Source organism: Flavobacterium sp. CF108 (assembly GCF_900129795.1).
Lineage (GTDB): Bacteria > Bacteroidota > Bacteroidia > Flavobacteriales > Flavobacteriaceae > Flavobacterium.
In genome coordinates this window covers 242,166-299,836 of the sequence record NZ_FQWW01000008.1, presented here as the reverse complement: position 1 = coordinate 299,836, position 57,671 = coordinate 242,166, and the positions used below count along the sequence as shown (strand labels likewise).

The window sequence follows — 57,671 nt, the reverse complement described above, 5'->3', positions numbered from 1 at the left end:
GTTTCCAATATCACGTAATTGCTCCAGAGATTTAATCAATTTTTCATTATCTCTTTGATGTAAACCAATACTCGGTTCATCCAAAATATATAAAACACCAACCAGCTGTGAACCAATTTGTGTTGCTAATCGAATACGCTGCGCTTCACCTCCCGAAAGTGATTTTGAACTTCGGCTTAAAGCCAAATAATTTAAACCAACATTCATTAAAAAGTTCAAACGATCTTTGATTTCTTTTACAACTTCAGAAGCAATTAAAAGCTGTTTATCCGTTAAATTGCTATTCAATTCCTGAAACCAAATCGTCAAATCTGAAATATCCATATCACACAATTCGGTGATATTTTTTTCATTAACTCTAAAAAACAATGCTTCTTTTTTAAGACGTGATCCTTCGCAAACCGGACAGTTAATTTCGTCCATGAAATCTTTTGCCCAGCGTTTTATGCTTGTAGTTGCACTTTCGTCATATTGATTTTTGATGAAGTTTGAAATTCCTTCAAAATCAATTTTGTATTCTCTTGTAACGCCAAGATCTTTTGAGTTGATGGCAAACTTGTCTTTTCCTCCATACAAAATCATTTGCATAGCTTCTTCCGGAATTTTCTCAATTGGATCTGTAATCTTAAATCCAAATTTTTCTCCAATAGTTTCTAACTGTTTAAAAATCCATGAAGATTTATATTCGCCAAGCGGAGCAAATCCACCGCTTTTAATTGATAATTTCGGATTCGGAATGATCTTTTTTACATTGATTTCGTGAACCGTTCCCAATCCATTACAATGCGGACAAGCACCTTTTGGGGAATTAAAAGAAAATAAATTCGGTTCTGGATTTTGATACGAAATTCCGGTTGTTGGACACATTAAGTTTCGGCTGAAATAACGAACTTCATTGGTATCCTGATCTAAAATCATTAATACATTTTCGCCATGATGCATAGCTGTATTAATACTTTCTGCCAATCGTTTTTGATTGTCTTCAGTGTTTTCAATCAACATTCTGTCGACTACAATTTCAATATCGTGAGTTTTGTAACGATCCAGTTTCATTCCTGCCACTAAATCCTGAACTTCACCATTTACACGGACTTTCAAAAATCCTTGTTTGGTAATTTGTTGGAACAATTCAGCATAATGACCTTTTCTGGCTTTAATTACCGGAGCAAGAATATTAATGCGTTTGCCATTATAATCCTGAATAATCAAATCTTTAATTTGTTCATCAGAATACGAAACCATTTTTTCGCCAGTGTTGTAACTGTAAGCGTCAGCACCTCGAGCATATAAAAGTCGAAGGAAATCGTATATTTCAGTAATAGTTCCAACAGTTGAACGCGGACTTTTACTGGTAGTTTTTTGTTCAATTGCAATAACCGGCGAAAGTCCGTCGATTTTATCCACATCAGGACGTTCTAACCCGCCAAGGAACTGCCTCGCATATGCAGAAAAAGTTTCAACATAACGACGCTGACCTTCAGCATAAATCGTATCAAACGCTAATGATGATTTTCCCGAACCCGAAAGACCTGTTATAACAACCAGTTTTTCACGCGGAATAGAAATATCGATATTTTTTAGATTATGAACTCTTGCGCCAAGAACTTCAATAGTATTGTCTTTATCTAGCATAAATTTGAGCAAAACGCAAAGTTACCACTTTGATTTGTTCTTTTAGTACTAGAGTATAGAAGTTTATGTTAAAAATTGTAACAAAATAACGCTAGTCGAAACTAGCGTTTTCTTTTTCTTGTTGCCATATATTCCTCAATGGCTTCTTTGGTTGTGTACCAATTTCGGCCTTCTTTATAAGCGTCAATTTTTCCTGTTCTGGCCAATAAACTTACATATTCCTGACCATAAGCAGCTTCTGGTTCGCTTACAATATTTATGATAGGCTGATAATCATAACTGCTTCCCGGCATTGCGGTTAAATATATATTTAGCGTTCGTTCTAGTGCCTGACACATCAAAAGGGTTAGCTTTTGATAATTGCCGTTGTTTGCCTGATTAAGCGCTTCGTAATATTTTTTTCTATCGTTTTTAAGGACAATTGCCGGCGGAAAACCGCAGCGCATTAATAAGAGGTTCATGCTTAAACGAACGGTGCGCCCGTTTCCATCAAAAAATGGATGTATCCAGACTAATTTATGATGATAAATTGTTGCCAGTTCTATATCATTTAAACCTAAAGGATTTGTATTGATAAAATCGATTAATTCATCCAAAAGATCTGAAACCTTATTAGCGTTTGGAGGCATGAAATTAGCTCCCGAAATTCGAACACCGCCATTTCGGATGCGACCTGCAAAATCATCTTCGATAGAACGTAAAACTAAACCATGAATGAAAAGAATATCGATGCTTCGAAGTTTGTAATTATCATCAACAATTGAATATAAATAATCGATTGCTTTATCGTGATTGTGTGTTTCAAAATGTTCCCGAAGCGATTTTCCTTTAATAGTGATTCCTTCCTGTATTACCATTTGGGTTTCGCGCAAACTCATTGTGTTTCCTTCAATACTGTTTGAATTGTAGGTCCATTCGAGCGATAAACTTTCACGAATTTTATGCAAAGCAATATTGGGCAGTGGTCTGCTGTTTTGCAAATCAAGCCTTTTTTGGTACAATCGATCAAATGTTGATTGAAATTCTTCTCTGTATGTTAAGTCAATGTTCCACATAATCCTACAAAAGTACTTCTTAATATCGGATACTGCAAATTTTTAACTTATCCGATATTAAGCTTATTCTATTGTCATGGAACGAAGTTTCATTCTGTAGGCTTCAAGTGCAATAGACTTTGAGATCATACCGAAATATTTTTCATTTCGTAAAACGGGAAGAAAAGCAGTTTTAGATCTTTCGAATTTAGTCATTACGATCTCCATGCTGTCATTTGAAGAAATAGTTGCAGGCGGAATTTTCATGACATCTTTAATCAAAGTATATTTTACGCGGTACGCATTAAATATAATTTCTCTGATATCATTAAAATGTACAACACCAACAAGTTCTCTTTCGTTATTTACAACGGCAAAAATTACCTGATTGGAGTGCGAAATAAGATCTACTAATTTGCTCAAATGTTCTTCTGGAGAAACCGTTAAATAATCGGTTTGGATGATGGTATCGATATCTAAAGTTGATAAAATATTAGAGTCTTTATTGCTGGTAAAGGCATGCCCTTTTTTAGCCAGATTTTTTACGTCAAGCGAATATTTTTCAAAACGTTTAGAAATCGCAAAACTAATTGACGAAACAATCATAAGCGGAATCATTAAGCCGTAACCTCCGGTAATTTCTGCAATAAGGAAAATTGCGGTAAGCGGCGCATGAAATAATCCGCTCAAAATTCCGGCCATTCCAACCATTGTAAAATTACTGATAGGTAATTTTGCTAAACCAGTTAAAATGATGAATTTAGAAAAGAAATAACCCAGATAAGATCCTAAAAACAGGGAAGGAGCAAAGTTTCCTCCGTTTCCACCACTTCCAATTGTAAGTCCCGAAGCAAATACTTTTATCATCATGGTACAGCCCACAAAAAGCAGTAAAACCCATTGGTTGTTTCTCCAGCTTGCAAATAAGGTATTATCTAATAATTGTCCGGGATCACTTTCTGATAGGATTTTGATACTTTCGTAACCTTCACCAAACAGCGTTGGAAATATAAAAATAAGAAGTGCCAAAAGCGAAGAACCAATCAGTGCTTTTTTATAAGGCCCCATTTTTAGTTCTGAAAAATAGTGCTCAACTTTTTGAAAATTTCTAGAATAATAAACAGCAATAAAACCTGTCAATAAACCTAAAACTACATAAAAAGGAATATTATGATAATCAAAAGTTTCTTGTTTTTTGAAAGATAAAAGTATGCTTTCGTCTAATACAATTGCCGAAACCAAAGCTCCGGTCGCTGCCGAAATCATAATGGGCGTAAAGGCAGAAATACTAACATCGACCAAGAGAACTTCTATCGCAAAAAGAACTCCGGCAATGGGCGCATTAAAAGCTGCCGCAATTCCCGCCGCAACCCCGCAGCCAATAAGTAAAGTTCTGTCTTTGTAAGCTAATTTATAATTCTGTGCATAGTTGGAACCAAAAGCAGCTCCCGTAATCACAATTGGACTTTCTAAACCTGCAGATCCTCCTAAACCCACAGTCAAAGAGCTTGTAACAATCTGTGCGTACATTTGTTTTTTCGGAATTATACTTGCTTTTTTAGCAACAGCGTATAAAATTTGCGAAGTCCCTTTTTGAATGGTTCCGTTTAAAACTTTTTTCACGACCAAAACAGTCAGTAAAATACCAATAATGGGCAGGATACTATTAATGAAACCTAATTTTAAAATTCCGCTGATGTAAGTTGCAAATGAAAAAACGCTATGGGCAAATGTTTTTAAAACAATTACCGCAAACGCACAGGAAATTCCGACCAAAACACTGGATAAAAAAATGAATTGCTTTGGTGTCAAAATTGATTGAGCTAAAGCAATAATACTTTCTAATCTTCGAAAAAGTTTTTTTATCATTGTATTTTTAAAAAGTTACGGGAGAATGCAAATTTAGCTTTAAACATTCGATTTTGTCAAATTTTTCTACTAAAATCTTTTTACTTTAAAATCCCGCAGCTTTGTCATCACCACGAAAATCGGCACCTCCCTCAAGAGTATTGTCTGGCAGAACCAAAATGGCGTCCACTTTACCAATTACAGGTGTAGTTTTTTCGTTGATTAAATATCCTTTAGCTTTTAAACTTTCGATAGTATTATAATTGAAAGTATTTGGCTCAAATGTAATAAGATCCGGAAGCCATTGATGATGAAAACGAGGTGCATTTACAGCTGCCTGCATGCTTAAATTATATTCGTAAACATTCAGGATAGTCTGTAATACTGATGTTATAATTGTAGATCCGCCAGGAGAACCTACAACCATAAAAAGTTTTCCATTTTTCTCTACAATTGTCGGCGTCATGGAGCTTAGCATTCTTTTTTGAGGAGCGATGCTGTTGGCTTCGTTTCCAACCAATCCAAACATATTTGGTGATCCCGGTTTTGCACTAAAATCATCCATTTCGTTGTTTAAGAAAAAGCCTAATTCATCACAATAATATTTAGATCCAAAACCATCATTTATTGTTGTAGTTGCAGAAACTGCATTTCCAAATTGATCTACAATTGAATAATGCGTTGTTTCGGTACTTTCGTTATACGTAATTTTTCCTTCTTTTATTTCTGATGATAATGAAGCTTTTTCAGAATCGAAATTTGACATTCTTTCTTTTAAATACGAATCTGATAAAAGACCATTAATTGGAATTTTTACAAAATCAGGATCTCCTAAAAACTGACTTCTATCGGCGTAAGCTCTTCTTTCTGCTTCCACAATTACCTGAATAGACTGTTCTGAATTATGTCCCATTTTGGATAAATAAAATGGAGAAATCATTTTCAGAATCTGTGCCAGACAAATTCCGCCGCTGCTAGGAGGAGCCATCGAAGTAATTTTTAAATCTTTGTAATCAAACTGCAATGGATTTCTCCATTTTGCTTCGTAAGATGCTAAATCTTTAAGCGTAATAATACCGCCTTTTTTCTTCAAATAATCAACTAAAACCTGAGCAGTTTTACCTTTGTAGAATTCATCTTTCCCACCTTTTAAAATTCGTTTAAGCGTGCTGGCAAGTGCAGGATATTTAATTGTATCACCTTCTTTAAATTTTCCGGCCATTAAGGTTGTTGGGCCATTTGCTTTTACAATGGCATCATGATAATTTTCAAGCTGCTTTTGTTGTTTCAGCGTTACAACAACACCTTTTTCTGCAAGTGCGATAACTGGTTTCAGGATTTCTGACATTGGCAGAGAACCAAATTTTTTATGAACGGCAAAAACTCCGGCGATAGTTCCGGGAACGCCAATTGCTAAAGGGGTTTCGGTACTTTTTCCGGGAATTACATTTCCATCTTTGTCCAGAAACATATTTTTTGTTGCGGCAAGCGGTGCTTTTTCGCGGTAATCTAAACTTCCAACTTCGCCGTTTGCTTTTCGGTAAACCATAAATCCGCCGCCGCCAAGATTTCCGGCATATGGGTAGGCGACTGCAAGAGCCAATTCGGTTGCGGCCATGGCATCAAATGCGTTACCGCCTTTTTTCATTATTTCTACACCAATTTTTGATGCTTCGGCACGGGCCGAAACGACCATTGCTTTTGAAGCTGTTAAACCAGTTGGTGCTGCAGTATGCTGTGCAAAACTATAAAGGGATATAAAATAAAATAGAAGTGAAATTTTTTTCATAACAAGAACGTATTTTATAAAATGGTTAGGTTTATAAGGAAAGTAATTTTTGTTTGGCTTGTTGTTGAACATCCTCAAAAAATAGAGTGAATTCCTGTTCAAATTCTGTATAAAATTCTTTTAATTCTTCACTGGCAAACTGCATTTTTGAAACATTTCTCGATCTTCTGTCCATCTGGGTTAAAATTTGATGGATTCCTTCAACAGTCCTGTAACTTAAAAGCCAGTTTCTTTCTATCATATAAGGCATTAAGCCTTGGGTTTTTTCGGTTAAAATCGCATAATTTTCGTGTAGTGAATTGTAAAAACGATTAATGAAATCTTCTAATTTTTCATCAGAATAATTCACCCAGTTTTTGGCTAAAAAATGATCGTAAACAATATCTATAATCACTCCCGAATAATGATGGTATTTTTCGTGAAGACGTCTTGTGCTTTGTCTAAAAACATCATGAGAGTCTGTATAAGTGTCTATAAAGCGGTGTAAAAGAATTCCTTTTTGAATATCCTGAGGGAAATGTTCAAACTGTTTTCCGCGAATGCCATCGGCCATAAAATTGCCAATTTTAATTAAATCATTTTCACCGGAAAGATATATATGGGCTAAGAAATTCATTTTTTCTAAAGTTGCTAAGGTTCTGAGTTACTCAGTCACTAAGTTATTTTAGTAAATGTATAAAAACTTTTTTAAATCATTTTGTTATAAAATAATCAGTGTTTTACTTAAATATTTAGAGTATTAAAAAAACATTAGCATCTTAACGTCTAAGAACCTTGACAATTGTGATAAAATAATCAGAGATTCTACCTGAATATTTACAGTAGAAAAAAAACTTAGCAACTTAGCGCCTCAGAAGCTTAGTAACTTTTTTATATTTGTAATAAAATAACCATAACTCACAAAGATGACTTTAATAAAATCGATTTCAGGAATACGAGGAACAATCGGTGGAAAAGTGGGAGATAACCTGACTCCTGTTGACGCTGTAAAATTTGCATCGGCATACGGAACTTTTCTTAAAAACAATACTTCAAAAGAAAAACTAACAGTTGTAATAGGCCGTGATGCTAGAATTTCTGGGCCAATGATCCATAATCTTGTTGTGAATACTTTAATAGGTTTAGGAATTAATGTAATTGATCTTGGGCTTTCGACAACGCCTACGGTTGAAGTTGCGGTTCCTCTTGAAAAAGCAGATGGAGGAATTATTTTAACGGCATCTCATAATCCAAAACAATGGAATGCTTTAAAATTATTAAATGAAAAAGGAGAATTTTTAAGCGGTGATGACGGTGCTAAAATTCTTGAAATTGCCGAAGCTGAAGCTTTTGATTTTTCTGATGTTGATAATCTTGGAGAAATTATCTTGAATGATGCGTATATGGATATTCATATTGATGAAGTATTGAATTTACCTTTAGTTGATGTTCAGGCTGTAAAAGATGCTAAGTTTAAAGTTGTTGTTGACGGTGTGAATTCTTCGGGCGGAATCATTATCCCGAACTTATTAGAACAAATGGGCGTTGAAGTTGTAAAATTATACTGTGAACCAAACGGACATTTTCCACATAATCCAGAACCTTTAAAAGAGCATTTAACGGATATTTCTGAATTAGTTGTAAAAGAAAAAGCAGATTTAGGAATTGTGGTTGATCCAGATGTTGATCGTTTAGCTTTTATTAGTGAAGATGGTGAAATGTTTGGTGAAGAATATACATTAGTTGCCTGCGCTGATTATGTTTTGAGTAAAACTCCAGGAAATACGGTTTCGAATATGTCTTCGTCCCGTGCATTGCGTGATGTAACAAACGGACATAATGGAAAATACGAAGCGAGTGCAGTAGGAGAGGTGAATGTTGTGGAATTAATGAAAAAGAATAATGCAGTTATTGGAGGTGAAGGTAACGGCGGAATTATTTATCCTGAATTGCATTACGGACGTGATAGTTTGGTGGGAGTTGCTTTGTTTTTAACGCATTTAGCAAATAAAAAAATAGCAGTTTCGGCATTGAGAGCTTCTTATCCGGAATATTATATGAGCAAAAACAAAATCGAATTAACTCCTCAAATTGATGTTGATGCGATTTTAACGGCTATGACAGAGAAATATAAAAATGAAGATATTTCGACAATTGACGGTGTAAAAATTGATTTTGCTAATGAATGGGTTCATTTAAGAAAATCTAATACTGAACCAATTATTAGAATTTATACAGAAGCACCTTCACAAAAAGAAGCGGATACTTTAGCACTTCGTATTATTGATGAAATAAAAGAGATTGCAGGAATATAATTTTTGCAATGACAAATAAAAAAGCGCCTTTCAAATTTATGGAAGGCGCTTTTTGTATAGTTAAAACTTTAGTTCTTTATAATTTTCATTGATTTGGTAATCGAACCATACGAAACATTTACGATATAAACTCCGGTGGCTAATTTATCACCAATTTTAATATCTTCGTTTGTAGAGTAATCGTTAGAAGAGAAACATACACTTCCTTTCATGTCTACTATTTTTAGAGATATAGGTTCTGTTGTAAATGATTTTATATGAAGCGTAGATTCGACTTTAATTGGGTTTGGATAAATTGTAAAAGAATCATTATCTGCTTTTGGATCATTTACGCTCAAGTTTCCTGAAGCCACATCAATATAATTAAAATTCATATCACTTGATTTGAATTTAATTTTCAAATAAACTTCTCCTTTTGGCAATGTAACTCCGTTTACAACTTTGTCTGCATACGTTTGATATCCGCCAGTTACAGGAAAAGTTTCATCTGTTTTTACTACAACATCATTAACCAGAATATCAAATTTTCCCGGAACAGTTGGCGATGCAACTCTAAACGTTAAGTTATAAGTTCCTGCATTGGCAACATTAAGCATAAATTCGTTCCAGTCGCCGCTGTCTATAAAGCATACGTTTTGTCCGGTTCCAGAATCTGTAGTGTTTTGAAGTCCGGTTCCTTTTCTTCTGTAATGTTGATTAGCTGTAATTCTTCCCGGAACATTTAATTTTTTTGTTGTATAACTAACATTGATGTATTCTGTTCCTATTGGTTTTAAAACACCACTTGCTGGACTTAATAATTGCCCTTCGAGCATATCTGTCCATTCTGCAGGAACACGGCCTGTAAACCAAGAATATCTGTAGATATCCGGATCGTTTTCAAAGCTGTTCAGGATTTGTTTCATAAAAGCAATTTTATCTGCTTCAGACTGAATAACCCGGTTTGCAAATTCAGTTACCCAAACTGGACGGTTGTACTTTTTTAAAAGCCCTGTTACACCAATAACAGCGCCAGAAGAACTATCATAAGTATGAAAGGCAATATAGTCGACTTTACAATCGGGACACAAAAGAAAAAATTGATCATGCCATGCGGTAGGACTGCTATAACCACCATAATTATCAGGACCATTAAAGGCTGGAGATGCGCTTACGATTTCTAAGTTTTTTGCAGCAGCAACTTTTTCTACGTTTACCCATGCATTAACTGCTTCCTGAGGAGTTAAACGAGCACCATCATTAAAGTTAGGTTCGTTAAAAGCTAATAAATATTTAGCACCCGGTTTAATACGGTTTATAAAATTTTGGACTTCGGCATCGCTTAATTTTCCCCAAATCATTGGAACATATTCAACTCCAAGAGTTGCATAATTCGCATTAACGTCATTTTCAGGAAGTGATCCCCAATTGTACCACCAGGAAATCCCCGGTTTAAGTGCTAATAAATCTGCCGTTGAATTATTTCCATAAGCAATTCCGCGTTTTGGACTCTGGGCAAATGCTGTAATCGAAACGGTTATTAACGAAAATGTAAAAAGTAACTTTTTAATCATGATTAAAATTTTGGTAAGGTTTTTTTATTCGATTTAGTTAACTTCAAATTTATGTGGTTTGTATAGTTTTTAAGTCAAAAAAAAATATTACAAAAACCCATCAAGATATATTTTAAAGTCTTTAAAAACCTTATGGTGAAGATTTGCAGGTTGCACTAAAAAAGAAAATCCAAAAAGCAATACTTACTTTTTGGATTTTCTTTTGTATATTATTTGTCCACGCGATGTTTCCATCTTTTATGCGTCCATAGATAAAATTCAGGAGCTTCAAGAATTTGCTTTTCTACTTCTTTCAGGTATTTCTCTGTAATATCAAAGTTTTTATAATCATGCGGATTATCGGCAATGGATAAAAAAGTAGCTTCATAATAACCTCTTGAAACCTTTTTTACTTTTACCATTATTACGCTTAAATCATATTTTTTTGCCAGCATTTCGGCTCCTGTATGTACAGGAACTTCAATACCCATAAATTTCATTGAATGAAAAATTCTGTCCAGTTTAGGCGATTGATCACTTGCCAGTCCGTACATGCTTAGTTTTCCGTCACGCTGGTTTTGAGCCATTGTTGGAATCGCTTTTCTGGTTTCAACTAATTCAGTATCGTATTTAGAACGGATTTTTCGAATCAATTTATCAAAATAAGGATTGGCAATTTTTTTATAAACTGCAATTCCCTGAAAGCCAATTTTAGGATTTATTGTTAAAAGCCATTCATAACTTGCATAATGTGAGGCAACAAGAATTACACTTTTACCTCGTCTTGCATAATCCTGAACTAATTCAATGTTGGTTACATGGAATCGTTTTTCCATTTCTTGGGGTGTAATGCTCAATGTTTTTACCATCTCTAAAAACATATCACACATATGGTGATAGAATTTTTTTTCAATACCTTTTCTTTCAGCTTTACTTAAATGAGGAAAAGTAAGTGCCAGATTTTCGCGTACTACACTTTTACGATACCTAATAATTCTATAAACTAAAAAGTATACGAAATCTGAAAATAAATAAAATAAGCGAAATGGGAGTATAGAGATTAGCCAAAGTAAAGGGAAGGCTATTATATAAACAATAAATTGCATCTAAAATTTTTTTCTACAAATATAATGTAAAAATGAATAAGCTCGATATTTTGGAATCTCATCAACTTATGTTTGATATTGTTTATCTTTACCATTCACATTAAATATTATTTATGAATGCTATTTTAATTGGAATTATAGTGGCCAATGTACTGATTAGTTATAAAGGTTTTAACGATCTTTATTTTTTTAGAAAATACGAATTTCATGTTGGAAGCATTCGTGCCGGAGAACAAATCAGGATGCTTTCGTCTGGTTTTTTGCACGCTGATTTTATGCATTTAGCGTTTAACATGCTGACGCTTTGGTTTTTTGCACCGGTAGTTACTAACGGGCTGGGAAATTTTGCTTTTGCTTTAGTATATTTTGGAAGTTTGATCTTTGGAAGTTTATTGACAATGTTATTTCATAAAAACGATTACAGTTATCGTGCTGTTGGGGCGTCTGGAGCAGTAACCGGAGTTTTGTATTCTGCAATTTTGCTTCACCCTGATATGACGCTTGGAATTTTTGGTATAATTCCGATTCCCGCTTATCTTTTCGGGATTCTTTATTTATTGTATTCTATTTATGGAATGAAGGCCAAAAATGATAATATTGGACATACGGCACATTTTGGAGGTGCAATTGGCGGATACTTAATTACTTTGATAAAAGAGCCTTCATTAGTTTATGAGGAAACCTTCATGGTTATTTTATTATTAATCCCAATTTTGATTCTTTTTGGAATGGCTAAACTGGGGAAATTGTAATGCTGGCATAACTTTTGAAAGACCTTTATCAATAACTTAAAATATAACAGAAATGAGAAAATTAGTATTATTTTTAACAATCATGTTTATGACTATGTCTTACGGCCAAGAAACCAAACAAATTCCTCAAATCAATGTAAATGGGGAAGGAAAAGTAAAAGTAGCACCTGATCAGGTTTGTATTTCGGCTACGGTTGAAACAAAAGGGAATAATGCTAAAGATGTCAAAAAGCAAAATGACGAAAAAATGGATGCGGTTTTAAAATTTATTAAAAAAATGAATCTTCCTGCTGCAGATTTCAAAACAAAACAAGTTGCACTTAATCCGCAATATGATTACGAGAAAAAGAAAACAAGTTACAATGCAACTCAAACTGTAGAAATCGTTTTAAAAGATTTAACTAAATATGATGAATTGATGGAAGGTTTGGTTCAACAGGGAATTAACCGTATTGACAGAGTTTCTTTTGAATCTTCTAAATTAACATCATTACAGTCTGAAGCTAGAAAGTTAGCTATGAAAGATGCTAAAGCAAAAGCAGAAGATTACGTTTCAGTTTTAGGTCAAAAAGTAGGTAAAGCTTATGTTATTTCAGATAACTCACAAATTTATCATCCACAGCCAATGTATGCAGCTATGAAGTCAATGGAAGCTGATAATGCAGGAGCTTCAAACGAAACATTAGCAATTGGTGAAATCGAAATTACAGCAAACGTTAGTGTAAGTTTTATTTTGGACTAAATACTAAAATTCCAATAATATAAAATTCCAAATTCCAATTTTACGATTGGGATTTGGAATTTTTTTATCAATGATGATTAATCTTTCTAACTTTGATAAAGTCAAAATATACTGAAAATGCTAAATAATTACAATTAAAATTCATTTATAAGATAAAGGAGTCAATGAACATTTTCATCGGCTCCTTTACCAATATTTGTGCATCCACGTTCAGCTTTGCATTAGAAAAGTTTCAGGTGTATCATCATCCAATTCTTCCCAATCATTTTCGTCGTATTCAGATTCCATATCATCATCAAGGAATTCATCTTCAAGATCATCCTGTTCAAGATTGAAATGTTTATGAGATGTTAAGGTGCTGGAGAGATTTCCTTGCAGATAATCATCATAATTTAAAAGCAGCTGTTCTTCGTTAGAAGTTGTATCGCTTGTAGATTCTTCGGGAATATAATAGTAATCGTCAAAAATCATAATAGATAGGTTTAAATTTATAGCTTAAGATTTATCTAACTTTTTCAATTAGAATAACTTAAAATTAATTTTTTTTACTGCTATCTATTTTATACAATTTTGAGAATGAGTTACTAAATTCTCATTTTTACTATAAACTGATTGATTATTCTTTCCAGGGAGAATGCAAAATACAGTCGCAAAAATTCTTGCGATGAAAATTCGGAAACGTTTGCAATCTTAATCATTATAATTTTTAAATATGCAGCCAAAGCATCTAGTTGATTGATGTATTCCTCCTTTTGATATTCATACCACAAAGACTTAAAAATAGAAATAAACTCAATATTATCCTGATGGTTTAACGGAATTGTTTGATTGGCAGAAGCATTATTAAACAAAACAGCTTTACAATTGTTGGCGCTAGAAGGTGTTCTTTCCCAAAAGCAATCGCCAAAACTAAGTTCGTATGCGGTAAATTTTGTTTGGGCATTAAAACTTATAAACTGTCCTTTTGCGGCTAAAAATAATTGTGAAGATGATATTTGAAAAATCTGGTCGTCAATAATTATTTCTCCAGTTCCTGACTCAATTAGTAAGATTCGGTTATAAACAAGTCTGTACGTTGATTTTTGCTCGTATTTCTTGTCTTCAAGAAAGCGTATAGAGAATGAATTTTTAATCTCTTCTTCTACAACCAAATTTGATATAGAAAGCATATTTTTGGCTTAATTGTTTACGAAAGTGGTAAACAAAGGTAGTTAGAAAAACCAACAACTTCGATGTGTTATTAGTATATAATAAACAGCATCGAAGTTGTGATTTTTATTTATTCCGGCCAAATGGTTTTAAACCGTATAAGATTATAGCGCATCCCAAGATGCACTAGGATAATAAATAGAACTTGTTACAGGAGCTTTCCAATATTCCTGACTGCCGCCACGGAAAGTGTGAAGACTTACTGCATTAACATTACGTTTAGCATCGTTAGTCACCCAGCGAATGGTTTGATTCAATATCTCAGTACCATTTACATAGTATTTTACGTATCCGTTTGTACTTGATCCAGTATTTAACTTAACAGATATTTGACAGTTATATGTCACATTTTCTTGGATATAGTATTTTTTTCCAAAATCATTACCAAATTGTCCAGGCTGATCTCTATAGTAAACGTAAGGCTGAAGATAAGCTCCGCTTCCTTTAGCAGAGTTTGATCCATTTGGGCAGTACCACATAAATCTGGCACTACCGCCATTACCATCCCATCCCGGATCACCGCCAGTATTTTGATCACCAATTAGGATACCATATCCGCATTTTCCGCCTCGGCTCCAATAAAATCCAGAATTAAATCTCATCTGGAACCAAACGGTATAAACTCCCGTTGACCAAACACCATACGATGTACACAAACCACCAGGACACGATAGTGTATTGGTCTGCAATGTGATCGTTCTGGCTCCGGCACTGCCTGCTAATGCTGCAGCAAGAGGATCTGCCGCTGCAGTGTTTGCAGATGCTTCTTTGTTAGTGCTTTGCTGCGATTCTTTGCTAACGCTTTGCGGCTCAATTACATCTTGTTCCTTGTCGCAGGAGTTAAACACTAATACAGTAATAAATAGGAAACTTGTTAATTTTAGGAATTTTTTCATTTTTTAAATAATTAAAGGTTAGTAATAATTAATTTAATGGTTAGTAAAATTGATAGTTAAATAGCATTGGCTGCTGAAACAAAAACTTTTACAGTTTTTGAAATCGGCATCAATGTATACGTAAGTAAAAAATGTTTTTATTTACGTATAGGTCATGCAATTTGTCTAGACATTGCTTTACATACAAATCACATTTGCGGTGGTTACGCAATTCGTAATTTGACAATGTAAAGTTGATTAAAAACAATTCGAAAGGGGAGTAATAAAGTACGTATTTGGGTACAAAAAAATCTCGCGTGTGTATTTTGTGCATTTTTTTCAGGTTAAAAAAATGGTATCAATAAAAAAAGAGTAAAAAAAACAGATAAAGTTTAAATAATGAAGAATTTGGTATTGTGTGTTTTAAAAAGGCTGTATATCTGTTTGATTTGAAGAAGTTTGATATTAATTGAAATAGAGAAACAAGATCTCCTAAAATAAAAAAGCGAGTTAAATATATTAACTCACTTTTTACTTTAGCTTTCTTTTGAATAAAGCTTATTTATTATCTATCATTTTCTAAATCCTCAATTTAAGGTAATAAAGAGATTTAAATTTTGCTTTCATCTTCGACAGCATCCTGCCATTTATCCCAGATTTTAACGCCTGCATTGTAACCATCATAACCAAAGTTCTGACTTAACTCACCTTTGAGATTAGGTTCTATAGCAAGTCTAAATGGAATTGGCCAGTAATTATTACGTTTGTCCATAGTATAAAACTTTACACCCGGTTTAAGAGAAATACCAGCCGGATATTTGTTGTAAAGGGTGTAATGTACAATACGCTGATACCAATAACTACCTCCAGATGCATCTGTTCCAGATTGTTTATCCCAATTTGTTAAACTGTAAGTATGACCCCACTCATCTGGTTTTCCGCTCATTGCTAAACAGTGCGAAATACGTTTTAATTCAACATTTCTCCATTCTTCCATATAAAGTTCTCTTCCTCTTTCTGCACAAATATCACCAATAGTTACTGTGGCATACATTTGTGAAGCTTTTGCTCTTGCTCTTACAGCATTAACATCCTGAGCTGCTCCGGAAACATTGCCTTGATAAAAACGAGCTTCTGCACGTAATAAATAAGTTTCTGCTAAACGGTATATGTACATATGCGCACTCGATCCGGCAGTAGCTCCCTGAAAATCATTTGCTGCTGGGTTAGCTTCGGCTACAACATCATGATAATAGATTTTATAATGCGGAAAATCAAACCAGTCACGAATAGAATCTTGTGCTAACAATTTGCCAGCTTCTCTCATTCTAAAATTTTGTCCAGCCCATGTTGCACTTCCCCCTGGCCCGGGAGCGTATTTAAGGTCTTCCATATTTACCCAGTTTCCAACTGTGCTGTTATGTCTAAGATCCTGTTTATCTTCGATATTGTTTACAACCCACATAGGATGTTGTGAGTAATAAGAACCACTGATAGTACCAATACCACGACCTATTGCTCTTTGATAATCATATTTTGCATTATAATTCGTTTTATCAGTCAATGGAAAACGTGGAGCTGCTGTTTTACCGTCTGGAGTAATTAAATTGGCATCATTCCAGTTAGGTCCAAAAATTCTCATCGAAGCAAATGCTAAAAATGACTGCGCTCCTCCGTTTGGTGCAACTAAGATAGCTTCGGTATTAGCAGAAATTACCTTGTTTTCAGGTCTGTGCAAATCCCATATTACATTTCTGGTAATAGGCCATGCCGTAGGATTTCCTCCCGGATCAAAAATGCCTAAATTGTTTTGTACCAAAGAATAACCTGATTGACCAATTAAAATATTAGCTTGTGCTTCGGCTTCAGCAAATCTTCCAGATGCTAAATAACATTTAATTAGTAACTGACGGCATGCTCCTTTGCTAACCATACCAACATATCCTATTTTTGACTGTTCAGGAACATATTGTACAGCTTTCTCCATATCTGCTGTAATCATTTCAATGATGGCTTCCTTTTTAGTAGAATAATAACTTTGCTTTGGAACCGACAAGATTTTAGTAATCAACGGTATGTCTCCAAATTGATAAACCAGATTTAGATAGCGGTATGAGCGGTGAAAATAAGCCTGCCCAATATATTTATTTTTAACCTCTTCTGATAAACTTGTCACACTACCAATGTATGTTAATACAGTATTTGCATTTTTAATACCAGTATAAGCTTCAGTCCACATAAACCCAAGATAAATAGATTCTCCACTTGGATCTCTTCGAAAATCTCCGGTAGGAACAATAGTATTAGCATAATCAGCAATATTACTTCCTGTGTCTGTTTTTCCATATTGAGCCATGTCAGAGAAAAGATACTCTGTACCAATAGGCACACTTACACCAGAAAAACCATAGTGAATATAATTATTACGCAGCTGTTTATCGCACAGCGCTAAAGTTGCCTGTAACCCGGCTTCTGTAGTAAATGTATTTCCAGGTTCGTAAAATGAAAGCGGATCTGAGTCGAGAAAATCTTTTGAACAAGAGCCAGACAGAGCTGCCAATAGAATAAAAGGCACTAGTCTTGTAACTTTATTTTTTATATATCTTTTCATTGTTGAATAATTATTAAAGTTGGAAATTAAAACCTAAATTAAACTGTCGCGTAGCCAATCCTCCTGTTTCCGGATCTCCAAAATATTTCCATTCTTTAGAAGCAGACCATGTTGCTACGTTTTGAACTGAAGCATAAATTTTTATACTTTTAATATGCGCGCGATCTAAAAGATCTCTAGGAAGTGTATAGGCTAACGAAATGTTGTCCAGACGAATAAAACTACGGTCATACAATCTTCCCGGCGCAACCGGAGTTCCTGCAGGCCCTTTAGCATCAAGACGTGCCCAGTCATTTGTTGGGTTATCAAGTGTCCAATACGGATTTACATATGGATTGAAGTTGAATTTATACAAACTGGCATCGTTGAAAGTGTTCATATAAATTGAACTAAGTGATTTACCTCCCACATTTGAATACATACTGATAGCTAAATCCCAATTTTTATAAATCTTAAAATCATTGCGCATCGACCATTGTACAGGAGAGTTTGAATTCCCTAAAAACTGTTTGTCTTTTTCATTATAAACTGCTTTTTTATAAGGAACACCATCTGGATCTACTGCATCTACATCATCTGCTGTATAGCTGTTTGCAACTTTTGGGTCTCCTGGACGCTGTCCATATCTTCGAGCTTCTTTCCACTCATCTTTTTGCCAGATTCCAGTTACTCTGTAATCCCAAATTTGAGTGATTGGTCTGCCTATAAACCATCCATTAGCAGAATCATTTCCTTCTTGTCTTCCAATAACATTACCATTTTCATCTTTAATATCTACCATATTGCCATATAATGACACAATTTTATTTTCGTTATAAGAGATTCCAAATGAAGTGCGCCATTCAAAGTTTGTGCTTTTCATATTAAGACTGTTGATACTCAATTCCAGACCTTGATTTTGAACCTCTCCAAGGTTGGTTGCAATTGATGAAAAACCAGTAAAACCAGGAAGGGACTGACTCATAATCATATCATGAGTAGATGCTCTGTAAAGGTCTAAAGTAGCAGTAATACGATCATTTAAGAAACCTAAGTCAAGACCAATATTAGTTGAGGTTGTTTTTTCCCATTCCAAATTTGGATTTGCCAAACGATCAAGTGCTAAATATTTGATTTCAAGTGCTTTTCCTGAAGGATCTAAATACCCCATAGTTCCGGTATTTACTAAGTTTGCCAAAGAAACATATGGATCTGCAAGCGACCTGTTTCCGTTTTTACCCCAAGACAAACGCAATTTACCGGTACTCATAGCATCTAATGGAAACCAGTTTTCGTTTTTAAAGTTCCACGCAACCCCAAAAGAAGGGAAAACGGCGTAAGGATTTGAAGCTCCAAATGCTGAATATCCATCACGACGAATAGTTGCTGTAAGCATATAACGATTATCAAATGAATAGAAAAGTCTTGCCATCAATCCATCTGCCGTTTCATGCGTATCGTTTGATCGAATGGCACTATTAGCCATTGTTGCCGTATTTACAAGGTGAAACCCTAAAGCATCTGAAGGCTGAATATTATAAGCATCCATTCCATCTGACCAATAACGGCGTTCTTCGGCTTCCTGAACAAAAGTTGCAACGATGTGATGTTTTTCAGCAAATGTATAATCCCACGTTATGGTATTATTCAGGTTATAATCAAATCTTATAGCACTATTTCTATTTGCTCCTGTAGTAGCTGCAGGCCAGTTTGGATTTTGTGTTGACCTGAAATAACGATCATGAAAAAATTGATAACGAGGAGCAATGTTAAATGAATAGGTAATGCCCAAAGGCAAAGTTACTTTTGTATTAAAAATAGAATTCAACGTTGTATATCCTGTCTCCTTGTCAATAAATTGACGTTCGTAATAATAGTTATAATTCTGTCCAGAGACATTTTTACCCATTGGCTGTCTCTCATAATTACCATTTGCATCTCTAAAAGTTCCAAACGGGCTGGTTCTCATCATGTTATTATCCCCGGCATTTGTACCTAAAGAAGGGGTAATATCTCCATCTGATCGATCCTGAAAATTAATGTTTGCCCCAAAGTCAAGCCAATCTGTAATTTTAGCATCAACTTTCATATTAGAACGAGCTGATTTATAATCATTGCCCACAATAGCTCCTTCTGAGGTTAAATAACCAAATGACATGTAATAATTAACCCTTTCACCTGCACCAGAAATACTCAAATTATTGTCACGATTAATTCCTGTTCTAAAAGAGCTGTCGCTCCAATCGTGTGTTTTGTCGTCCAGGAAATTAGCCATTAGTGAAGGATCAAAATTCAATCCCAAACGTGTTCCCCATACTTCTTTAGAGCTTTTTCCATTTGTTTGAGCAGCTGGTTGATAAGCTAACCATTGCGCTTCTGTAATCCCCCATTTGCCTAAATCATTAGGATTTGAGAAATACCCCGGTTTGCCATTAGCAACTGTTCCTGATATCCATGCTTCATATTGCCCGGTTGCTGTGTTGATACCATAAGTTTGGGCAGTTTCCCAATCTTCACGATATTTTAAATAGCCCTCTGGAGAATACACACCACGATAAGCACTCTTATTACTAATGGTTGTGTTTGTAGTAAAACTAATCATAGGTTTACCCGATTTACCTTTTTTAGTTGAAATAAGAATAACTCCTGCAGCCGCTCTCGATCCATATACAGATGCTGCCGATGCATCTTTTAAAATATCAAGCTGGGCAATATCATCAGGGTTGATTTCTGAAAGTTCACCATAAAACTGCATTCCGTCTAAAATAATAAGCGGGGAATTATGAGGGCCTCCTGTTTTTTGATCATTACCGGTATACACAGAAGTCTGCCCACGAATTTGGATATTTCCACCTCCTTTTGCAGAAGGATCATAACCTACTCTTAAACCTGGAGTACCTCTTAATATATCCTGAACAGTCTGCGGATTTTGGTTCGCCAGCTTATCAGGTGTTATCTGAACAATTGCCCCCGTTAAATCCTTTTTCTTCATTTTACCATATCCTACAACCACAACTTCATCTAGTGATGTTGTTGCTTTTTGAAGTTTTACAGTAATGGAAGTTTCTCCTTTTAAAGTAATCTCTTTGGTTGTATAGCCCAAATAAGATATTATCAGGACAGCATTATCATTATCTGTTTTTAAAGTAAATTTTCCATCAAAATCCGTTAAAGTGGAATTTTTGCTTCCTTTTTCTAAAATAGTAACTCCCGGCAGCGGCATACCATTTTCATCATTAACTTGTCCTTTGATGTTTTTTTGTTCCAGTACATTTTTTGGGTTTGTTGTACTCTTTGAACTAATTGCGTAGCTATGAACCTGAGATAAAGAAAAAAATACACAGAGCATCATCATTTTCTTTTTCAAATTAAATACAGATTCGCAATCAGGACTTTTTTTAATCCTAATAAGATTTGTCATTTTTGGTTTTCATTTTTGGTTAATAATTAGTTAGTATGAAAATCACTATGGTTGTGGATAAATGAACTAGTGATTAACTGTGCAAAAATGAATAATAATGAGTCTTATAAGGGGTAATAAAATACGAATTAGGGTGTTCAAAAGTCTTGTAAAATCATTTTTGATATTTTTTTAGCTTTAAAAATTTATTATTGTAAGAAAAAGTATTAAAAAAATATTGAATACGTAAATAATTATATTTTGACCTAACTTGTAATGGTTATCATACTTTTTTTAAACTATTAAATGTATTTACAGCAGTAAAATCACCATCCTGCAAAATAGGTACATTTATTATACTGCTAATAGATAAATATTTATGACAAAAACTATAGCTGCGGTTTTTGAGTTGTTTCCTGCATTATTTTTTCTGAGTTAAAAAAAATTTTCATTTTGAAATAGGGGTAAAGAGTTATTAGGTTGTATTACTGCTGTAGCAAGAGTACAATTATTAACTTTTAATCTCAATTGCCTTATGATACTTTTAATTATCACTGCCGCATTACTATTTTGGTTATTTAAAAAATGCGTTTCCCTGCATGAGATTTTCAGTTTTCAAACCATAAATCTTCAGATAAAATCTGTCGTGTTCTTTTTTCTTTCTACAGCTATATCTTATGCGCAGGAAAAGACAGTAAACTATAATGTACTTCGAAATGGGGTCATCATTGGGCAAATGCAGTTTTACCAAAACAATAATAATGGTGAAGTCTTTTTGAAAATTTCTTCGGAAGTAAAAACCCGATTGATTTTTGGTATCAATGTAAAAACAGAAGAAGGTTCACATTTTAAAAACGGAAAATTAATTTCCTCCTACGTAAAGCGTCATGTTAACGGAAAAGAAAAAGCCAATAAAACCACGCAGCTCATAGATTCAAATTATAAAACTTCGGATGAAAATAGAAAAGGAGAAATTAAACAACAATATATCAATTACAACCTTATGCTGCTTTACAGTAAAGAACCTGTAAGTGAAGACAAGGTTTATTCAGATAGTTTTCAGCAATTTTTAACGATCAAAAAAACAGACAATCACTCGTATCGTATTGAATTGCCTGACGGAAATTATAATGATTATCATTTCCAGAATGGTATATGTCAAAAAGTCGAATTGCATCATTCTCTATTTACAATCAACATTCAAAAAGCATAAATCAATCAAAAAAATCATCATGATCAAAATCATCAATTACCTGTTTATTAAGCTGACCATTTTTGGCGCAAAACCTATTGCAATCGAAAGAATTTATGAAGTAGAAAAAAGCGCTCCCAATTTAATAGTTTATGCGCTGCCCGTTGTATTGTTTTTTACCGTACTCGAATTTGTTGTTTTTTATTTTTTAGAACGAAAAGAATATGATAAAAAAGAAACCTTGGGATCTATATTAATAGGTTTTGGGAATTTAACCGTAAACTTAATAATGAAAACGGGATTACTTTATGCCGTAGTCGAGATTTACAATATTCTTCCTTATCGAATGGAATTTAACTGGTGGAGCTTAATTCCGTGTTTTATATTGTATGATTTTAGTTCGTATTGGACACACCGAATTTCTCATTACTGCCGATTTTTCTGGGCAACTCATGTCGTACATCATTCTGCAGAACAATATAATCTTACCGTAAGTTTTAGGCAGAGCTGGTTTCAGTATATAAAAATTGTGTTTTTTATTCCGCTAATTTTTGCCGGTTTTCATCCAGCCGTATTTTTCATTGCCAATCAGCTGAGTGTATTATATCAGTTTTGGGTACATACGGAAGCTATTGGAAAACTGCATCCTTTTATAGAAAAATATTTCGGAACTCCTTCTAATCATCGCGTACATCACGGAAGTCAGGAAAAATACCTCGATAAAAACTTTGGTGCGACTTTTATGATTTGGGATCATTTATTTGGTTCTTTTCAATATGAAGAAGAAAAACCGCGCTATGGAATTACCAGTTTACTCAAAAGCAAACTCAATCCTTTATATCTCAATATACATGAATTTCAGGATATTATTAGTGATGTGAAAAAGGCAAAAGGCTTCCGGAAAAAGATGTATTACATTTTTGCCAGTCCTGATATTATTGCCAAAAACAAATTAAAAAAAGAAACAACTCAACCTCTTAAACTGCCTATATCATGCCAACCAATCAAGAAAAACAACAAACATTTCAACAGCAGCTATTCGAATACTTTAGCCGAAAAGATAATTGTGTAAAAACCATTGGGAACGAAATTGTGATTACCGAAGGAATGGATAAAGGATTATCGTTTACGTATCTCTCAGATCACAGCTGTATTGTTCATTGTTATGAATTTAGCCTGAATACAGATCTCGATCTCGATACCACGATTGATACTTTTATTCAGCTATTGGCCAATCATAATATTATATACGATCAGCCAAGTCCTTCTTACAATTAATCAAAAAAATAATATTAAATATAAAAAGTATCTATCTTTGATTGAATGTCAAAACGTATTAGTGGAGTATAGTAATATAGACCCTATCAGTTCGATAAGGAACGGAAACGAAGCAGCTTTTGAAAAGGTTTTTAAAACGTATTTTAGAAACCTTCATGCTTTTGCCTATACTTTTATGAAAGATGATAGTATTGCCGAAGAGATTGTACAAAATGTATTTTTTAGGATTTGGGAAAAGAAAGAGCAGCTGCAAATGGATGATTCATTAAAAGCGTACCTCTACAGATCAGTTCATAATGAAAGTCTCAATCATCTCAAACACCTTAAAATAAAAAACTCATTTCAACTGCAGTATTCAGGTAATATGGAATCCTCAAATCAAGATGCATCAAACCAAATGATGGCAGCAGAACTCGAAAACGACATTCAAAAAGCAATCAGCGAATTGCCGCCGCAATGCCGAACCATTTTTCAAATGAGTCGTTTCGAACAGCTCAAATATCAGCAAATAGCCGATCAATTGAATATCTCGATAAAAACAGTCGAAAACCAAATGGGCAAAGCCCTAAAAGTATTACGATCAAAACTGGTTGAATATCTTCCTTTTCTATTATCCTTATTACATTTAATTCGAAGATCATGAGCCAAAACAATATGAATATGAACGATGATTTACTAGTGAAATACCTAGTTGGCGAAACTGATGCAGACGAAAATGCAGCAGTAGAATTTTGGCTTAAAGCCGATGAAAAAAACCTGAACTACTACAATGGTTTTAAGAAAATTTGGGAAGACAGCCTTTTAATTGCCGCCGAAAATAAAACCATAGATGAAGATGCGGCCTGGAAACGGCTGCAAAATCGCATTCAGGATAAAGATGTTCAGGTATTAACGCCTAAAAAATCTTCCGTCTATTGGCTGCGTATTGCGGCTTCTATTCTCTTAATTAGTACTTTAGGATGGCTTGGTTATTCTTATTTCGAAAATAAATCAAACACATTAATTCAGATATATGCTTCAAACTCTACTTTAAACGATACATTGCCAGATGGTACAACGGTCACTTTAAATAAAAATTCATCTTTGTCTTATACCAGCAAATTTAAGGGCAAAACCCGTCCGGTTACTTTAAAAGGCGAAGCTTTTTTTAATGTTTCTCCAGATAAAACAAAACCGTTTATCATTACAATTAATGATGTTACGGTACAAGTCGTAGGAACTTCTTTTAATGTGAAAAACAAAAACGGAAAAACAACGGTAGACGTTGAAACTGGAATTGTAAAAGTGAGTAAAAATAAAGATCAGGTAGAATTAAGACATGGTGAAAAAGTAGTCATTGCCGATCATAAACCGGAATTATTAAAAAGTAGAAGCAAAGGCAGATTATATAATTATTATCGCAATAAGGAATTAGTTTGTGATGAAACATCATTGCAGGAATTAGTTGAGGCACTTAACGAAATATACAATGTCAATATCATCATTAAAAATCCTTCTTTAAAAGAAAAACCATTAACAACTGTATTTAAAGATCAATCCTTAGATCAGGTTTTAGAAGTAATTCAAGAAACCTTCAGGATCGAAATTGAACGTAAAAACAATCAAATTTTATTAGAATAATTCCTTTTTTATATGCCCATTCCTTCAAAATTTACTTTTGTACAAGTTTTATTCTTACTTATTTCAAGTGCTTTTTTCAGCGCTCATGCCCAATCTATCTTAGATACCGAAATGTCTATAGATGCAGATAAAAAACCATTAGGTCATATTTTAGACGTAATGGAGCAAAAAGGAAATTTCAGGTTTGCTTATTACAGTAAACTAGTTGTAAAAGATAGTGCCGTTACCATTCATTCTAAGGAATCTACAATAAAAGATGTTTTAGATCAGCTACTAGGTAATAAATACGAGTATAAAGAATCAAAAGGATTTATTATTCTGCGTTATGCACCTTTAGAACTCGCACTTGTGTTAGAAAAAAATAATGTTGTAGGCGATCATCAGGTGGTAAGCGGTTACATAATGGATGTAAAAACCAGCAAGCGAATTGAAAACGCGAGTGTTTACGAAAAGAATGCTTTACAATCTACCTTAACAGATAAGGAAGGCTTTTTTGAACTGAAGCTTAAAAATGTACCCGAAACCATTGAGCTGACGGTTGTAAAAGAAAACTATAAAACGATTACCACCATTTTTCTTTCTGAAGTTAAAATCCAAATGGGTTCAAGAAAATCAAACTCTGATTATGTTGATGGCGATTTCTCTGCCGTTGAACGAACAGGAATTGGCCGTTTCTTTATTTCTTCCAAACAAAAAATACAATCACTCAATTTGGGAGGATTTATTTCTGAAGTTCCGGTACAAGCATCGATAATTCCGAGTTTAAGCACCCGCGGTATGATGAATTCACAATTAAACAGTAGTTTTTCTTTAAACTTATTAGGAGGATATACGGGTGGAGTTCGTGGTTTAGAAATGGCTGGTCTTTACAATATTACCCGTATGAATGTTAATGCGCTGCAAATGGCTGGTATATTCAACACCGTGGGAGGTTCTGTAAATGGAGTTCAATTGGCCGGAATTTATAACAATGTATTTGGAGATTTGAATGGACTGCAAATGAGCGGAATTCATAACAGTATAAAAAACTCGCTAAATGGTTTGCAGCTTACGGGTATTTACAACAGCGTACAAAAAGATTCTAAAGGAATGCAAATGTCTGCTATTTATAATACGGTAAAAGGTACTCAAAACGGATTGCAGATTTCGGGTATTTATAATTCAGGAAGCGGAATTGTACGCGGTGCCCAAATAGCCGGGGTTTTAAATTATGCCAAAGAATTAGATGGATTCCAGTTTGGATTAATCAATATTACCGATTCGCCATCAGGTTATAGTATGGGATTATTGAATTTTAAAAAGAATGGTTACAAAAAAATAAGTATTACCAGTAATGAAATATCCGATATAAATGTTGCTGTAAAAACGGGAGATAATAAACTCTATACCATTTTGATGGCAGGAAGAAGCGAACGAAGCGACGAAGAAAAACTAACTTCTTTTGGAATAGGTTTTGGAACAAATATACTTTTAGGAAAACGTTTTACATATAATCCTGAAATTAGTTCGCAATATCTTTATTTAGGAAATTGGGATCGCTACAACTCTTTATCTAAATTCGATTCTCCTTTTACCTTTCGTATTTTTAAAGGTTTAGCCATATCTGCCGGACCATCTTTCAATATTTATACTTCTGAAAAGAGAGATAAAAATGCGCCGGATAATACTACTTCAACTTTTGTTCAGGATCGAACCAAACGTTATAATGTCATAAAAGATAATGGCAAAGGCATAAGCGGATGGGTTGGCTGGAGTTTTGGTGTTACGCTGTTTTAATTGTATTTTAAATGTTGCTTTAGTCGATAAAACTCCATTATTTATTAAAGTCGCATTAAAAATACAACATCTATGCTATTAACTGCTTCAAATATTCTATTCAGTTTTTTCGTATAAACTTACTTTTATGAGTAATAATTTTGCTGTTGTTTTTGAACTAAAAGAAATCAAAAAGCAGCAATAATTAATTTACTAACGTCTAAACCACAAATTATGAAAAAGTTAAACAGCATTACATTATTGCTAACATGCGTTTTGGGATTTTCTTCGTGCGCTGAAAATTCTGTAACAGAAAAAGACTCTGTCGAAGCGAGTACAAATGGAAGTACTAAAAAAGTAGCCGGAGCGCCTTGGGTAAAACAATTTGAAGATACATTTAATGTAGGCTCCAATCTCTCACAATGGACAAAAGAACAACGAGCAGATTACAATTCCTGGTATTGTGACTATGCGAGTTCAGTTCCAACCACACAATGGAGAGACGGAAAACAATGCTTAGAAATCAAAACTACAAAATTAAGCACGTACAAATACCAATCTGGTTTTATTACTTCTAATTACCAATACAAACCAGAAAATAACACGGAGTATATGCTTTCGGCTAATATTAAATTAATAGCCATGGATGGGGCGAATTATAAGTCTTTTAAAGATACTTATGGTGCGTGGCCGGCTTTTTGGTCTGTACAGGGAAATGGGTGGCCAACAAAAGGGGAGATCGATATTATGGAAGGGTATTCGTTTGCGCCTAATGCAAGTCGTTTTACTTCGAATATTTTTTATGGAACTTCTGTTGGAAACAACTTATTAGGAAATTCAGCCGAAAGAAATTATCCGTCGAATTTTAATGTAGACAGCAATAACGGATGGCATTTATACGAATCTTTTTGGAAAATGCAAAATAACGTAGTTACCGTAACTATTAAGGTTGATAATGTAACGGTTGCAGCCTATACGAATAGCAGCGTATCGAATCTTAATTTTAATAATTTCGGAACGCATTCGATTATTTTTAATGTGAATGTAGGTTCAAAAGACTCAAGTTTTATTGATCCTAATAAACTAAACTTATTTTCAACTGTAATGATGTGGGTAGATGATGTTACGGTTTATAAAAGACCAATTTAATACAAACACGAATTACACCAATTAACACTAATTCGTTTGTGAAAATTAATTTCACAAACGAATTTTTTAATTTGTGCTAATCCGTGTAATTCGTGTTATAATAAAATTTAATCTAAGCCTTCAAGGAATCCGGTGTGCGAACTTTTGATTGCAAAATTTGAATCGTACAATAAAGGCCAGTCATTTCCTGGGTGACCCAAGTCAGTGTTAAATGGAATCCAGGATTCATTATCCTTCATTCCCCAAATAGTTAAGGCGTATTTATTTGCTGCCGGAAGCGCATTATAAATTTTCACCATTTCTTTGTATTTCTCTTTTTGAGCTAATCTTCTTTCGTTTGTAAAACTAGAAATATCATTAAATTGATTTACTTGTATATCTAATTCAGAAACGTGAATTTTTAATCCTTTTGCAACAGCTTTGTTCAGGTCAGTTTCTATTTGAGCTTTTGTTGGGCTTAAATACGTATTGTGCATTTGGAAACCAACACCATCAATTATATTGCTTGCTTTTAAATCATCTACAATGCTAAAAACTTTGTTTTGTTTTGCAGTATTAGCTGAGGTAGCATAATCATTGTAGAATAACAATAATGATGTATCACCAGCGGCAGTTGCAGCTTCTCTTGCCCATTGAAAGCAGTCTTTTACATAATTAGGTCCCATTCGCTGCAAGAAAATAGTATTTCTCATGACACCGCCATTATCATCTACAGCTTCGTTAACCACATCCCATGATTTTACTTTTCCTGCATAATGCGTAACAACAGCTGTAATATATTTTTTTACTTCTGCTGCAAATTCTGCATCAGTACCAGAAAAATCTTTTAACCATTGCGGTACCGAATTATGCCAAACTAAAGCATGACCGTGAACATTGATATTATTAGCATTTCCGTAAGCCACAATTTTATCAGCAACTGTCCAGTTGTAAACACCGCTTGCCGTCGAAATTTGATCCATTTTCATTTCGTATTCGGCAGAAATACTGCTGAATTCATTTCTTAAAATAACATCATAAGGACTTCCATTTGTTAATTGTGAAGCTTTTATCGCCATACCCACAAAAAACGGATTGGCTAATTTATTTGCTTTTACCTTTAAAAAAGTTGGATCTTCAGGAATACCGCTCGAACCTGTTGTTACAACACTAATTACATTTGAATAACCTGAAATTTCTGTTTCATTTTTAGCTCTTACTCGGTAATAATATTGAGTTCCTCCGGTTAAACCTACTACAACTTCGTTTAAATCAGTAACTTCTTTTGCATTGTAATTTGGGATAAAACTGGTAAAATTTTCGGTTGTTGAAACGTCTAAAAGATAGCTTTTTGAATAGGAAACATAATTCCATTTTGCTTTAAAACCATTGTCATTTACATCTTTTGGAGCGTTTGCAACTGGCGTTTCTAAAGTTTCAGCAACTTCATTGTCGTCTTTTGAGCAGGCATTTAAAAAGAAGACGACGCTGGTCAGCATTAGTAAAAATTTAATTTTCATACTGTTTTTTATTATAGAATATTCTTTTAGAAAGAATGTCCTTATTTATAGTTTATTTATTTGGTTTACTTTTAAAAGAGGCTGTAATTGAAACAGCCTCTTTTTTAGTTAAAGACCAATCAATTATTGGTAACGAATTTTAATATTGTCAAATTTAATAGCACTCGGATTCGGCGAATCTCCCTGAGCAACTCCAACCTTAATTTCATTAATTTTAGAAACATTAAGTGCTGCAGCCGTGTTTGAACCAAAACCGTAATTGTCTTTAAAATCAGCTATTGATATGGTTTTTGTTGTCCAGTTTACATCGGTGATTTTAAAATTATAACCATAGTTTACACCGTCGATAGTATTTAACTGAATGGCAAAATTTGCCCCAACCACATTGGCACTTACATCAATATCAATATAAGCTTTTGTCGCATCTGTATTTGAAGTGCTTAAGAAACTAGCTCCGCCGCCGGCGCTGCTTCCGTTATAACCATTTGCAGTTGAACCGCCCCAAACTAATGTGGTGTAATTTCCTGTTGGTCCGCCCGGAGTACTTGCATTAAAACTTTCGATATCACCATAAGAAGTCCATTCGGTTCTTAGGCCATTTCCGTCAAAATCAGACACCAAAACGATGGTTGCAAAATTTATTGTTTGTTTGGCGGCGCCTCCCGGTGTAGTAATCACCAATTCTGATCCTGAAACTGCATTGGCAGGTAAACCAATAATAACAGAAGAAGACGATTTTACCGTATAACTCAACGCTTTTCCTCCTAAGGTTATCGATGAAATATTATAAAACCAGGTTCCTTCAATTTCTAACGGGAATCCCGGAGTTGCGACAGCCGGAATTGTTTTTGTAATGGTTGGAACTGGCTGTAAAATTTCAATCTCTTTAGTTAGAGACCCCGTTCCAGTTATAAATGTAATGGGCTGTTTTCCAAATCGGCTTCCTAGTTTTTCATCAAAAGGAATAGTGAAAATAAACGATTTGTCTGAATTGTAATTTGGATTGAAACTAATGTCAATTTTGTTATCCAGCGTTATCTTTTTTAATCCTTCTAAACCTTTACCTTCAACTCTCACTTTGTTTAATGGAAAAGCCTGATTCAGTAAATCTCCCGGTTCTGCAACCATTGCATCTACGTTTGCAGTAACCGCATCGTCGTTATCGCAAGCTGTAAAAGCAGTCAATGCGAAAAGAATTAGAATTGTATATTTTATTTTATTGATCATAATAAGTTAGTTAAAGTTAAAAGGAACTGGAGGCTCTAATAATGATGGGTTAGTATCAATAGCAGACTGCGGTAATGGCAGTTCAAAATAATTGCTTCCCGGAGTTATCTTTCTCGAAATCAAATCGGTTCTCGCATCATCAGAATAAAAACCAACTTCCTGCTGCGAAATGATTGCTGTAGCTTCAGAAAGTCCACGGCGTTTTAAATCGAAGAAATATTGTCCTTCAAGAGCAAATTCAATTCTTCTTTCATTAAAAAGTTCATCTCTTGTCAATACCGTTTTAGCTGGTAATCCGGCTCTCGCTCTTACTTCGTTAAAAGAACTTAAAGCAGATGCAGAAGTAGTTGAACCAGCTCCGGCCAAAATCGCTTCAGAATTCATCAATAAAATATCAGAATATCTTAATATGATAGTGTTTTGAGAAGTTCTCATAAAAAACACATCGTTTCTTTCGGCTGCAGAACCTACAATGTATTTTCTGAAATTAGCTGCCGTTGAAGAGTATATTTTTTTATACGTAAAACCACCTTGATTTTTTAATAATTCAGGATAAAAATCACCATCTGTCATGATTGTACTTTTCTTTCTCGTGTCTTTTGGTTCAAATCCATTTTGTAGAGAAATAGAAGGAAGGTAAACTCCCCATCCGTCACCACCGCCTGTAATTCCTGTTCCTCCTGGAACAATATACGCCTGATTGGTATTTTGCGTTCCCCATTCTGTAGCAATTGCTTTCCATTGTAAAGCAAACATACTTTCGGCACTATTATTATTCTCCGGACTGCTGAACAAGTTTCCGTACTCCTGAATCAAAATATATTGGTTTCCAATAATTTTTTGGGTCAAAGCCGCACATTCTCCATATTCATTTAAAGTCAAATGCACTTTTGCCAAAATACCCATAGCTGCATATTTCGTAACGTATCCCTTTTTTGCACCTCTTTCTGGTAAATTTGCGACAGCATATTCTAAATCTTGTTTGATGAATTTATAAACATCAGCAACAAGATTTCTTTTTGGCTGTGCTGCAGAACCTGCTTTATTAATAATTGGCACAGCTCCAAAAGTTCTTACCAAATAGAAATAAGCATTTGCTCTCATGAATCGAGAAATTGCAATAGCATTTTTATATGATGCTTCCGGAAGTTCGCTTTTTCTGTCTTCGACTAAACTCATTAAATTATTCGATTGATCGATAACCGAAAACAACGAAACATATCCTTCAGTCAAAATTGGGTTTTGTGACGTTACCTGAGCATCTTTAAACTGCGCATAAGCACCGTCAAAAGTAAAAGCGTTTCCGGCATACATATCTCCAACGGCAATTAGGAATTTGTCGTTAAAAGTAAACCAAGGTTTAAAATATAAACTCTCTGCGATTCCGTCAAAAGCGGTAACTCCTTCGGGCAAATCGGCTGGTGTTAATTGATTTTCAGATGGTGCATCCAAAAAGTCATCTGAACAAGAAAATAAAGACAGCAATGGTATCAGCATTCCCATCATAAAAAGTTTAAAAAGTTTTTTCATAACTATATTTTTATGTTAATGAGTATGAATCATTAAGTTAAATGTGTTTTTTTATCAATCTTAGAATTCTAAATTCACTCCAACAGAAGTTGTTCTTGGCACAGGATAACGTCCTAAATCAATTCCGCTCAATGTTATATTCTGATCTAAATTTCCAAGAGCAGGGTCAAAGCCCGTATATTTTGTAAACGTGTATAAATTTTGAACGTTTACATACAATCTTACTTTAGAGATAAAAGAATTATCGAATATTTTGTTTGGTAAATCATAGCTCAAAGAAACATTCTGAATTCTTAAATAAGAACCATCTTCCACAAATCGGTTTGAAATTCTTCCGTTACCATTTGGGTCGTTTAATGTAATTCTTGGTACATCTGTATTTTCGTTTACGCCTGGTTCAAAAGCGTGCATAGCCTGAGTGCTTACGTTTCCGAATCTATCGCCAAATCCCGGATAAATTCCATCAGTATAATGACGTGTAAAATTGTAAATCTGATTACCCTGACTTCCGGTTAAAACAACAGATAAACTAAGGTTTTTGTATTTGAAGTTATTGGTAAATGCATAAGTAAAATCAGGAATTGCGCTTCCTATAGCAGTTTGATCTTTACTGTCAATTTTTCCATCGCCGTTAAGATCCTTAAAACGAATATCTCCAATTCCAGTTCCAGTTTCCTGAGTTGGCCCTGCAGCTAATTCAGCAGCATTTTTAAATAAACCATCCGTTACATATCCGTAGAATTGTCCAACTGGTTCACCTTCTGTAGTTCTGGTAACGGTATATAAATCAAATTGTACTTTTCCTAATAATGATTTTCCTTCGCCTTGAAAGCTTGTTAATTCGTTGTTGTATTTTGAAAAGATAATCGTACTGTCCCAACTGAAATTTTCTGTTGAAATATTTCTTGTATTCAGCGTAAGCTCAATTCCTTTGGTTACAATTTCACCTGTGTTTAGGTAATAATTAAGAGCACTTTGATTGGATTCGTCATTGATTTGTTTGGTTAAGAAATCTGATGAATTTTTAATGTAATAATCAAAATCTAATTTTACTCTGTTGTTCAACATCGCCAATTCAAAACCAGCATTGAAAGATTTAAGAGATTCCCATTTAATATCCGGATTTCCTAAGTTGTCAATTGTTGGCGAAACACCTCCAAAAGGAGAAGAAAGCAATGATAAAATAGTTTGGTATCTGTTTGCCGGAATATTTTGATTTCCTACCAAACCGTAACCTGCTCTAAATTTTAAGTAATTGATACTGTTTGATAAAGGTTGAAAAAACTCTTCGTTACTAACTGTCCATCCTCCAGAAAAAGAAGGGAAATAACCCCATTTATTATTTGGGCCAAAGTTTGACGAAGCATCTGCTCTTAAAGAAGCTGAGAAAGAATATCTGTCTGAAAAACTGTAGTTCAATCTCGAAATATATGATGACATTGACCATCTTCCAGAACCATTTCCGTTCAGTGCCGTATCAATATCACCAATGTTTAAGTTCGTAAAATCTTTGTTTAAAAACTCTCCGGTTCTGTAACCGCTGATGTATTCATATCGGCTTTCCTGCGCTTCCTGACCTAATAAGAAAGTAAAATTATGTTTGTCGTTTATGGTTTTATTATACGTTAAATAATTTTTGATGTTCCAATAATAACTTTGATCCTGCTGCTTGAATGATTTATTTAAAAGTTCAGACACATTTCCTAAAGTATATTTTGGGGCAAAAGTGGCACTTTTTGAAAAGTTTAAATCGTATCCTAACTCCGTTCTAAAAACCAAACCTTTGATCAGCGTAAAATCAGCAAATAAATTACCGTTGATTTTAAATCTTTCTGTAGTCGAGTTATTGTATTCAGACAAAGCAATTGGGTTTGTTGCCTCATTTGCCGAAGACCCTAAACCTGTTGTTGGTCCTGCATAAGAACCATCCGGAGTTCTAACCGGTAATTCTGGAGATTGTCTTAAAGCGTTCATTACTAAACCTCCTCGGTCATCGTTTCGAACTACTTGCTGAGACGATTTGCTTACAGATAAGCTGTTACCAATTTTTAACCATGATTTTACATTAGAATCAACATTTAAACGCATCGATAATCTGTTGAAATCTGAATTTAAAACAATTCCTTCCTGATCAAAATAGTTTAAAGAAGTATAAAAACGTGTTCCTTCTTTTTCTCCCGAAAATGACAACTGGTGATTGTACATGGTAGCCGTTCTAAAAAGTTCGTCCTGCCAGTTTGTTCCGTTTCCTAATAAATCTGGTTTTTGATATTGAAAAGGAACTGGTTCGCCATTTAGTTTGTAAATTTTTGCCTGATATTTTGCATATTGAGGTAAGTTTAAAACATCAACCGTATTGGTTATTTCCTGAGTTCCTAAATAGGTTTCGTAGGCAAATTTTGATTTTCCTTTTTTTCCTTTTTTGGTTGTAATCAAAACCACACCGTTTGCACCATTTGCACCATAAATTGCCGTTGCCGATGCATCTTTTAAAATGTCAATAGTTTCAATATCTGAAATATTCAATCCAGACAACGCCGAGTTTTTAGTTTGCCCGTTTCCTCCGCCCAATGCGCTGAATGAAAAGGTTTCGTTGTTTTTATCTGCAAAAACCGGAGTTCCGTCAATAACATACAAAGGTTCATTTCCGTTGATAGAAGTAATTCCTCTAATCTGTACCGAAATTCCTCCTCCGGGAGTTCCAGAATTTTGAGTAACGTTTACCCCCGCAGCTTTACCCACAAGCGCCTGATCGATAGAGACAAAAGGCTTGTCCTGAATTTCAGAAGCTTTGATAGAAGAAACGGCTCCATTAATATCTTTTCTTTTTGAAGTTCCGTATCCAATAACGACTACTTCATTTAATTTCTCCAGATCGTTCACCATCGTGATCTGCATAATTGCTTTTGTATCTGCCGGAATTGACAAATTTTTATATCCTACATAACTAAAAAGCAGCAGCGCTTTTGGTTCTACATTGTTTAAAACAAAGCTTCCGTCAAAATCGGTAACCGTTCCGTTTTTTGTTCCTTGTACTATTACACTAACACCCGGAAGGTTGGCTCCGCCAGATGTTACTTTACCTTTAACAGTTTGTGCGTAGAAAAAATTTCCCCACATACATACTATTAAGCACAATAGTTTTTTTAATGTTCTTTTCTGCATAAAATTTGGTTGTTAGTTTAATTGAAATAATTAGTTAATCGTTAAGTTTTAGAAAAACATTTAAAATTTTGATCTTCTGCTGGTTGATTGTTTTGAGTTTTGGCAAGAAGATTTTTTTCTTAAATATTTCTTAACGAAAGTAAATTGTAGAGGTGTTGTATTGTAGAACAGATGTTGCATATTGTGCAACAAATGATGCAAAAAAAAAATCTGAACCCTTATTATAAGCCAAATAAGCGCATTTGGCAGAAAAACAAGTGCTGAGGTATTGCTAAAATTTTCACTTAAAAAATATTGTTTGTTTAAAAAATAACAGGAATATTTTTGATATGTTGATTTTTGTTTGAAGTTAAAAGCCTTGGTTTTTGAAAAAATTGACTGACAAAAAAAGAGCTTCAGTTTTAAACCGAAGCTCTTTAATAATTAGTTTTTGTATAGTTTATTCTTTTGTCTTTTTTTCCTGATTAGGTAAATGGCCGTATTTAACTTTATAACATTTAGCAAAATAGGAGGGAGAAGTAAACCCAACTTTATAGCTTATTTCATTAATATTATTGTTGCCTTGTTCAATCAATTGTTTTGCTTTTTCTAAACGGACATTTCGAATAAATTCGTTTACCGAAACACCTGTCAATGTTTTAATTTTTCGATACAGCTGACTTCTGCTTAAGTAGATTTTTGAAGATAAAAGTTCTACCGTCAATTCTGGCTCGCTGATATTTTCATTAATAAAATGCAGGATTTTTTGAATGAAATCATTATCCAGCGATGTTGTTTTATCTTTTCCTTGTTTGGTGATTCCGCTGTAAAATTTCTTAAACATAATTTGTCTGCTTGTAATAAGCTGCGCCAGACTGGATTTTAAAATATCTAGTTCAAATGGTTTACTCAAATACATATCTGCACCAGAATCGATACCTTCTAATCTGTCTTTTACCATTGCTTTTGCCGACAGCATTAACAAAGGAATGTGACTTGTTTTTAAATCCCCTTTTATGTTTTTGCACAACTGCAGTCCGTCCATAACCGGCATAATAACATCGGTAATGATTAAATCCGGTAATTTTTGTACCGCAAGTTCGTAGCCTTTTTTACCATTTTCGGCAGTAATAACTTTGTATGATTTACTTAGTTCTTCTTTTAAATAACCTCTTAATTCAGGATTATCTTCTACAATTAAAACCGTATATGATTTAGCCGTTTCTTCTACAGATTTGTCAATGGTTTCGACAGTAAAATCATCTTCATCTGTGTGATTATTAGCTGCCTCAAATAAAAATTGGTTTTTGTTTTTTTCTATTTTAAAAACCTCGTTAACGATTTCATTTTTCTTATAAAGAGAGTTGCCTAAAGGAAATGTTACTTTAAATTTTGTGCCTTCGCCAACTTCACTTTCCACTTCAATTTTTCCTTTATGAAGCTCAATAAATTGTTTTACGACCTCTAAACCAATTCCGGTGCTGCCGTAATAATCTTTATTGACATTATTAACCTGATAAAAACGGTCAAAAATTCTGTTTAAATCTTTTTTGCGAATTCCTGATCCAGTGTCTGTAATGGTTATGGAAAATGAAGGAACTTTTTCTCCATAAATTATCAAGGCATTATCAGTTTCAGATGTATCTATAGTAATAGTTATTGAACCATTATCCGGCGTAAATTTGAATGCATTTGAAATAATATTAAAGAGGATTTTTTCCAGCATTTTAGGATCGAGCCAGTCTTCGAGTTCATCTTGCGATGATTCAAAATTAACTTTAATGTTTCGTGCAGCGGCTTCTTCATTAAAATAGCCAATAATTCCTTCTGTAAACCCTACGACTTCAATTTTCTTTGCCTGAAGCGAAATTTTATTGAACTCTAATTTATTAAAATCCATAAGCTCATTAATCAGTCTGGAAAGTCTGTCAGAACTTTTGTGTACGATTTTTAATTTGTTATGTATTTCTGGAGATATTTTTTTACTCTTTAAAATATCTTCCAGCGGATTAATAATCAGCGTTAAAGGTGTTCTGAACTCATGCGAGATATTGGTGAAAAACTGTAATTTTTTATTGTTTAATTTTTCTAACTGAATGGTTTTTTCCTTTTCTAAAATGATAGCCTGTTTCGCTTTAAATCGATTTTGATAAATCTTATTAAGATATATAATCAGGAAAATTAAAATAGAAGCATAGATTAAATAAGCCCAAAAGGTTTTCCACCACGGAGGAAGAATTTTTATTTTTAATTCTAATTGGTTATCGCTCCAGGAACCGTCTGCATTGGCTGATTTTACTTTAAAAGTATAATTGCCCGGCGCAAGGTTTGTATACGTTGCCGTTCTGTTATTTCCGGCATAATTCCAGTCTTTTTCAAAACCTTCGAGATAATAAGCGTATTGATTTTTTTTAGAATAATTATAGTTAATGCCCACATATTCAATCGTAAAAACCGATTGTGTGTAGTTAAGCGTAATTTCTTTGGTCTGAGAAATCACTTTGGTCAACGGCGAAGCTTCTTCATTTGGTTTTACAGATCGATTGAATAATTTAAAATCACTGAAATACAATCGTGGAGCCTTTTCGGCTTTTTTAATTTCGTTAGGATTAAAATAATTTACGCCTTCATAACCGCCAAAATAGAGTTCTCCATTTCCATCTTTAAAAACGGCATTATTATTAAAATCGTTATCAATAAGACCATCGTCTTTATTGAAGTTGGTGCTTTTTTTATTTTTAAAATCCAGTTTTGTTAAACCAGATCCGCCGCTTACCCATAAAGAACCATTATTGTCTGAAATTATCGCACGAACAGATTTCTCTTTAAAACCCGGAAAATCATCATAATTAGAAAATGTCTTATTTTTTTTATTGTAACTAAATAATCCCTGACCGTCAGTTCCTAACCAAATTGTTTTATCGTTAGATTCATAAATGGATAAAATAGTTTGAATACTGTTGTGTTTATTAATGCCGCTGAACATGGCATCGCGCATTTTTGTCACTTTAAAATTCGATTCGTCTTTTAAATTTACCTGATACAATCCTAAAATTGTTCCAACCCAAAGCACATTATCTGAGTCTACAAAAACTTTACGTATAAAAGCATTGTCTAAAGCATTTTCGGCAAATGGCTTAAAATCACAATGTACAAATGTGTTGGTTTTATTGTCAAAATAATGAAGTCCTTTGATGAAAGTTCCAATCCAGATTCGGCCTTTTGAATCTTCCGAAAAGCTAAAAATTCGATTGGATGTTAATCCTGTATTTGAAGTATTATAATTTACGAATCGGGTAGTGCCATTTTTTAAAAAATAGATTCCGCGGTCCCAGCTTCCTATCCAGATATTTTGTTTGCTGTCTATAAATATCGTTTGAATATCAATCGCATCTAAACCAGAATAATAGCTTTGATTGTTTTGATTAACGTGAATGTAACTTTTATCGGTAAGATTATAAATATCAAGTCCGCCGCCTTCATTGCTAATTAATAAATTTCCTTTTTTATCTTTTATAACCGAAGTTACAAAGCTGGTTTGTAAAGAATTATCATTATTAACAAGTGATTCAAGCGAATTGAATTTGTTATTGGGTTTATCAAAAACACCAAGTCCTTTATTGAAATATCCTAACCAAAGTCGTTTTTCTTTGTCTTCGTATAATGACCATACAGAATTTGATTGTAAACTGAAACTGTTGTATTTACTGTGCAGGTATTTTTTAAGTACCTGTCCTTTATAATTTACAACCAGTAATCCGTCATTTTCGGTACCGCATACAATATAATCCAGACTGCTTTTTACGATCGATAAGATTTTGTTTTTGGTAATAGCGTACTTTTCAAATTGATAATTATCGGTTTCAGGTTTAATTTTTATCAGGCCGTTTTCTGTCGTTCCCAGCCAGATATATCCAAATTGATCTACAACAAGACTTTCTATATCGTCCAGTAAAGGTTCTCTTTTAAATTTATCTTTATAAACCTGTTTTACTTTTCCGTTTAAATCAATTTCTAAAAGGCCGTAACTGGTTCCTAAATAAATAGTTCCCTGCTTATTTTTTACCGAAGATTTTATTAGAAAATTAGGTTTGTCCAATACTTTTGATTGAACTAAAGTTACTTTTAAAGTCTTGGTATTCAATTTGAATAACCCGAAACCATACGCGCCTAAAAATAAATTTCCGTTGTTGTCTTCAATAATTGTTTTTACGGTAATAGGTTCGCTGTAGCCTTTTCGTATTACATCTTCAATATTGATTTTGGTGAAATTATCTAAATCTCTGTTGTACAAACACAAACCTTCATCTGTACCGACCCAAAGATTATTTTTAGAATCAATAAAAGTGGTGTAAATAAAGTTACTGTTTACAGAACCGGGTTTTTTATCGTATTTATATCCAAAATAATTTACACCGTCATATCGGTACAAACCAGCGCCGTTTGTGCCAATCCAGATAAAACCGTTATTGTCCTGAATGATAGAAGAAACAGCCCTTTTTGAAGTAGTTTCCTGTATGGTTCTAAATTGATAGCTGTCAAATTTGCCTTGCGAAAACAGGCAGTTTGTAAGCAAAAAGAAGCATACAAGAATATATTGGATATTTTTCATTTGCATTTTTAATGTGGTTATTGGTCAATTTTAATTGAAAATAAAATTTGCAATTGATTTTATTTTAAGCATATACGAAACAATATTAATAAAACTAAATTGAACCTTTACTTTTTTATAGAAATTTAGCCTGTCACCAAAAAAACCTGAGCCGATTAATAACCTTAAAAAGGTATTATCGTACTCAGGTTATTAGGTTGTTTGCTTAAGAATAAATCCAGATGCTTCGGACAATGGCATTGGTTTAAGCTTTTAAAAAATAAAATTATTGTTAATTAAATCCGTTTTTATCTGCGTCTTTACGAAGTAAATCTGTTTTATCCGCGTCAAAATTAGACGCTGATTTTACTGATTCGCTAAAGCGAAAACGCTGATAAAAACAGATTTTTCTAATTATTTTAGTTCAAATTTAGTCGTAAGTCCTTCATTTGAATTCCAGCCCACCATAACATTAAACAAGCCCGGTTCTACTAAAAATTTACCATCGTTGTCATAAAAACCAATTTCCTTATCAGTTAATGTAAAATGAACTGTTTTTGTTTCTCCTTTTTTTAATTCAAGAAGCTCAAAACCTTTTAATTCTTTAATTGGTCTAACAATACTGGCAACAGGATCATTTAGGTACAATTGAACGACTTCTTTTCCGTCATAATTTCCAGTATTGGTAACGTCAACAGAAACTTCAATTTTTTCTCCTTTTTGAAAAGAAGGTTTTGCAATTTTTAAATTTTTATAAGCGAAAGAAGTATAGCTTAATCCATAACCAAAGGGATATAAAGGTGTCTTTTCCACATCTGAATAATGCGACCAAAAAACATTTTGATCTTTATCTGTAGGTCTTCCGGTATTGTATAAATTGTAATAAATTGGGCATTGACCTACATTTCTTGGGAAAGATATTGGCAGTTTTCCGCTCGGATTATAATCTCCGTATAAAACCTGTGCAACTGCATTTCCGGTTTGCGTTCCTAACTGCCATGCTTCGACAATTGCAGGAATATGTTCTGCTGCCCACGGAATACTCAACGGACGTCCGTTATTTAAAACTAAAACGATATTAGGATTCACTTTGTAAACTTCCTCCAATAATTGCTGCTGATTTCCAGGCAAACTTAATTCAGTTCGGCTGCGTGCTTCACCGCTTTGATAACCAATTTCACCTAAAACCATTACGACAACATCGGCATTTTTTGCAGCTGTTTTTGCAGCTTCAAATCCAGAAAAATCAGTGGTATTCAGTTTTACTTCGTCTAAAAATGTTTGTTTATTTACAGCGACATCTGTTCCTTTTTCATAAACTAATGAGTTGTCTTTATATTGCTGCATTCCTTCTAAAACTGATACTGCGGTATTGTCATCAGCAGCAATTCTCCAGCTTCCTAACGGGCTGTTTTTATCATTTGCCAAAGCGCCGATTAAAGCAATTTTAGCACCTGATTTTTTCAAAGGCAGCAGGTTTTTATCATTCTTCAATAAAACGATTGATTTTTTGGCGATGTCCAGAACGTCATCATTATTTGCCTTGCTGCCAATGTTTGCCTTTTCACGGGCTTCATCACAATATTTATAAGGGTTGTCAAACAAACCTAATTCAAATTTTACGCGAAGAATTCTGCGTACAGCATCATCAATCACACTTTCTTTGATCAACCCTTTTTTTACTAATTGAACTAATTCTGTCACATAAACATTTGATTCCATATCCATATCAGAACCTGCAATTGCTGCTTTTTTAGCGGCATCGGCGGCATTAGCGGCGTAACCGTGAGTGATCATTTCTCCAATAGAAGCCCAGTCAGAAACTACAAAACCTTTAAAACCCCAGGCACCTTTTAAAATATCTCTTTGTAAAAAAACATTTCCGGTTGCAGGAACTCCATTTAGCGTATTAAATGAATTCATAAAAGTGCGGATTCCTGCATCGACAGTTGCTTTAAAAGGCGGTAACACAGTATTGTAAAGCTTTGAATTACTCATATCAACGCTGTTGTATTCTCGTCCTGCTTCAACAAAACCATAAGCGGCAAAATGTTTGGCGCAAGCTATAATGGAGGTATTGTCGAAATTTTCACCTTGAAAACCTTTAACTCTTGTTGTGGCAATTTTACTTCCCAAATAAGGATCTTCACCAGCACCTTCCATAACTCTTCCCCATCGTGCATCATTGACTATATCAACATTTGGTGCAAAAGTCCAGTTTAATCCAGAAGCTGAAGCTTCAAGGGCAGCCACACGAGCTGAATTTTTAATGGCTGCTAAATCCCAGCTTGCAGATTCTGCGAGTGGAATAGGGCTGAGGGTTTTGTAACCGTGTATGACATCAAAACCAAATAGTAACGGAATCCCAAGACGGGTTTCTTCAACCGCGATTTTTTGTACTGCCCTAACTTCTTTAACGCCTCGAACGGTGAGCATTGAACCAACCCATCCTTTTTTTATATTGTTGTATTTTTCTTCATTAGATCCAGATTCTGGTTTTGGCCCGGTAACGTCCCATGAACCGTTGTATTGGTTCATTTGTCCAACTTTTTCTTCTAATGTCATTTCTTTCATCAAAAATGTAATGCGGTCTTCAATTGGTTTACTGCCATCAAGATGTTTTTTTGTTTGGGCGTAACCGGTTCCATAAACGATTAGCAGTAAAAATGCATATCTTTTAAATTGTTTTTTCATCATTGTGTTTTGGTTTTATACTAGATAGTTTTGAATACAAGTTTGTAAATGTAGTTTTACAGCAATAATTAGAATAGTAGATTTGAAGCATTATCTACGACAAATGATGTATTTACAATCTTCACAATTAATAAAACAAAAAGATTGGCTGTATTTAGCAAAAAAAAGTTTTCAAAAACGTGTTAATCTTTAAAATTGCTAAACTCATTTTCATTAACTTCAACTCTTTTAATATTCATAAATAAAATTTTTAAAGTCTATTTTATTTTGATTAATCTTATTTTCTGCTCGTAGTTGCTAAGAACTTTTTAAACTATAAACTCAGATAATTTAGTTAATACAACGATTTAAATTTGACAATTGCAACAAATGAGCTAGTTCTTTGATACAAATGGACACTATGATAAAATCAAGTTTTAAGGACATTTGCAGTGACATTTTTTTATTGCCTAAAACAGAGTAGAACTTTAATATACACTGAACACGTATATATAGGGTATGTCAATTTTTAAATTGATGGTTAATTTAATTTTACTTTTAAACTAGGGAACTCTGATAGCATATCCCTAGTTTAATTTTTTAACAAGACACACTTTATACCCTATACTGTTATAATTTTAAATGCTGCTGATAGTTTAAAAATGCGTTTAGAAGGATTTGGAGACACAGCAATTTTTAAAAAGTACAAATATTGTTCGCATAAGTATTTTTTGTGCGATTAAAAAAAACTAACTAACAATTAAACCAAAAACAAAATGAAAAGAATCTTTTTATTCCTTATTATTCTATTGTCCCTCAATAATGCTCTATTGTTTGGACAAAATTCAAAATCTAAAAATAACATTTCTGATACCCGAATTATAAAAGTAGATTATAAAAATGAAGCAGGAGCATTAAATACCATGTTTAAGGAGTGTATTGGTGCCGGAAGGGCAAATGAAGGACTGCGTGCCGATTGGCAGCAGCAATTAGCCATGGTTAAGAAAGATTGTGATTTTAAATATATTAGAATGCATGGTTTATTAACAGATGATATGGCTGTTTATAGCGAAGATGACAAAGGAAATGCTATATATAATTATCAATACGTCGATGTGTTGTTTGATTATCTTGTAAGTATTAAAATGAAACCTTTTGTAGAGCTGGGCTTTATGCCGTCAAGACTTGCAAGCGGTGATAAAACGATCTTTTGGTGGAGAGGAAATGTAACGCCTCCAAAAGATTATGATAAATGGCAAGATTTAATTCGCAATTTAACTTTGCATTTTACAGAACGTTATGGTCTTGATGAAGTTAAAACATGGTATTTTGAAGTTTGGAACGAACCAAATTTAAAAGACGGTTTTTGGACTGGTACCCAGGAAGACTATTTTAAGCTTTATAAATATGCTGCACAAGGCGTTAAAAGTGTAAATAAAGATTTGAAAGTAGGAGGGCCTGCTACCGCTGGTGCGGCCTGGGTTCCTGAAACAATTGAGTTTTGTGAAAAAAATAATGTTCCAATAGACTTTATTTCAACCCATAGTTATGGTGTTAAGCAAGGTTATTTAGATGAATATGGAACATCGGGTACTGTACTAAGTAAAGATGAATGGAGTGTTAGTGGCGATGCATTAAATTCCCGTAAACAAATATCAAATTCTGCCAAACCAAATCTGGAATTGCATTATACAGAATGGAGTTCATCTTATACACCTGCTGATCCAATTCACGACAGTTATCATTCTGCAGCCTATATTCTTCAAAAAATAAAACAAATTGGAACAGCTGCCAACTCTATGTCATATTGGGTTTTTACTGATATTTTTGAAGAATCCGGACCTAGATTTACCCCTTTTCATGGTGGGTTTGGATTGGTAAATACACAAGGAATTAAAAAGCCGGCTTATTTCTCTTATTATTTAATGAACAAATTAGGAGAAACTGAACTTAAAAATACAGACCCGCTGTCATGGACAAGTAAAAAAGCAAACGGAGACACTCAAGTGTTGTTTTGGGATTTTACCAATACACATCCTGGTGATAAGGAACTTAATCAAACCTATTATTTGAAAGATCTGCCGTCAAAACCAAAAGGCAAAGTAAAAATAGAATTAACAAATCTTCCGCAAGGAAATTATAATTTAGAAATATACAAAGTAGGTTACAAAGTAAATGATGTTTATGCAGACTATCTGGCTATGGGTAAACCAAACCAGTTAACCAGAGAACAGGCAGCAACACTTAAAAAATTAAATGACGGTTCACCAATTGCAACTCAAAAAATAACAATTGGTTCAAATGGAAGTTTCAGCAAAGACTTTGACATAAATGAAAATGATGTTTTTTTATTAAATCTTGTTAAGCAATAAGGCAGTTTCTCTAAAGAGAAATTAAAAAAGAAAATGAGAAAAAAGATGAAAATAAAAAACCATAAAATAGTTATCTGCGTTCTGGCCAGTCTGGTTCAAATGATGTTTTTTGCCTGCAGCTCCAGTAGTTCAGTAAGAAAAGAATCTGCTGAAACCGTTCAAATTTCTACTAAAACAGAAGTTAAGTCTAATGTAATTGTATATCCCAATTATAACACAAACCCGCTGCCTGCTGATGCTGCTGAAATGAAAAGTACAGCTCCCGAAATCGCAGCAAAAATGGGATTAGGATGGAATATAGGAAATGCTTTAGAAGCCATAGGTGGAGAAAGTGCATGGGGAAGTCCAAAAATAACCAAATCTTATATCGATTTTCTAAAAAAAAGCGGTTTTAATTCTATAAGGATTCCTTGTTCGTGGAATCAGTATTCAGACCAAAATACGGGAAAAATCAATAATGAATGGCTTCAAAGAATTAAGGAGCTGGTTCAATATTGTGTTGATAACGATATGTATGTACTTGTTAACATTCACTGGGATGGCGGATGGCTTGAAAACAATGTGACAGAGGCTAAAAAGAAAGAAAACAATGCAAAACAAAAAGCATTTTGGGAACAAATAGCCAGTTACTTAAGAGATTTTGACGAACATTTATTATTTGCAAGCGCCAATGAACCAAATGTTGAAGATGCGGTACAGATGGCTGTTTTAACGTCTTATCACCAAACTTTTGTCGATGCCGTTCGTGCTACAGGAGGAAAGAATGCGTATCGTGTTTTGGTAGTTCAAGGCCCTGCAACTGATATTGGGAAAACAAATTCCTTAATGAATACTCTGCCTGTTGATACTACAGACAAACGCTTAATGGTTGAGGTGCATAATTATACGCCTTTTCAATTTACACTTTTACAAGCAGATGCAGACTGGGGTAAAATGTTTTTTTATTGGGGAAAGAATCATCATTCTACAATTGAACCGGGTTACAATGCGATCTGGGGCGAAGAAAATGAACAGGATAAAAGTTTTCAGGAGCTGAAGTCAAAGTTTGTAGATAAAGGGATTCCTGTTCTTTTGGGGGAATACGGAGCTTACAGAAGAAACGGGACCGCCCATGTTCCGTTAGATATGGCAGCGCATCAAAATGCGGTTGATTACTGGATAACTTATGTTACTAAAACAGCAGTTAAAAATGGAGTTGTACCTTTCTTTTGGGACATTGGAGGTGTTATTGACAGAAGCAGTAATAAAGTACTGGATCAGCGTACAATTGATGCTATTACTGCCGGAGCAAATTAAAATTAAGCTTCTTATTAATAAGATGGTATTTTACTTTTAAACTTTACTAACCACTAACCAAATAATTCAGATATGAAAAGACTCTTTTTATTAATCTTTATTTCTTTTATCTTCCAGAATGTTTTTTCGCAAAATAAAGTGACAGAAGTAACAATTGTCAAAACAGAAAATAAAACCATCATCAATAAACATATTTATGGTCATTTTGCAGAACATTTAGGAAAATGTATTTATGAGGGACTTTTTGTTGGAGAAAACAGTACTATTTCGAATACAAAAGGTGTTCGTAATGATATAATTAAAGCATTGCAAGATTTAAAAGTTCCTAATCTTCGCTGGCCTGGAGGATGTTTTGCTGATACCTATCATTGGAAAGATGGAATTGGACCTAAAAAAGACAGACCAAGTATTGTAAATCGCTGGTGGGGCGGGACTGTTGAAGACAATAGTTTTGGAACTAATGAATTTTTAGATATGTGTGAAGTTCTGGGAGCAGAACCTTATTTGGCAGGAAATGTTGGCAGTGGATCTCCTCGTGAATTAGAAGAGTGGGTTCAGTATGTAAATTATGAATCAGGTTCTCCAATGTCTGATTTAAGAAAGAAAAATGGCAGAGAAAAACCGTGGAAAGTTGCTCTTTGGGGAGTTGGAAATGAAATGTGGGGATGCGGTGGAAATATGACGGTAGAATTCTATGCTAATTTATACAGGCAGTACGCTACTTTTATGCCAGATGGAAAAGGGGATAAAAAATTATTCAGGATAGCCTCGGGTGCAAATGGCGATGATTATCACTGGACAGAAGTTTTAATGCGTGATATTCCTAAAGGATTAGTAGAAGCTGTTGCTTTACATTGGTACTCCGTTATCAATTGGGAAAAGAAAGGATCATCTACAAAATTTGATGAAAGCCAGTATTTTGAAACCATGAATGCAGCTGTTAAAATGGAAGAATTAGTGCAAAAACACGCTGCAATCATGGATAAATACGATCCGGAGAAAAAAGTTGCTTTAATAGTTGACGAGTGGGGCGGATGGTATGATACTGAAGAAGGGGCAAGCGCATTATATCAGCAAAATACTATGAGAGATGCTATGATTGCTGGTGTGACATTAAATGTGTTTAACAATCATGCCGATAGAGTAAAAGGAGCAAATTTGGCTCAAATAGTAAACGTTTTGCAAGCCGTAATTTTGACTGATAAAGAAAAAATGGTACTTACGCCTACTTATCATGTCATGAAAATGTACAATGTACATCAGGATGCGCAGCTGATTCCTTTAAAAATTGAATCTCCAAAGTATGTTTTTGATAATAAAGAATTACCAGCAGTTTCTATTTCGGCTTCAAAGGATAAAACAGGTTTAACCCATATTTCACTTGTGAATATTGATCTAAAAAAAGAGAACAAAGTTAAAATTGATTTAAAAGAACTAGGAATCAAAAACATTAAAGGATCTGTACTGTCCTCTTCAAAAATTCAGGATTATAATACTTTTGAAAATCCAAATAAGATTGCTCCGGCTGTTTTTAATAAATTCTCCATAAAGAATGATATTTTAGAAGTTACAATCCCGCCTTTTTCTGTTGTAGTTTTAGAAGGGAAATAAAAGTGCAGATTGATGTAATGCTAATTCAAAGATTTAAAGAAAAGAAATTTGAAATAGCAGTAAGTCAAATTCAGCCTAAATAATTATCTTTCTAAACCCTAAAAATTTCGCTAACCACTTTAAAATGAAAAAAAGCACAAGAAAGCTGTACACTTATGTTTTTGTAATATTTTGGATTTTTTCTTTCCAAAGTATTATAGCGCAGTCGTCTTATGTTTTTCATCATTTAGAGACTAGTGAAGGTCTTTCTAATAATAATGTAAGAGCAATTCTACGGGATAGTTACGGGTTTCTCTGGGTAGGTACAGAGTCTGGGTTAAATCGATATGACGGATATGAGTTTAAGGTTTTTGAAATGCATCCCGGTGTCTCTAATACTTTGCCTACTGATGATATATTAGGACTGCAGGAGGATGGTTTAGGAAATATATGGATTGATTTAGGATATGCCTATATGGTATACAAAAGAGATAAAGATTCTTTTTTACCAGGAACCAAAGAGTTGTTGTTAACTCTGGGAATAAAGTCAGATAATAACGCTAAAATTTTTGTTGATAAAGATAAAAATCTGTGGGTATTTAATAAAAAGGAAATTTTTTTTCATAATGTCAAGAAAAAAACAACAGCTGTATTCAAATCAAAAATCTCCTTAAATAAAGATATTTCTATTACTGATAATGGTGAGTTTTTTTATGCAATTGATGATTCAGGTGTCTTTTTGAAATTGAATAGAAAGACAGGAGTTTTAACATTTGCAGCTTTACCTAATTTTATAAAGCAAGACGTTGCTAATGCCAATGGTACAATTTATAGTGACAGTAAAAAAGGTTTGTGGCTTTATTCTTATAAAAACGAACAGGTTTTCTATAAAAAAAGCGCAACTGAAGAATGGAAAAGTTTTAAATTAATTTCAGGATTAAAAACGGTAAGCAATGCTATAAACAGTATCAGCGAAAATCAATTTGGACAAATCTGGATAGGAACGGACCACAAAGGATTGTTTGTGTACGATAAAGAACAAGAGTTGTTTAAAAATGTGGTACACAATCCATGGGTAGAAAAAGGTTTGGCCTCAAACAGTGTGTCGTGTCTTTACAAAGATAATAATGAAACCATCTGGGTTGGTTATAATAAAAAGGGACTTTCGTTTTATCATGAAAGTTTCCGGAATTTCATCAATTTCAAGCACCCTGAATGTTCGGATGTAAGTTCTATTATGGAAGATCATCATGGAAATATTTGGTTAGGAACAGATGGAAATGGGTTATTTGTAAAAGAAAAAAAATCAGAAACCATTAGGAAACTTGCTGTTCCAAACATGGCAATAATTTCTATACTCGAAGACAAGAAAAATCGCATTTGGTTTGGTACCTATCAAAAAGGACTGTTTTGTTATGAAAATGGTAAAATAGCCCAATATACGACCAAGAACAGTAAACTAACCAGTAATAATATTTGGAGTTTAAAAGAAGACCGAAATGGAAATATATGGACAGGATCATTAGGCGGTAAAATTTTGGTACTGCAGTCTGACGCTGATAATTTTAGTGCTGCGATTACACCATTTGACGATACATTTTATATTCAGGATATGTTTTATGATGGTGGTGATAAAATGTATATGGGTACGGTATATGGCATTTGGATCATTGATATTCTAAATTACAAAAGGACATTTTATCAGGGGAATAAAAAAGGAAATCAATCTTTTGCCCAAAATAATCAAGTTTCAAATATTTATAAAGATAAACGCGGCCTTTTATGGTTAGGCAGTAACGAAGGGCTAACCATTTGGAATCAGGCAAAAGACAAGCTTTATTACCTTAAAAAAGAAAATGGGCTCTGTGATAATTCAATTAAAGGCATAATTGAAGATAATCTTAATAATGTTTGGATAACTACTAGTAATGGTTTTTCAATACTGACAGTTACTGCTGCTCCAAACGGAGAATTTACTTTTTCAAGTAAAAATTATTCCGTTAAGGATGGCCTTATGGATAATTATTTTAACAGCCATGCAATTTGCAAATTACAAAATGGAGATATCCTGCTGGGGAATGCAATGGGGTACACTATTTTGAATCCGAATAAAATGTCTGAAAAAGACCAATCCGCGGCAAAAGTAATTTTTACCGGGCTGACTGTAGGAAACAACACGATTCAGGCAGATTCATTTTATAACGGACGAAAATTGCTTGACCGGACAATACAGTTAACCAGTCATTTAACCTTTAATCATGATGATAAACTTATTTCTTTACAATTTACTACAGGAGATTTATTGAGTGCAGATAAAGTGAAATATCTTTATCAAATAGAGGGTTTTGATACTCAATGGATGCCAACTCAAAGAAATAAAATAGTTATATCCTCACTTCCAACGGGGAATTATAAACTTTTGATAAAAGCCCGTAATAGTGATGGTGTTTGGAATAATGTCCCTACTGAATTATCTATAACTGTAATGCCTCCTTTTTATTTTTCAATTTGGGCTTTTATCATATATGCGATTTTAATTATTGGTACGGTGATATTCTTTATGCGTAAAACCAAAGAACGCCATCTTATAAATATGGAACAGCAGCGTGTTCAAATGGATCATGAGAAAGAAATACACATCAATGAAATAAAGCTAAAATTCTTTACCAATATCAGTCACGATTTACGTACACCTCTTACGCTCATTATTATACCTTTGCAGATATTATTGAATGATGCTGCAAATGAAAGTATGAAGAAAAAGTTAAGTGTAATGTATAAAAATGCACAACAACTGATGTCATTAATAAATTCACTGCTTGATTTTCATAAACTGGATGTCGGCGTAGAAAGATTGAACTTAAAGTCAGGTAACTTTGTTAATTTTATTAGTGAAATTTATACATCATTTTGTGTTTATGCAGAAGAGCGTAATATCAACTTTTTCTTTTTCAGTGATGTAAAAAGTTTAACAATGCAGTTTGATCAGGATAAAATTCAAAAAATAGTGATCAATATACTTTCAAATGCATTCAAATATACTTTAGACGGGGGCACAATTAGGATTCACATAAAACAGGAGAATGGTAATGTTTGCGTTAGTGTTTCTGACTCCGGATCTGGAATTAGTGATGAAGAAAAACAATATATTTTTGAACGATTTTATCAGGCGCAGCAAGAACAGGAAAAAACAGGAGCAGGTATTGGGTTACATATTGTAAACGAATATATCAATCTTCATGGAGGCACAGTAAACGTAACAGACAATGTACCGCAAGGGAGTATTTTTACTTTCAAAATTCCAATTAAAACGGCTGAAGATGATATCGATGAAAAACATTCAAACCAAAATATTCCAAACGAATTTGCAGATGAAGAAGAGGAACAAGACAATAGGCCTGCAGGTAAAAAAGTAATATTATTTGTAGATGACAACAATGATTTTTGTGACTTTATTCAAGATAATTTTAGAGATGTTTATACTGTAATAACGGCTAATAATGGACAAGAGGCAATGGAATTGCTGCATAAGTTTAATATAACAATTATTGTAAGCGATGTCATGATGCCTATTATGAATGGAGTAGAACTTTGTAAAAAAGTAAAATCGAATATTCATTGGTCTCATATTCCGGTGATTTTATTAACAGCCCGTACTGCCGATGAGCATATAGAGGAAGGGCTGGAGCTTGGCGCAGATGATTATATAACTAAACCTTTTAATTTTAACCTGTTAAAACTGCGCATTCAAAAATTTGTCGAATGGACAGAGAAAAGCCATGTCTCGTTTAGCCAAAAATTAGATGTGTCACCGGCAGAAATTACTATTACTTCGCTAGACGAGACCCTTATAGAAAATGCCATTAGAATTGTAGAAGAGAATATAAATAACATTGAGTTTTCTGTTGAAACCCTGAGTACAGCTTTAGGTTTAAGCCGTGGTCATTTATATAAAAAATTAATGGCTATTACAGGCAAAGGCCCAACTGAATTTATTCGAACAATTCGATTGAAACGCGGACGTCAGCTTCTTGAAAAAAGCCAGCTTCAGATTGCCGAAATAGCCTATGAAGTAGGATTTAATTCCCCAAAAAGATTTGCCAAGTATTTTCGGGAAGAATTTGGTTCCTTACCTTCGGAGTATTTGCGTATCTACAAAAACAACCACAAGAATAATCTATAATTGTTGATTTATAAAGTAGTGTTTTAGTTCCTGCAAGGTTTTCAAAACCTTGCAGGTTTAATTCTTTGTGCATCAAACACTGCAGGATCAAAAAAAGACCTTGCAGTAAAATTCAGTAAATAGAAGATACAGTTTTTCACTTTTGCCTTTAAATCATAATTGAATTTTTTCGCTGGAATCGACTTGCAAATCAGCAAAACACCCCTTTTTAGAATACATTAAATCTTTCCCAAAAATTTAAAATCACCCTGTTTTAAAAAAAAATCAAAATGTAAACTCAAAACACATTTTGATTTTGTCTGCATACACCTTGTTTTGGGATATAATAAGCAGTTGTTGTTAAAATGGCAATTTATTATAATATTAAATGATTTAATGATATAAAAATTGTAATTTTTTTATGATAGTTGCAGTAATTGCAACAATTAAGGCAGTCTTTTGATACATAATGAACCATAGTTTAATGTTGCTTTATTGTTAATTTGTTCTCAAATATGACAAAAAATGTATTTACTCATGAGGTAAAAAGTTGAGATTATTTCATGATAAAAATGTTTTTAAAATAAACCACTTTAAACTAACCTAACCAAAATTAATTATGAACAAAAAACATGTGATTCAGCGTTTTGTAAAAGACAAGAAGCTGTTTAGTAAGTATCTCCTTTTGGTAATGCTTTTTTCATTTGGAGCAATATCTGCTCAAAATAATGACGAAAAAATTACCGGTATTGTTCTGGATGAATTAAACCAGCCTGTTTTAGGGGCTAATGTTTATGCATCAGAATCTAAGAAAAGTATAATAGCAGATCAAAATGGTCAATTTGCTATTAACGCAAAAATAGGCGAAACACTAGAGATTAGTTACATTGGATATGTAACTCAAAAAGTAAAAATAACCGGAAGCAAACTAACTATTCATTTACAAGTAGATGTAAGATCTTTAGAAGAAGTAGTAGTAATTGGTTACGGTAAGGCAAAAAGAAAAGATCTTACCGGAGCAATATCATCAATATCAGGAGATGAACTTCGTCGATCGCAGCCTGTAACAATAGATCAGGCGCTGCAAGGTAAAGTACCCGGTGTTGTGGTACAGCAAACATCTGGTCAGCCTGGAGGAGGGGTCAGCGTGCAAATACGCGGATTATCTTCTTTTGGAAATAATTCACCGTTGTATGTTATAGATGGTGTTATTATTGGGCAGGGCTTTGCAGGTGTAGATGGAACTAACCCGCTGGCAACTATTAACCCTTCAGATGTGGAATCTATCGATGTCCTAAAAGATGCATCGGCAACCGCTATTTATGGTTCGCAGGCAACTAATGGTGTAATTGTCATCACTACTAAAAGAGGTAAAGAGGGAGCTCCAAAAATAACCTTTGATTACAGTACAGGTTTTCAATCGTTAATGAAGAAGTATCCTACCATGAATTTACAGGAATATGCCACTTTTATTAATGATCGAAATCAAGGTATTGGCTGGGGTTTTGACACAAGACCTGAATTTGCTAACCCACAGTATTTAGGTGAAGGAACAAACTGGCAGGATGAATTATTTAGAGTTGCCCCAATCACCAATTATGTACTTACCTTAAGCGGAGGGAATGATAAAACACAGTATTTACTGTCTGGTTCTTATTTCAATCAGGAAGGGATATCTCTTGGGTCTGAATTTGACAGAGGTTCCGTAAGGTTAAATCTGGATAACAAGACAACCAGCTGGTTAAAAATTGGAACTAGTATACAATTAACGCGTATTAATGAGAATGTAAATTCAACTAATACAGGTGTTATTTCACAAGCACTGGGACAAACCCCGGATATTCCATTAAAAAATCCTGATGGCTCTTATGCCGGAGGAGAGAGTACAAATGGATGGGTTAGAAATTTAGTTAACCCAGTTGCCCTTGCACAAATGAATAAAAATGATCTTAGAAGAAATCAGTTGTTTGCAAATTTCTATGCAGATATAGCATTTACAAAAGATTTATCTTTTAGAAATGAAATATCAGGAAGTTATTCTTATAACACGACAGACAGATTTAGCCCTAAATATAAATTTGGAAATACGGAGAGACTAGAGAATGAAGCTACTTATGGTTACGATCAAAACTATTATACCACTTTTAGAAGTTTTTTAACCTATGCTAAAGTATTTAAAAGCAAATATAATGTCAATGTTTTGGCAGGACATGAAGCTCAATGGTCTGAGTATGAAAATGTTTCGGCAACAAGAAAAAATTTCATTTCAAATAGTGTTACGAACATAAGCAGTGGTGATATTGGTACTGCTACCAATAGTGGAACCAAAGGAGATGGCGCACAGGAATCTTATTTCGGGCGTGTTAATTTTATTTATAATGACAAATACTTGTTTACCGGTAACATTCGTGCAGATGGTTCTTCAAAGTTCTCTCCTGAAAACCGCTGGGTAGCTACTTATTCAGGGGCACTTTCCTGGAAATTAAATAATGAGAATTTTTTAAAGAATTCAAAAATTGTCAATGAATTAAAGTTAAGAGTAAGTTACGGTTTTACTAATAATCAAAATATTAGAAACAATGCTTATTTATCTACATTAGGTTCAGTTGCAACTTCTTTATCTGGTATATCACAGCTGACAGCTAGTTTAGGAAATCCTTTAGTTGAATGGGAAAAAACAGAATATAGTAATGCCGGAATTGATGGAAGATTTTTTGGATGGAAACTTAATTTTTCTATTGATGTCTATAATCGTTTAACAGACGGATTGTTAATGAAAATTCCATTGCCGCTTTATTCAGGAACAAACGTTGGATATTCTCCCGGAGCAATTGATGCCCCAGATGTTAATATAGGTTCTGTTAGAAATAGAGGAATTGATCTTGGAATAAACACAACAAATATATCGACCAAAAACTTTAGCTGGACTACAGATTTTACAATGTCTCATAATGAGAACAAAGTATTAAAATTAAATACCGATGGAGCATCATTACCTGGGTACAACGGAGGTGATGTAGTTACTAATACCGTAGTTGGAAGATCTATGGGGAATTTTTACGGCTATAAAGTTGAAGGGGTATTTGCAAATGCATCAGATTTTGATTTCAGCAATAACAATGCACTTGGCCACACCCATGGTATGCCTACAAATACCGATGGTACCCGTTTGCCGGTTACATCAAATTCTGGAGGGGTATGGTATGGAGATCTTAAATTTAAAGACTTAAATGGAGATGGTATTATTACAGAAAAAGATCAAACATTTTTAGGTTCTTCTATTCCTAAATTTCAGTTTGGTTTTGGTAATACATTTAAATATCAGGGTTTCGATTTAAATATATTCTTTAGTGCCAATACTGGTAACAAAGTATTAAACGGAATGAGGGTTAACGGAGATAATCCTTTAGCACAATACGGTTACCTAAAATCATTAAATGATTACGCAAGATTAGCTTTAATAGATCCTAATGGTTCTGCAGATGATGTCAATAATGTATACGTTACTAATCCTAATACTACAATAGTAGGAGTTAAAAATAACGACAGTAATCGTAACAATCGTTTCTCTGACAGATACCTTGAAGATGGCTCTTTTATTAGATGCAAGAACATTACTTTAGGTTATACAGTTCCCGAAAATGCACTTAAAAAGATGTACATAAATTCTTTAAGAGTATACTTTAATGTTTCCAATGCCTTTCTTATTACAAAATACAAAGGTTTAGATCCGGAAGTTGGCTCATGGAATCCATTACAAACAGGAATTGATAATGGTTTTTATCCACAGCCAAGAGTATTCACTTTAGGACTTAGCTTGGGTTTAACTAAATAAACTAACAAAACTTACGTATTATGAAACTAATAAATATAAAACCGATTTATATGGTGTTTGCTATATTTTTTATAGTAAGCTGCCAGGATGATTTTCTTGATCGACCTTCTCAATCAGAGATAAGCACAGAGAATTTTTACAAAACAAAAGATGAGCTTAGATTAGCCACAGCTGCACTTTACGGAGGCAAAGTATGGTTTCAATGGAATACAAACCCATACCTTATGCTTGGCGATATATTGAGTGGTAACTTATTGGCTGCGTGGTATAATGATGCAGTACAGTTAAATACTTTTACACTTTCAGGATCTAACGGCATATTAGTAGGAGGCTGGACAGGATTATACATTATAGGCGCACATTGTAATGTTACAATAGATGCCATAAATAAAAACACCCCGGCAACCGTATCTCAGGCAGATAAAAATGCCGCAATAGCCGAAGCGAGATTTATTCGCGCCGTGGCTTATTACCATCTTGCCATACTATGGGGTGATGTGCCTATTATTGAAGATAACACCAAGTTAATAAAATCTCCATTAGTAAATAAAAATAAAGTAGAAGATGTTTACAAATTTGTAGTAAACGATTTGACTTTTGCTGCACAAAACCTTCCCGCTTCTGATGTACCTGGCAGAGTTACATCCTGGTCAGCAAAAAGCATGTTAAGTAAGGTGTATTTAACAATGGCAGGATTAGGACAATCAGGAGGCAATCGTAATCAGGCATATTTAGACCTTGCCAAAAAATATGCAAAAGATGTAGTCGAAAACAGCGGTTTAAGTTTACTTCCAAGTTATTCAGATCTTTTTAAAACGAAATTTAATGATAATCAGGAATCATTATTTGCCCTGCAATGGGCAGCCACTTCTGGATGGGGTATAGGGAATCAATTATTGACACATTCACCAAGTAATGATATCAATCCGGGAAAAGAGGGAGCCTGGACTCCGTTAGGTCCTACTTATGATTTATATAATCAGTATACCGTACAGGATTCAATAAGACGAAAAACAACTTTTATGTTACCGGGAGATCATTATGCAGAGTTAAATGCTGCAGGCGGCGGTTATAATGCTACGTCAGCAGCTATGAAAAAACATATTATAGGAAACGAAGCCGATAACAATACGCCCGCAATGACATATTTAGGTTCGATAGAACATAATTATATATTAAGATTAGCAGATGTTTATTTAATATATGCAGATGCTGTTTTGGGTAATAATGCCACTACAAGTGATCCTGGCGCATTATTTTATTTTAATGAGGTAAGAAAGCGTGCCCATGTTGACCCGGTAACCGTTCTTGATGCCGATATTATTTTTAAAGAAAGAAGAATCGAATTTGCCTGTGAAGGACAATTCTGGTATGATTTGGTAAGACTCTCTTACTACAATCCTGTAAAAGCGATAGATATTCTTAATAAACAAAAAAGAGTATTGTTTAATTATACAAATGGAGAAGCCACTCCCAACGATCCTGTTGGAAATATTTCTCCTGCTACTCAATCTACTTTCAGGTTACAATTACCTGCTTCAGAGGTAGTTGCTAATCCTAAATTAGCTGAACCTGCAGTTCCTTATTATTAATATATAGAAAGAATCAAGATGAAAAATATAATTTATAAATATATGCGTCTATTATCGACGTTCAGCATAATCTTAATTATTACTTTGATGACTTCTTGTAATAATGATAGTGATAGTGAATCTGGGACAGCTCCTGTTATTACAGAGATAAGAAATTATGCCGCTTCGCCAAATGATACTCTTGTTGATAAGATAGTTCCTGGTCAATGGATTGTAATTACAGGTAAAAATTTAAAAAGTGCTACAGGAATCACTTTTAATGGTATACCTGCAGAATTTAATGCAGGTTTGTTTTCGAATACTTATGCAGCTGTTCAAGTGCCGGCTGTAATACCATTTCCATCTGTTCCAGCAAATAAACTA

General features: G+C 33.9%; 35 protein-coding genes (2 of these 35 cut by a window edge). 17 read left to right on the top strand and 18 right to left on the bottom strand.

Annotated elements, in window-relative coordinates; translation table 11 throughout:
- From uvrA to BUE10_RS20685, 5 genes are all read right to left on the bottom strand, one after another.
- Nucleotides 1–1,632, bottom strand: the 5' portion of a protein-coding gene (uvrA, locus tag BUE10_RS20705) for an excinuclease ABC subunit UvrA (protein WP_073488590.1). It extends 1,200 nt beyond the left edge of the window; 1,632 of the gene's 2,832 nt are visible here — the first part of the coding sequence; it begins with the start codon at nucleotides 1,630–1,632; its stop codon lies off the left edge, out of view.
- Nucleotides 1,633–1,733: 101 nt separating this feature from the next.
- Complete coding sequence (locus tag BUE10_RS20700) at nucleotides 1,734–2,687, bottom strand: Fic family protein (RefSeq protein ID WP_073488588.1); 954 nt, start codon at nucleotides 2,685–2,687, stop codon at nucleotides 1,734–1,736.
- A 63-nt stretch (nucleotides 2,688–2,750) separates the two neighbouring features.
- Nucleotides 2,751–4,535, bottom strand: coding sequence for a chloride channel protein (locus tag BUE10_RS20695; RefSeq protein ID WP_073488586.1), 1,785 nt, complete (start codon nucleotides 4,533–4,535; stop codon nucleotides 2,751–2,753).
- Nucleotides 4,536–4,620: 85 nt separating this feature from the next.
- Nucleotides 4,621–6,303, bottom strand: coding sequence for a gamma-glutamyltransferase (gene ggt / locus BUE10_RS20690; RefSeq protein WP_073488654.1), 1,683 nt, complete (start codon nucleotides 6,301–6,303; stop codon nucleotides 4,621–4,623).
- Nucleotides 6,304–6,334: 31 nt separating this feature from the next.
- Nucleotides 6,335–6,919 carry an acyl carrier protein phosphodiesterase gene (locus BUE10_RS20685; RefSeq protein WP_073488584.1) on the bottom strand — a complete coding sequence of 195 codons (585 nt, stop codon included), beginning with the start codon at nucleotides 6,917–6,919 and terminating at the stop codon, nucleotides 6,335–6,337.
- A 289-nt stretch (nucleotides 6,920–7,208) separates the two neighbouring features.
- On the opposite strand from BUE10_RS20685, the gene glmM reads away from it, so the two are divergent.
- Nucleotides 7,209–8,597, top strand: coding sequence for a phosphoglucosamine mutase (gene glmM / locus BUE10_RS20680; RefSeq protein WP_073488582.1), 1,389 nt, complete (start codon nucleotides 7,209–7,211; stop codon nucleotides 8,595–8,597).
- A gap of 68 nt (nucleotides 8,598–8,665) precedes the next feature.
- Here glmM and BUE10_RS20675 read toward each other — a convergent pair whose 3' ends face one another.
- Both BUE10_RS20675 and BUE10_RS20670 read right to left on the bottom strand, forming a co-directional pair.
- Nucleotides 8,666–10,150, bottom strand: coding sequence for a glycosyl hydrolase (locus BUE10_RS20675; protein ID WP_073488580.1), 1,485 nt, complete (start codon nucleotides 10,148–10,150; stop codon nucleotides 8,666–8,668).
- A gap of 209 nt (nucleotides 10,151–10,359) precedes the next feature.
- Nucleotides 10,360–11,235, bottom strand: a complete 876-nt coding sequence (locus BUE10_RS20670; RefSeq protein WP_073488578.1) for a lysophospholipid acyltransferase family protein — start codon at nucleotides 11,233–11,235, stop codon at nucleotides 10,360–10,362.
- Between the two features lie 113 nt (nucleotides 11,236–11,348).
- On the opposite strand from BUE10_RS20670, the gene BUE10_RS20665 reads away from it, so the two are divergent.
- The gene (locus BUE10_RS20665; RefSeq protein WP_073488576.1) at nucleotides 11,349–11,987 is read left to right on the top strand and encodes a rhomboid family intramembrane serine protease; all 639 of its coding nucleotides are present in this window, start codon (nucleotides 11,349–11,351) and stop codon (nucleotides 11,985–11,987) included.
- A 52-nt stretch (nucleotides 11,988–12,039) separates the two neighbouring features.
- Nucleotides 12,040–12,729 (top strand): SIMPL domain-containing protein, encoded by a 690-nt coding sequence (locus BUE10_RS20660; RefSeq protein WP_073488575.1) that lies wholly within the window; start codon nucleotides 12,040–12,042, stop codon nucleotides 12,727–12,729.
- Nucleotides 12,730–12,939: 210 nt separating this feature from the next.
- Here BUE10_RS20660 and BUE10_RS20655 read toward each other — a convergent pair whose 3' ends face one another.
- The 5 genes from BUE10_RS20655 to BUE10_RS20635 all read right to left on the bottom strand — a co-directional run bounded on the left by BUE10_RS20655 (nucleotide 12,940) and on the right by BUE10_RS20635 (nucleotide 20,824).
- Nucleotides 12,940–13,200, bottom strand: coding sequence for a hypothetical protein (locus BUE10_RS20655; protein ID WP_073488573.1), 261 nt, complete (start codon nucleotides 13,198–13,200; stop codon nucleotides 12,940–12,942).
- A 113-nt stretch (nucleotides 13,201–13,313) separates the two neighbouring features.
- Nucleotides 13,314–13,898 (bottom strand): hypothetical protein, encoded by a 585-nt coding sequence (locus BUE10_RS20650; RefSeq protein ID WP_073488571.1) that lies wholly within the window; start codon nucleotides 13,896–13,898, stop codon nucleotides 13,314–13,316.
- Nucleotides 13,899–14,042: 144 nt separating this feature from the next.
- Nucleotides 14,043–14,834: a polysaccharide lyase gene (locus BUE10_RS20645; protein WP_073488569.1), complete on the bottom strand. Its 792-nt coding sequence runs from the start codon at nucleotides 14,832–14,834 to the stop codon at nucleotides 14,043–14,045.
- 589 nt (nucleotides 14,835–15,423) lie between these two features.
- Nucleotides 15,424–17,424 carry a RagB/SusD family nutrient uptake outer membrane protein gene (locus BUE10_RS20640; protein ID WP_073488567.1) on the bottom strand — a complete coding sequence of 667 codons (2,001 nt, stop codon included), beginning with the start codon at nucleotides 17,422–17,424 and terminating at the stop codon, nucleotides 15,424–15,426.
- Between the two features lie 13 nt (nucleotides 17,425–17,437).
- Entirely contained in the window at nucleotides 17,438–20,824 is a 3,387-nt protein-coding gene (locus tag BUE10_RS20635; protein WP_073488566.1) for a SusC/RagA family TonB-linked outer membrane protein, read from the bottom strand.
- A gap of 514 nt (nucleotides 20,825–21,338) precedes the next feature.
- On the opposite strand from BUE10_RS20635, the gene BUE10_RS20630 reads away from it, so the two are divergent.
- The 7 genes from BUE10_RS20630 to BUE10_RS20605 all read left to right on the top strand — a co-directional run bounded on the left by BUE10_RS20630 (nucleotide 21,339) and on the right by BUE10_RS20605 (nucleotide 27,797).
- On the top strand, nucleotides 21,339–22,016 hold the full coding sequence (locus BUE10_RS20630) for a DUF6134 family protein (protein WP_143055999.1): 678 nt from the start codon (nucleotides 21,339–21,341) through the stop codon (nucleotides 22,014–22,016).
- 19 nt (nucleotides 22,017–22,035) lie between these two features.
- Nucleotides 22,036–23,067 (top strand): sterol desaturase family protein, encoded by a 1,032-nt coding sequence (locus tag BUE10_RS20625; protein WP_073488562.1) that lies wholly within the window; start codon nucleotides 22,036–22,038, stop codon nucleotides 23,065–23,067.
- 20 nt (nucleotides 23,068–23,087) lie between these two features.
- Nucleotides 23,088–23,273 carry a hypothetical protein gene (locus BUE10_RS23940; RefSeq protein WP_143056000.1) on the top strand — a complete coding sequence of 62 codons (186 nt, stop codon included), beginning with the start codon at nucleotides 23,088–23,090 and terminating at the stop codon, nucleotides 23,271–23,273.
- 37 nt (nucleotides 23,274–23,310) lie between these two features.
- On the top strand, nucleotides 23,311–23,916 hold the full coding sequence (locus BUE10_RS20620; RefSeq protein ID WP_234984780.1) for an RNA polymerase sigma-70 factor: 606 nt from the start codon (nucleotides 23,311–23,313) through the stop codon (nucleotides 23,914–23,916).
- The gene (locus tag BUE10_RS20615; RefSeq protein ID WP_083598225.1) at nucleotides 23,913–24,893 is read left to right on the top strand and encodes a FecR family protein; all 981 of its coding nucleotides are present in this window, start codon (nucleotides 23,913–23,915) and stop codon (nucleotides 24,891–24,893) included. Before BUE10_RS20620 ends, BUE10_RS20615 begins: the two co-directional genes overlap by 4 nt.
- A 12-nt stretch (nucleotides 24,894–24,905) precedes the next feature.
- Nucleotides 24,906–26,669, top strand: coding sequence for an STN and carboxypeptidase regulatory-like domain-containing protein (locus tag BUE10_RS20610; RefSeq protein WP_073488556.1), 1,764 nt, complete (start codon nucleotides 24,906–24,908; stop codon nucleotides 26,667–26,669).
- Nucleotides 26,670–26,882: 213 nt separating this feature from the next.
- Entirely contained in the window at nucleotides 26,883–27,797 is a 915-nt protein-coding gene (locus tag BUE10_RS20605; protein ID WP_073488554.1) for a glycoside hydrolase family 16 protein, read from the top strand.
- A 107-nt stretch (nucleotides 27,798–27,904) separates the two neighbouring features.
- On the opposite strand, the gene BUE10_RS20600 is transcribed toward BUE10_RS20605, so the two are convergent.
- From BUE10_RS20600 to bglX, 6 genes are all read right to left on the bottom strand, one after another.
- Nucleotides 27,905–29,296, bottom strand: a complete 1,392-nt coding sequence (locus tag BUE10_RS20600) for an endo-1,4-beta-xylanase (RefSeq protein WP_073488552.1) — start codon at nucleotides 29,294–29,296, stop codon at nucleotides 27,905–27,907.
- Nucleotides 29,297–29,419: 123 nt separating this feature from the next.
- Nucleotides 29,420–30,523, bottom strand: coding sequence for a hypothetical protein (locus BUE10_RS20595; protein WP_073488551.1), 1,104 nt, complete (start codon nucleotides 30,521–30,523; stop codon nucleotides 29,420–29,422).
- 6 nt (nucleotides 30,524–30,529) lie between these two features.
- Nucleotides 30,530–32,053 (bottom strand): RagB/SusD family nutrient uptake outer membrane protein, encoded by a 1,524-nt coding sequence (locus BUE10_RS20590; RefSeq protein WP_073488549.1) that lies wholly within the window; start codon nucleotides 32,051–32,053, stop codon nucleotides 30,530–30,532.
- A 60-nt stretch (nucleotides 32,054–32,113) separates the two neighbouring features.
- A complete protein-coding gene (locus BUE10_RS20585; RefSeq protein ID WP_073488547.1) occupies nucleotides 32,114–35,218 on the bottom strand; it encodes a SusC/RagA family TonB-linked outer membrane protein in 3,105 nt (1,034 codons plus the stop codon).
- A 439-nt stretch (nucleotides 35,219–35,657) separates the two neighbouring features.
- Nucleotides 35,658–39,809 carry a hybrid sensor histidine kinase/response regulator transcription factor gene (locus BUE10_RS20580; protein ID WP_073488652.1) on the bottom strand — a complete coding sequence of 1,384 codons (4,152 nt, stop codon included), beginning with the start codon at nucleotides 39,807–39,809 and terminating at the stop codon, nucleotides 35,658–35,660.
- A gap of 393 nt (nucleotides 39,810–40,202) precedes the next feature.
- A complete protein-coding gene (bglX, locus tag BUE10_RS20575) occupies nucleotides 40,203–42,482 on the bottom strand; it encodes a beta-glucosidase BglX (RefSeq protein ID WP_073488650.1) in 2,280 nt (759 codons plus the stop codon).
- Nucleotides 42,483–43,237: 755 nt separating this feature from the next.
- On the opposite strand from bglX, the gene BUE10_RS20570 reads away from it, so the two are divergent.
- The 7 genes from BUE10_RS20570 to BUE10_RS20540 form a co-directional block, all read left to right on the top strand.
- Entirely contained in the window at nucleotides 43,238–44,833 is a 1,596-nt protein-coding gene (locus BUE10_RS20570) for a GH39 family glycosyl hydrolase (RefSeq protein ID WP_073488546.1), read from the top strand.
- A gap of 45 nt (nucleotides 44,834–44,878) precedes the next feature.
- Nucleotides 44,879–46,129: a glycoside hydrolase family 5 protein gene (locus BUE10_RS20565; RefSeq protein ID WP_091291007.1), complete on the top strand. Its 1,251-nt coding sequence runs from the start codon at nucleotides 44,879–44,881 to the stop codon at nucleotides 46,127–46,129.
- A 72-nt stretch (nucleotides 46,130–46,201) separates the two neighbouring features.
- A complete protein-coding gene (locus BUE10_RS20560) occupies nucleotides 46,202–47,740 on the top strand; it encodes an alpha-N-arabinofuranosidase (protein ID WP_073488544.1) in 1,539 nt (512 codons plus the stop codon).
- Nucleotides 47,741–47,864: 124 nt separating this feature from the next.
- Nucleotides 47,865–51,902: a hybrid sensor histidine kinase/response regulator gene (locus BUE10_RS20555; RefSeq protein WP_073488542.1), complete on the top strand. Its 4,038-nt coding sequence runs from the start codon at nucleotides 47,865–47,867 to the stop codon at nucleotides 51,900–51,902.
- A gap of 598 nt (nucleotides 51,903–52,500) precedes the next feature.
- A complete protein-coding gene (locus tag BUE10_RS20550) occupies nucleotides 52,501–55,716 on the top strand; it encodes a SusC/RagA family TonB-linked outer membrane protein (RefSeq protein WP_073488540.1) in 3,216 nt (1,071 codons plus the stop codon).
- A 20-nt stretch (nucleotides 55,717–55,736) separates the two neighbouring features.
- Nucleotides 55,737–57,308 (top strand): RagB/SusD family nutrient uptake outer membrane protein, encoded by a 1,572-nt coding sequence (locus tag BUE10_RS20545; protein ID WP_073488538.1) that lies wholly within the window; start codon nucleotides 55,737–55,739, stop codon nucleotides 57,306–57,308.
- Between the two features lie 18 nt (nucleotides 57,309–57,326).
- Nucleotides 57,327–57,671 carry the 5' end (the start) of a glycan-binding surface protein gene (locus tag BUE10_RS20540; protein WP_143056001.1) on the top strand. 858 nt of this gene lie beyond the right edge of the window, so 345 of the gene's 1,203 nt are visible here — the first part of the coding sequence; the start codon lies at nucleotides 57,327–57,329; its stop codon lies off the right edge, out of view.

Excerpts from the sequence above, each read along its gene's own strand:
- BUE10_RS20630 (WP_143055999.1), top strand. The coding sequence starts at position 21,339 with ATGATACTTTTAATTATCACTGCCGCATTACTATTTTGGTTATTTAAA.
- BUE10_RS20550 (WP_073488540.1), top strand. The coding sequence starts at position 52,501 with ATGAACAAAAAACATGTGATTCAGCGTTTTGTAAAAGACAAGAAGCTG.
- BUE10_RS20625 (WP_073488562.1), top strand. The coding sequence starts at position 22,036 with ATGATCAAAATCATCAATTACCTGTTTATTAAGCTGACCATTTTTGGC.
- BUE10_RS20580 (WP_073488652.1), bottom strand. The coding sequence starts at position 39,809 with ATGAAAAATATCCAATATATTCTTGTATGCTTCTTTTTGCTTACAAAC.
- BUE10_RS20685 (WP_073488584.1), bottom strand. The coding sequence starts at position 6,919 with ATGAATTTCTTAGCCCATATATATCTTTCCGGTGAAAATGATTTAATT.
- bglX (WP_073488650.1), bottom strand. The coding sequence starts at position 42,482 with ATGAAAAAACAATTTAAAAGATATGCATTTTTACTGCTAATCGTTTAT.
- BUE10_RS20595 (WP_073488551.1), bottom strand. The coding sequence starts at position 30,523 with ATGATCAATAAAATAAAATATACAATTCTAATTCTTTTCGCATTGACT.
- BUE10_RS20585 (WP_073488547.1), bottom strand. The coding sequence starts at position 35,218 with ATGCAGAAAAGAACATTAAAAAAACTATTGTGCTTAATAGTATGTATG.
- BUE10_RS20600 (WP_073488552.1), bottom strand. The coding sequence starts at position 29,296 with ATGAAAATTAAATTTTTACTAATGCTGACCAGCGTCGTCTTCTTTTTA.
- BUE10_RS20590 (WP_073488549.1), bottom strand. The coding sequence starts at position 32,053 with ATGAAAAAACTTTTTAAACTTTTTATGATGGGAATGCTGATACCATTG.
- BUE10_RS20665 (WP_073488576.1), top strand. The coding sequence starts at position 11,349 with ATGAATGCTATTTTAATTGGAATTATAGTGGCCAATGTACTGATTAGT.
- BUE10_RS20695 (WP_073488586.1), bottom strand. The coding sequence starts at position 4,535 with ATGATAAAAAAACTTTTTCGAAGATTAGAAAGTATTATTGCTTTAGCT.
- BUE10_RS20545 (WP_073488538.1), top strand. The coding sequence starts at position 55,737 with ATGAAACTAATAAATATAAAACCGATTTATATGGTGTTTGCTATATTT.
- BUE10_RS20645 (WP_073488569.1), bottom strand. The coding sequence starts at position 14,834 with ATGAAAAAATTCCTAAAATTAACAAGTTTCCTATTTATTACTGTATTA.
- ggt (WP_073488654.1), bottom strand. The coding sequence starts at position 6,303 with ATGAAAAAAATTTCACTTCTATTTTATTTTATATCCCTTTATAGTTTT.
- BUE10_RS20655 (WP_073488573.1), bottom strand. The coding sequence starts at position 13,200 with ATGATTTTTGACGATTACTATTATATTCCCGAAGAATCTACAAGCGAT.
- BUE10_RS20570 (WP_073488546.1), top strand. The coding sequence starts at position 43,238 with ATGAAAAGAATCTTTTTATTCCTTATTATTCTATTGTCCCTCAATAAT.
- BUE10_RS20560 (WP_073488544.1), top strand. The coding sequence starts at position 46,202 with ATGAAAAGACTCTTTTTATTAATCTTTATTTCTTTTATCTTCCAGAAT.
- BUE10_RS20700 (WP_073488588.1), bottom strand. The coding sequence starts at position 2,687 with ATGTGGAACATTGACTTAACATACAGAGAAGAATTTCAATCAACATTT.
- BUE10_RS20610 (WP_073488556.1), top strand. The coding sequence starts at position 24,906 with ATGCCCATTCCTTCAAAATTTACTTTTGTACAAGTTTTATTCTTACTT.
- BUE10_RS20565 (WP_091291007.1), top strand. The coding sequence starts at position 44,879 with ATGAAAATAAAAAACCATAAAATAGTTATCTGCGTTCTGGCCAGTCTG.
- BUE10_RS20640 (WP_073488567.1), bottom strand. The coding sequence starts at position 17,424 with ATGAAAAGATATATAAAAAATAAAGTTACAAGACTAGTGCCTTTTATT.
- BUE10_RS20670 (WP_073488578.1), bottom strand. The coding sequence starts at position 11,235 with ATGCAATTTATTGTTTATATAATAGCCTTCCCTTTACTTTGGCTAATC.
- BUE10_RS20615 (WP_083598225.1), top strand. The coding sequence starts at position 23,913 with ATGAGCCAAAACAATATGAATATGAACGATGATTTACTAGTGAAATAC.
- BUE10_RS20660 (WP_073488575.1), top strand. The coding sequence starts at position 12,040 with ATGAGAAAATTAGTATTATTTTTAACAATCATGTTTATGACTATGTCT.
- glmM (WP_073488582.1), top strand. The coding sequence starts at position 7,209 with ATGACTTTAATAAAATCGATTTCAGGAATACGAGGAACAATCGGTGGA.
- BUE10_RS20650 (WP_073488571.1), bottom strand. The coding sequence starts at position 13,898 with ATGCTTTCTATATCAAATTTGGTTGTAGAAGAAGAGATTAAAAATTCA.
- BUE10_RS20605 (WP_073488554.1), top strand. The coding sequence starts at position 26,883 with ATGAAAAAGTTAAACAGCATTACATTATTGCTAACATGCGTTTTGGGA.
- BUE10_RS20555 (WP_073488542.1), top strand. The coding sequence starts at position 47,865 with ATGAAAAAAAGCACAAGAAAGCTGTACACTTATGTTTTTGTAATATTT.
- BUE10_RS20675 (WP_073488580.1), bottom strand. The coding sequence starts at position 10,150 with ATGATTAAAAAGTTACTTTTTACATTTTCGTTAATAACCGTTTCGATT.
- BUE10_RS20635 (WP_073488566.1), bottom strand. The coding sequence starts at position 20,824 with ATGACAAATCTTATTAGGATTAAAAAAAGTCCTGATTGCGAATCTGTA.